Annotated in this window: 49 protein-coding genes (2 of these 49 running past the window's edge); 27 read left to right on the plus strand and 22 right to left on the minus strand. The window is 67.9% G+C overall.

What is annotated here, in order from left to right; genetic code table 11:
• The 3 genes from CAL12_RS15025 to CAL12_RS15035 all read right to left on the minus strand — a co-directional run.
• A protein-coding gene (locus tag CAL12_RS15025; RefSeq protein WP_086065259.1) for an autotransporter domain-containing protein crosses the window boundary here: on the minus strand, positions 1 to 2225 show its 5' portion. It extends 3535 nt beyond the left edge of the window; the window shows 2225 of its 5760 coding nt (coding positions 1-2225); its start codon is at positions 2223 to 2225; the stop codon falls past the left edge of the window.
• 206 nt (positions 2226 to 2431) lie between these two features.
• Complete coding sequence (locus CAL12_RS15030) at positions 2432 to 3055, minus strand: cysteine dioxygenase (protein WP_086065262.1); 624 nt, start codon at positions 3053 to 3055, stop codon at positions 2432 to 2434.
• A gap of 19 nt (positions 3056 to 3074) precedes the next feature.
• Positions 3075 to 4037, minus strand: coding sequence for a LysR family transcriptional regulator (locus CAL12_RS15035; protein WP_086065264.1), 963 nt, complete (start codon positions 4035 to 4037; stop codon positions 3075 to 3077).
• A 177-nt stretch (positions 4038 to 4214) separates the two neighbouring features.
• Here CAL12_RS15035 and CAL12_RS15040 point away from each other — a divergent pair, with 177 nt between their 5' ends.
• The 3 genes from CAL12_RS15040 (at position 4215) to CAL12_RS15050 (ending at position 8080) form a co-directional block, all read left to right on the plus strand.
• Positions 4215 to 5207, plus strand: coding sequence for a Bug family tripartite tricarboxylate transporter substrate binding protein (locus CAL12_RS15040; protein ID WP_086065266.1), 993 nt, complete (start codon positions 4215 to 4217; stop codon positions 5205 to 5207).
• Positions 5208 to 5225: 18 nt separating this feature from the next.
• Positions 5226 to 6311, plus strand: a complete 1086-nt coding sequence (locus CAL12_RS15045; protein WP_086065268.1) for a mandelate racemase/muconate lactonizing enzyme family protein — start codon at positions 5226 to 5228, stop codon at positions 6309 to 6311.
• Between the two features lie 209 nt (positions 6312 to 6520).
• Positions 6521 to 8080, plus strand: a complete 1560-nt coding sequence (locus tag CAL12_RS15050) for an ABC transporter substrate-binding protein (RefSeq protein ID WP_086065270.1) — start codon at positions 6521 to 6523, stop codon at positions 8078 to 8080.
• Here CAL12_RS15050 and CAL12_RS15055 read toward each other — a convergent pair.
• Positions 8070 to 8990, minus strand: coding sequence for a LysR substrate-binding domain-containing protein (locus CAL12_RS15055; RefSeq protein ID WP_086065272.1), 921 nt, complete (start codon positions 8988 to 8990; stop codon positions 8070 to 8072). The genes CAL12_RS15050 and CAL12_RS15055 overlap by 11 nt on opposite strands.
• Positions 8991 to 9088: 98 nt before the next feature.
• Between CAL12_RS15055 and CAL12_RS15060 the strand changes: the two genes are divergently transcribed.
• From CAL12_RS15060 to CAL12_RS15095, 8 genes are read left to right on the plus strand one after another with little or no spacing between them, the layout of a single operon-like run.
• Entirely contained in the window at positions 9089 to 10237 is a 1149-nt protein-coding gene (locus CAL12_RS15060) for an NAD(P)/FAD-dependent oxidoreductase (RefSeq protein ID WP_086065274.1), read from the plus strand.
• Positions 10218 to 10514, plus strand: a complete 297-nt coding sequence (locus CAL12_RS15065; RefSeq protein ID WP_086065276.1) for a (2Fe-2S)-binding protein — start codon at positions 10218 to 10220, stop codon at positions 10512 to 10514. The genes CAL12_RS15060 and CAL12_RS15065 overlap by 20 nt, the downstream gene beginning before the upstream one ends.
• The gene (locus CAL12_RS15070; protein ID WP_086065278.1) at positions 10511 to 11911 is read left to right on the plus strand and encodes an FAD/NAD(P)-dependent oxidoreductase; all 1401 of its coding nucleotides are present in this window, start codon (positions 10511 to 10513) and stop codon (positions 11909 to 11911) included. Before CAL12_RS15065 ends, CAL12_RS15070 begins: the two co-directional genes overlap by 4 nt.
• Entirely contained in the window at positions 11908 to 13158 is a 1251-nt protein-coding gene (locus CAL12_RS15075; protein ID WP_086065280.1) for an NAD(P)/FAD-dependent oxidoreductase, read from the plus strand. Before CAL12_RS15070 ends, CAL12_RS15075 begins: the two co-directional genes overlap by 4 nt.
• Entirely contained in the window at positions 13155 to 14096 is a 942-nt protein-coding gene (locus CAL12_RS15080; protein WP_086065282.1) for an ABC transporter permease, read from the plus strand. Before CAL12_RS15075 ends, CAL12_RS15080 begins: the two co-directional genes overlap by 4 nt.
• The gene (locus tag CAL12_RS15085; protein ID WP_086065284.1) at positions 14093 to 14971 is read left to right on the plus strand and encodes an ABC transporter permease; all 879 of its coding nucleotides are present in this window, start codon (positions 14093 to 14095) and stop codon (positions 14969 to 14971) included. Before CAL12_RS15080 ends, CAL12_RS15085 begins: the two co-directional genes overlap by 4 nt.
• Positions 14968 to 15960, plus strand: a complete 993-nt coding sequence (locus CAL12_RS15090) for an ABC transporter ATP-binding protein (RefSeq protein WP_086065286.1) — start codon at positions 14968 to 14970, stop codon at positions 15958 to 15960. Before CAL12_RS15085 ends, CAL12_RS15090 begins: the two co-directional genes overlap by 4 nt.
• Positions 15957 to 16994 carry an ABC transporter ATP-binding protein gene (locus tag CAL12_RS15095; RefSeq protein WP_086065288.1) on the plus strand — a complete coding sequence of 346 codons (1038 nt, stop codon included), beginning with the start codon at positions 15957 to 15959 and terminating at the stop codon, positions 16992 to 16994. The genes CAL12_RS15090 and CAL12_RS15095 overlap by 4 nt, the downstream gene beginning before the upstream one ends.
• Positions 16995 to 17047: 53 nt before the next feature.
• On the opposite strand, the gene CAL12_RS15100 is transcribed toward CAL12_RS15095, so the two are convergent.
• Positions 17048 to 17695: an IclR family transcriptional regulator gene (locus CAL12_RS15100; RefSeq protein ID WP_086065290.1), complete on the minus strand. Its 648-nt coding sequence runs from the start codon at positions 17693 to 17695 to the stop codon at positions 17048 to 17050.
• Between the two features lie 102 nt (positions 17696 to 17797).
• Here CAL12_RS15100 and CAL12_RS15105 point away from each other — a divergent pair, with 102 nt between their 5' ends.
• The 4 genes from CAL12_RS15105 (at position 17798) to CAL12_RS15120 (ending at position 24310) form a co-directional block, all read left to right on the plus strand.
• A complete protein-coding gene (locus CAL12_RS15105) occupies positions 17798 to 19849 on the plus strand; it encodes a hydantoinase/oxoprolinase family protein (protein WP_086065292.1) in 2052 nt (683 codons plus the stop codon).
• A complete protein-coding gene (locus CAL12_RS15110) occupies positions 19846 to 21867 on the plus strand; it encodes a hydantoinase B/oxoprolinase family protein (RefSeq protein WP_086065294.1) in 2022 nt (673 codons plus the stop codon). The genes CAL12_RS15105 and CAL12_RS15110 overlap by 4 nt, the downstream gene beginning before the upstream one ends.
• A gap of 21 nt (positions 21868 to 21888) precedes the next feature.
• Entirely contained in the window at positions 21889 to 23223 is a 1335-nt protein-coding gene (locus CAL12_RS15115; RefSeq protein WP_086065296.1) for an NAD(P)/FAD-dependent oxidoreductase, read from the plus strand.
• Between the two features lie 94 nt (positions 23224 to 23317).
• Positions 23318 to 24310, plus strand: a complete 993-nt coding sequence (locus CAL12_RS15120; RefSeq protein WP_086065298.1) for a Bug family tripartite tricarboxylate transporter substrate binding protein — start codon at positions 23318 to 23320, stop codon at positions 24308 to 24310.
• A gap of 33 nt (positions 24311 to 24343) precedes the next feature.
• Here CAL12_RS15120 and CAL12_RS15125 read toward each other — a convergent pair whose 3' ends face one another.
• Positions 24344 to 25366, minus strand: a complete 1023-nt coding sequence (locus CAL12_RS15125) for a GlxA family transcriptional regulator (RefSeq protein WP_086065300.1) — start codon at positions 25364 to 25366, stop codon at positions 24344 to 24346.
• Positions 25367 to 25493: 127 nt separating this feature from the next.
• On the opposite strand from CAL12_RS15125, the gene CAL12_RS15130 reads away from it, so the two are divergent.
• The 5 genes from CAL12_RS15130 to CAL12_RS15150 all read left to right on the plus strand — a co-directional run bounded on the left by CAL12_RS15130 (position 25494) and on the right by CAL12_RS15150 (position 30354).
• The gene (locus CAL12_RS15130; RefSeq protein WP_086065301.1) at positions 25494 to 26540 is read left to right on the plus strand and encodes an ABC transporter substrate-binding protein; all 1047 of its coding nucleotides are present in this window, start codon (positions 25494 to 25496) and stop codon (positions 26538 to 26540) included.
• Between the two features lie 39 nt (positions 26541 to 26579).
• Entirely contained in the window at positions 26580 to 27638 is a 1059-nt protein-coding gene (locus CAL12_RS15135; protein ID WP_086067903.1) for an ABC transporter ATP-binding protein, read from the plus strand.
• Complete coding sequence (locus CAL12_RS15140; RefSeq protein WP_086065302.1) at positions 27635 to 28477, plus strand: ABC transporter permease; 843 nt, start codon at positions 27635 to 27637, stop codon at positions 28475 to 28477. The genes CAL12_RS15135 and CAL12_RS15140 overlap by 4 nt, the downstream gene beginning before the upstream one ends.
• Entirely contained in the window at positions 28474 to 29262 is a 789-nt protein-coding gene (locus tag CAL12_RS15145; protein WP_086065303.1) for an ABC transporter permease, read from the plus strand. Before CAL12_RS15140 ends, CAL12_RS15145 begins: the two co-directional genes overlap by 4 nt.
• 78 nt (positions 29263 to 29340) lie before the next feature.
• Entirely contained in the window at positions 29341 to 30354 is a 1014-nt protein-coding gene (locus CAL12_RS15150) for a proline racemase family protein (RefSeq protein ID WP_086065305.1), read from the plus strand.
• Between the two features lie 37 nt (positions 30355 to 30391).
• Here CAL12_RS15150 and CAL12_RS15155 read toward each other — a convergent pair whose 3' ends face one another.
• From CAL12_RS15155 to araD, 3 genes are read right to left on the minus strand one after another with little or no spacing between them, the layout of a single operon-like run.
• Positions 30392 to 31381, minus strand: coding sequence for a Bug family tripartite tricarboxylate transporter substrate binding protein (locus tag CAL12_RS15155; RefSeq protein ID WP_086065307.1), 990 nt, complete (start codon positions 31379 to 31381; stop codon positions 30392 to 30394).
• A gap of 49 nt (positions 31382 to 31430) precedes the next feature.
• Positions 31431 to 32150 (minus strand): ribonuclease activity regulator RraA, encoded by a 720-nt coding sequence (locus CAL12_RS15160; RefSeq protein ID WP_086065309.1) that lies wholly within the window; start codon positions 32148 to 32150, stop codon positions 31431 to 31433.
• A gap of 10 nt (positions 32151 to 32160) precedes the next feature.
• A complete protein-coding gene (gene araD, locus CAL12_RS15165) occupies positions 32161 to 33891 on the minus strand; it encodes an L-arabinonate dehydratase (RefSeq protein ID WP_086065311.1) in 1731 nt (576 codons plus the stop codon).
• Positions 33892 to 34138: 247 nt separating this feature from the next.
• On the opposite strand from araD, the gene CAL12_RS15170 reads away from it, so the two are divergent.
• Entirely contained in the window at positions 34139 to 34840 is a 702-nt protein-coding gene (locus CAL12_RS15170; protein ID WP_086065313.1) for a GntR family transcriptional regulator, read from the plus strand.
• Here the strand turns inward: CAL12_RS15170 and CAL12_RS15175 are convergent.
• Both CAL12_RS15175 and CAL12_RS15180 read right to left on the minus strand, forming a co-directional pair.
• The gene (locus CAL12_RS15175; protein WP_086065315.1) at positions 34822 to 36291 is read right to left on the minus strand and encodes a tetratricopeptide repeat protein; all 1470 of its coding nucleotides are present in this window, start codon (positions 36289 to 36291) and stop codon (positions 34822 to 34824) included. The genes CAL12_RS15170 and CAL12_RS15175 overlap by 19 nt on opposite strands.
• Before the next feature lie 166 nt (positions 36292 to 36457).
• Positions 36458 to 37234, minus strand: a complete 777-nt coding sequence (locus CAL12_RS15180) for a helix-turn-helix domain-containing protein (RefSeq protein WP_232464532.1) — start codon at positions 37232 to 37234, stop codon at positions 36458 to 36460.
• A gap of 192 nt (positions 37235 to 37426) precedes the next feature.
• Between CAL12_RS15180 and CAL12_RS15185 the strand changes: the two genes are divergently transcribed.
• On the plus strand, positions 37427 to 37906 hold the full coding sequence (locus CAL12_RS15185; protein WP_086065317.1) for a MarR family winged helix-turn-helix transcriptional regulator: 480 nt from the start codon (positions 37427 to 37429) through the stop codon (positions 37904 to 37906).
• A 31-nt stretch (positions 37907 to 37937) separates the two neighbouring features.
• Here the strand turns inward: CAL12_RS15185 and CAL12_RS15190 are convergent, their stop codons facing one another.
• Entirely contained in the window at positions 37938 to 39038 is a 1101-nt protein-coding gene (locus CAL12_RS15190; protein ID WP_086065320.1) for an NAD(P)H-dependent flavin oxidoreductase, read from the minus strand.
• Between the two features lie 75 nt (positions 39039 to 39113).
• A complete protein-coding gene (locus CAL12_RS15195; protein WP_086065322.1) occupies positions 39114 to 40004 on the minus strand; it encodes a LysR family transcriptional regulator in 891 nt (296 codons plus the stop codon).
• A gap of 190 nt (positions 40005 to 40194) precedes the next feature.
• Here CAL12_RS15195 and CAL12_RS15200 point away from each other — a divergent pair, with 190 nt between their 5' ends.
• On the plus strand, positions 40195 to 41553 hold the full coding sequence (locus CAL12_RS15200; protein ID WP_086065324.1) for an aconitase X: 1359 nt from the start codon (positions 40195 to 40197) through the stop codon (positions 41551 to 41553).
• On the plus strand, positions 41543 to 42076 hold the full coding sequence (locus CAL12_RS15205) for an aconitase X swivel domain-containing protein (protein ID WP_086065326.1): 534 nt from the start codon (positions 41543 to 41545) through the stop codon (positions 42074 to 42076). Before CAL12_RS15200 ends, CAL12_RS15205 begins: the two co-directional genes overlap by 11 nt.
• Here CAL12_RS15205 and CAL12_RS15210 read toward each other — a convergent pair.
• Positions 42054 to 43502, minus strand: a complete 1449-nt coding sequence (locus CAL12_RS15210) for an AMP nucleosidase (protein ID WP_420042792.1) — start codon at positions 43500 to 43502, stop codon at positions 42054 to 42056. The two genes, CAL12_RS15205 and CAL12_RS15210, sit on opposite strands and share 23 nt — an antisense overlap.
• 108 nt (positions 43503 to 43610) lie before the next feature.
• Positions 43611 to 44747 carry a branched-chain amino acid ABC transporter substrate-binding protein gene (locus CAL12_RS15215; RefSeq protein WP_086067905.1) on the minus strand — a complete coding sequence of 379 codons (1137 nt, stop codon included), beginning with the start codon at positions 44745 to 44747 and terminating at the stop codon, positions 43611 to 43613.
• Positions 44748 to 45015: 268 nt separating this feature from the next.
• Between CAL12_RS15215 and CAL12_RS15220 the strand changes: the two genes are divergently transcribed.
• Positions 45016 to 45609: an RBBP9/YdeN family alpha/beta hydrolase gene (locus tag CAL12_RS15220; protein WP_086067906.1), complete on the plus strand. Its 594-nt coding sequence runs from the start codon at positions 45016 to 45018 to the stop codon at positions 45607 to 45609.
• Positions 45610 to 45846: 237 nt separating this feature from the next.
• Here CAL12_RS15220 and CAL12_RS15225 read toward each other — a convergent pair whose 3' ends face one another.
• The gene (locus CAL12_RS15225; RefSeq protein WP_086065330.1) at positions 45847 to 47160 is read right to left on the minus strand and encodes a hypothetical protein; all 1314 of its coding nucleotides are present in this window, start codon (positions 47158 to 47160) and stop codon (positions 45847 to 45849) included.
• A 298-nt stretch (positions 47161 to 47458) separates the two neighbouring features.
• Between CAL12_RS15225 and CAL12_RS15230 the strand changes: the two genes are divergently transcribed.
• The gene (locus tag CAL12_RS15230; protein WP_086065332.1) at positions 47459 to 48901 is read left to right on the plus strand and encodes a hypothetical protein; all 1443 of its coding nucleotides are present in this window, start codon (positions 47459 to 47461) and stop codon (positions 48899 to 48901) included.
• Here the strand turns inward: CAL12_RS15230 and CAL12_RS15235 are convergent.
• Genes CAL12_RS15235 through CAL12_RS15245 form a run of 3 tightly spaced genes read right to left on the minus strand, consistent with a single transcriptional unit; the run spans position 48898 to position 52420 of the window.
• Positions 48898 to 49848: a LysR substrate-binding domain-containing protein gene (locus CAL12_RS15235; protein ID WP_086065334.1), complete on the minus strand. Its 951-nt coding sequence runs from the start codon at positions 49846 to 49848 to the stop codon at positions 48898 to 48900. The two genes, CAL12_RS15230 and CAL12_RS15235, sit on opposite strands and share 4 nt — an antisense overlap.
• A gap of 49 nt (positions 49849 to 49897) precedes the next feature.
• The gene (recG, locus tag CAL12_RS15240; RefSeq protein ID WP_086065336.1) at positions 49898 to 51988 is read right to left on the minus strand and encodes an ATP-dependent DNA helicase RecG; all 2091 of its coding nucleotides are present in this window, start codon (positions 51986 to 51988) and stop codon (positions 49898 to 49900) included.
• Between the two features lie 45 nt (positions 51989 to 52033).
• Positions 52034 to 52420, minus strand: a complete 387-nt coding sequence (locus tag CAL12_RS15245) for a Rid family detoxifying hydrolase (RefSeq protein WP_086065338.1) — start codon at positions 52418 to 52420, stop codon at positions 52034 to 52036.
• Positions 52421 to 52707: 287 nt separating this feature from the next.
• Here CAL12_RS15245 and CAL12_RS15250 point away from each other — a divergent pair, with 287 nt between their 5' ends.
• Positions 52708 to 53676, plus strand: a complete 969-nt coding sequence (locus tag CAL12_RS15250) for a Bug family tripartite tricarboxylate transporter substrate binding protein (RefSeq protein WP_086065340.1) — start codon at positions 52708 to 52710, stop codon at positions 53674 to 53676.
• Positions 53677 to 53683: 7 nt separating this feature from the next.
• Here CAL12_RS15250 and CAL12_RS15255 read toward each other — a convergent pair whose 3' ends face one another.
• The 3 genes from CAL12_RS15255 to CAL12_RS15265 all read right to left on the minus strand — a co-directional run.
• Entirely contained in the window at positions 53684 to 54460 is a 777-nt protein-coding gene (locus CAL12_RS15255; protein WP_086065342.1) for a ferredoxin--NADP reductase, read from the minus strand.
• A gap of 229 nt (positions 54461 to 54689) precedes the next feature.
• The gene (locus tag CAL12_RS15260; protein WP_086065345.1) at positions 54690 to 55679 is read right to left on the minus strand and encodes a Bug family tripartite tricarboxylate transporter substrate binding protein; all 990 of its coding nucleotides are present in this window, start codon (positions 55677 to 55679) and stop codon (positions 54690 to 54692) included.
• 112 nt (positions 55680 to 55791) lie between these two features.
• Positions 55792 to 56185: the end of a mandelate racemase/muconate lactonizing enzyme family protein gene (locus CAL12_RS15265; RefSeq protein ID WP_086067907.1), read on the minus strand. The gene runs 701 nt beyond the window's last position; only the last 394 of its 1095 coding nucleotides appear in the window; its start codon lies beyond the right edge, outside the window — the gene reads right to left on this strand; the stop codon is at positions 55792 to 55794.

The raw sequence follows: 56185 nt of genomic DNA on the forward strand, positions 1-56185 counted from the left end.
GAAATGATGTTGCCCGCCGAGGTCAGGGTCAATCCACCTCCCAGGTCGGCCTGCAGCGTGCTCGCGAAGATCCTGCCGGCGGTCTGCGTAATCGCGCCGGCGCCGGGCGACTGCAGCACCAGCGCCGTCGACGACGTCACGTCGCCGCTCAGCGACATGCCGGACGACGGCGACAATTCGACCTCGTTGGCCGTCAGCGGGCCGGTCTGGATCTGGTCGCCGCTCAGGTGGATGAAACCCGCTCCTGTGGTAGCGCCGGCGGGCAGGGTGAGCGTGCCGCCCGTGGTCGACACGGACAGGTTCTGCCCGACACTCGCCAGGGAAATGGTAAGCGGGCCCGAGGCGACGAGCGTGGCGTCGCCGGCGGCAATCAGCGAGGCGCTGCCGAAGTGGTTGCCGGCATTCGTCAACGTGATATCGCCACCGGTGGCACTGAAACTGGCATTGCCGGTAACGGTATATGCGCCTTGCTGCGTCAGGTCATCCGAAGTGGTGATCGACAGCGCACCGGCGTCGATGCTGCCGCTTGCCGCGAGCGCCTGCGCATTGACCGTCAGCGCGGTCAAGGGCACTGTGCCGCCTATCGCGCCCCCCACGGTCACAGTGCCGGATGCAAACAGGTTCAAGGACCTGGCGCCATCGATCCCGCCGTCCAGCGTCAGGGAGCCGGCCGTACTGAAGAGCGTGGTCGCGGCGTCCAGTGCGACCGCGCTCGCGTAGTGCTGGCTGCCTGTCGTCTGTATGTTGCCCGCCAGGCCTACGCCTCCGGAATTGGCGAAATCGATCGTGCCGCTGATGTTGGCGCCCTTCAACGCCACCGTGCCCGCGCCAGACGCGTTGACCGTGCCTGCTCCGAGGATGGTATTGCCCAGGTCCAGCGTATTTCCTGTCGGCAGCAGTAAGGTCAGCGACCCACCATTCAACAGGGCGCCGTCCAGCGCGACGTTGGTTTCGGCGGTCACCTGCGCGACTGCCCCGCTATTGACCTGCAGGGCACCCCGCACCAGGGAGCCGACCTCCAGGAAAAGCTGGTTGTTGGTGCCATTGAAGATCACCGCGGGCGCTCGCCCGCCGCCGGTCGTGACGCCGCCGGACAGCTCTCCCGCATTGTCGATCCCGGACGTCCCTTGCACGACGATGGCGGCGCCCGCGGCGCCGTTGCCGGTGCCGTCGCCGCCGCGTATCGCGCCTGAGTTGGTGACCAACAAGCGAGGCGCAATCGCGCGCACGCCCGCGCCCCCCACACCGTCGTCGCCGTTGCCTCCAGCCGCGGTGCCGCCCGCGCCGCCCCTGCCGCCCGTGATCACGCCATCGTTCTGCACCGAGCTGTCGGTACCCAGGATACGTATGCCATCGCCGCCCTCGCCCCCGCCGCCCCCGGTGCTGAACGCGCTGCCGCCGGCGCCACCGGCGCCGCCCGTGATTACCCCATGGTTGATTGTGCGGGATGCTATGTTGGTCAGCACCAGGCCGTCGCCGCCGCCGCCGCCGCCACCACCGAACGATTGGAATGCCGGTTCGCCCGACCCGCCGGCGCCGCCGGCGCCGCCCGTCACGCTACCGCCTGACAGGACCTGGACCGTCACGTTGGGATCACCGGCGATGACGCCCGCGCCGCCGCCGCCTCCGCCAGCCCCTCCCGCGCCGCTGCCGACCGTGGGAGGGCCGCCGGCGCCGCCGGCGCCACCCACGAGCTGGAAACCCGCCGGCACGTCGATGCTAATTGCTGAATTGTCGAAAACGGCGGCGCCACCGCCCCCGCCGCCTCCCGGCAATCTCGAGTCGGAGGCGCCATCCGTCCCCTGGCCACCGACCAACAGCGGGCTTGGCCCGGTTGCCAGGCCGCCGCCGCCGCCGCCCGCGCCGGCCACACCCGAACCGGTGTCCGTACCGCTCGCGCCGGCGCCGCCGACTCCGTTCGAGGCGGGCGTGCCGGCTATCGGGGTCGGGGACGAACTTCCCGACAGCAGCCGCGCGCCGCCGCCCTCGCCATTGCCCGCGCCCCCCATGCCGCTACGATCGCTGCCGACCGAGCCCCCCTGCGCGGCGCTTTGCGCGACGCAGGGTGCGGCAATGGCCGTCATGCCCAGTGCCATCAAGACCGCCGCCATGGGCTTGAGCGCACGCCCCCCGCCAGTGAAGGTCGATACCGAACGAGCGCCTTCCGACGCCACCTGCACAGCACCTGACTTCGCGTTCCGTACCCGGCGATAGACGCGGTTCATGCTCGCTCCCCTCCGGCTTTCCAGCCTTGTTCGATCGCCGGGGATGCTAGCACCTGCCTCGAGCGCCTGGATGACGGCCAGCTGTCAGCCCGCCAGCCGCGACAAGAAAACAACAGCGCCAGCGGCAATGATGCCGCCGCGACGATGCCGCCTGCCGGGCCGCGACGCCACGACGCCACGGCGCTCCGGACGCGCCGGGAAGCGCGCTATCCGACCATGCCGATACCTGCCCTGACCTGCGCGGACCTGTCCCAGATGTTCGGTACCTGCGCAGCCGAATACCCCGACACGAAGGGCTTGGCCACCCCGGACGCCGGATCGAACACGCTGCGGCGCACCGCGCCGATGTTGGCGCCGTACATGTGTACGCTGATCGATACGCGATCGGCATGCGCATTGCGCACCTGATGGATATCGCCTTCGGCGGGCGACAAGGCTTCGACTGTGCCCGGGGTCAGGCGCACGGCATCTCCGGCTGCCACGTACGCCCTGCCGTCTGCCGTCCGCTCGAACCGCTGGCTGATCTCTTCGCCGCGCAGCATGCCGACGTAGCCCCAGACCGTATGGTCGTGGACCGGCGTCTTCTGGCCCGGTCCCCACACGAAGCTGACGATACAGAAACGCTCGAGCGGATCGCAGTGCAGCAGGTACTGCTGGTAGTGTTCGGCATGTGGCACCGCGCAATCGGCGGGTAGCCAGTCGTCATGGCTGACCAGATCGCGAAAGCCCGCCAGCAGCTCGGGCCCGGGCATCCCGCCGGCGCCATGCGCGTCCGCGCGCCGCGTCGCGGCCGCGATGAAACCACGCAATCTGTCGATGCCCATGTCCATGCCCGTCTCCTTATCGTGATTATCCGCGCGACCGCTGCTGGCTGCGTGCGGCGAGCCTGCGCATCGTAGCAGCTGTGGCCCCGCCTTCGCGCCCGCTTTCAGCCGGATACAGCTCCTGCACGATCGCCAGGAATTCGCGCACGAGACGCGTTTCCGCGCGTGCCTTGGGTGTCGCAAGCACCAGGCGATTGCGGATGGCGGGCGGGCCGATCTGCGCGGTCTGCAGCCGCAGGCGCTTGCCCCCGTGCAGCAGCATGCTGGCGGGCGCGGCGGTGTAGCCCAGGCCGTCGCTGACGAGTTCGAGCAGCGTCAGGACGACCCCGGCTTCGGCGACGATGTTCAGTTCGATGCCGCGCCGCGCCAAGGCCGCGTCGACCTGCGACCGCATGGCATTGGAACGGCCCGGCAGCACCATGGGGTAACCCGCCAACGCGGCCAGCGAAACGCGCTTGGGCAAGGCCGGCGCGCTGGCGGGTCCGACCAGCAGGAAACTTTCGCGCGTCAGGGTGCGGTAGGCCAGTTGCGGCGACGGTGGCGGGTCGTACAGCAGCGCGACGTCCAGTCGCCCTTCGATCAGCAGCTCCCGCAGATGCAGGCTCAGCCCCTCCGAGATCGCGACCAGGGCGCGCGGCAGGCGCTGCCGCATCCTGGCCACCATGGGCGAGGCCATCGACAGCGCCACCTGCGAAGGCAGCCCCACCGCGAGCCGTCCGGACGGATTGCCGTGCAGGTCGCGCAATTCATCTCGCGCCTTGCGGGCGGATGCCAGCATGGCCCGTGCGTGCGACAGCAACGCCGCGCCGGCTTCGGTCGGGGTGACGCCCCTGCCGTTGCGGACCAGCAGCCGCTGGCCCAGGTCGGCTTCCAGCATGGCGATCTGGTGGCTCAGCGTGGACTGGACCAGATTGAGCGCGATGGCGGCGCGGGTGAAGCTGCCGGCGTCGGCCACGGCAACGAAATAGTTCAACTGCCGAAGATCCATGGCGTCATCCTGTCCTGTCCCGCACACCTGCCGCGGCGTGATTGACCGCTTGCCTGATATCGGGATCAAGCATAACTGATATCGATCAGATGCCCATCCGACGGCGCCGCGCCGGCGACATAATCCCTGGCGACAAGAGCCCGGCCACAGTCCGGGCAACACGAGAGGAGTCAACCCATGCGCATACCCACGCGCCGAATACTCGCCGCGCTGACGGCCCTGTGCGCGGCGTCCGCTGCCAGTACGGCCAACGCCGCCGACGCCGACAACTATCCGAACAAACCCATCACCATCGTCGTGCCCTACACGGCCGGCGGCGGCGTGGACACCGTGACGCGCATCCTCGCGCCCCTGCTGTCCCAACGGCTGGGCCAACCGGTGCTGATCGAAAACCGCGCCGGCGTATCCGGCATGGTCGGCTCGCAGATGGTGGCCCGCGCCAAACCCGACGGCTATACGCTGCTGGCGGGCAACACCACCACCAACGTCTCCAACCTGTTCGTCTACAAGCAGCTGCCCTACGACCCGCGCAAGGATTTCACGCCCATCGTCATGGTCGATCGCGGCCCTTGCGTGCTGGTGGTGCCGCCCGACAGCAAGTTCAACTCGGTGCAGGACATCATCAACGAGGCGAAGTCGCAGCCGCCCGATACGCTGAATTACGGCACCAGCGGCAATGGCAGCTTCCACCACATGTCGGCCGCCCTGTTCATGAGCATGACGCATACGCAGATGCGGCAGATCGCCTACAAAGGCAGCCCCAACGTCATGACGGACCTCATGGGCAAGCGCCTGGACATGGCCTTCGAAGTCATCCCGGTGGCGGAACCGCTGATCAAGGCGGGACGGCTGAAGGCGCTGGCCGTGACCAGCAAGACCGAGATGGCCGCCCTGCCCGGCGTCCGTCCGGTCGCCGACCTCGGCCTGCCCGGTTTCGAGATGGTGGCCTGGAAAGGCATCTTCGCGCCCGCCGGCACGCCGCCAGCCATCGCGGACCGCCTGGGACGCGAGCTGTCCGCGATCGTCCGCATGCCCGAGGTGGGCAAGCGGCTGGAAGCGCTGGGCGTAATCGCCGACGGCCGCCGCAACGAAGAATTCGGCAAGGTCGTGCAGGCCGATATCGCCTACTGGGGGCCGATATTGCACGACGCCGGGGTGGTACCCGAATAACGCTCACCGCATCCTCATATGAAAATCACCCACCTGGACCTGAAGGTGGTCAGCATTCCGCTGCCCACGCCCATCCCCAGCGCCCGCATCGTCATCAAGACGGCGGACTGCGTGCTGGTCACCCTGCATACCGATGAAGGCGCCACGGGCGAAGGCATGGTCTTCACGCTCAACGGGCACCGGTTGTCCGTGCTGCATGAAACCCTGCGCAGCCTGGAACCCCTGGTGCTCGGCCTGGATCCTGCGATGAGCGCCGCCTTCTGGCAACGCGCCTGGGCGGACATCGCCTTCCTGGGCCATCGCGGCGCCACCGTGGTCGGCATGTCGGGCATCGACATGGCGCTGTGGGACCTGCGCGGCAAGCAGGCCGGCCTGAACGTCAGCCGGCTGATCGGCGCCTGCCGCGACACGCTGCCCATCTATCGCAGCGGCAGCCTGCGGCTGTCATCGACTATCGACCAGTTGCAAGCCGAAGCCGCCGGCTTCGTCAAGGACGGCTACCGCGCCATGAAGATGTCGCTGGGCAAGCCCGCCATGCAGGAAGACGTCGATCGCGTGCGCGCCGTCCGCCAGGCCATCGGCCCCGGCGTGCGCCTGATGGCCGACTGCAACCAGCAGTTCACCGCCGACCGCGCGATCCGCCTGGGCCGGCGGCTGGAGGAATTCGAATTGGGCTGGATAGAAGAGCCCGTGCCCTACCACGACCACGCCGGCGAAGCCGCCGTCGCCGCCGCGCTGGACACCCCCATCGCCAGCGGCGAGAGCGAATACGCGCGCTTCGGCATGCTGGACATGCTGCAACGCAAGTCCGCCGACATCCTGATGCCCGACCTGCAGCGCATGGGCGGCCCCACGGAATTCCTCAAGGTGGCGCATGTGGCGGAAGTCTTCAACACGCCGATTTCCCCGCACCTGTTCACCGAAATGAGCCTGTCGCTGGCCGCGACCCTGCCCAACGCACTGATAGTCGAGCACATGCCCTGGTTCGCGCCCCTGTATGGCCAGGCCATCCAGCTGGACGCGGACGGCAACGTCGCGGTACCCACCGGTCCCGGTTGGGGATACGCCTTCGACCCGCAAGCGGTGGCACGCTATGCGGTGTGAGACCCATTAATTTGTAACCGCGGCCCGTCGGTATTAACCATTACATCGAGATGAACACGGTCCCGCACTCCCAGGAGCGGCCTCGCACCGGCATGCCGCCCTATAACCCACAGGAATAGCTTCAGTCCCTGAAGGACTTTGACGCTATGGGTGGGCCCGGACTACCTTGCGTACCGTCTAGTGACCGCTAGCCGCTTCCAAGGGGAATCATGAAACGTCCTGCACTGTCCGTCCTGGCCATCGCCCTGCTGGCGCTGGGTGCCACCGCGAACACGCCGGCACGCGCCGACGACAGGCCCGAGCTGCGCATCAGCTCTGGCGCCGCCGATAACGCCACCCTGGATCCCCACCGCGCGACGTCCACGGTGGACAAGGGCGTGGCGTCCGAAATGTTCGACGCGCTGGTGCAGTTCCCGCCGGGCAGCGCCGATCCCAAGGCGCTGGAGCCTGACCTGGCCACCAGTTGGGAGGCATCGCCCGACAGCAAGACCTGGACGTTCCACCTGCGCAAGGGCGTGCAGTTCCACGGCGGCTACGGCGAATTGAAGGCCGAGGACGTGGTGTACTCGCTGCAACGCGCGGCCGATCCCAAGCGTTCCAGCTTCGCGTCCACCTTCGACCTGCTGGACAAGGTGGAAGCCGTCGACGACTACACCGTGCGCGTCACGCTCAAGTATCCGGACGCGGCCTTCCTGGGGCGCGTGTCCAACTATCACGGCGGCAATATCGTCAGCAAGAAGGCCGCTGAAAAGCTGGGCGACAAATTCGGCGCCGGCCCGATCGGAACCGGTCCCTATGCCTTCGCCGAACACGTCACGCAGCAATACGTGAAGCTGGTGGCCAACGACGCCTACTTCCGCGGCAAGCCCAAGGTCGGCGCCATCGTCTACCGCATGATTCCGTCGGACAGCGCGCGCGAACTCGCCTTCACGTCCGGCGAGATCGACATCATGCAAGGCAAGCGCGAGCAGCGCTGGGTGGAACGTTCGCAGAAGCGCGGCATGAAGGTCGATATCTTCGATCCCGCCGAATTCCGGACCCTGCACATCAATCGCACCATCAAGCCGCTGGACAACCTGAAGGTGCGCCAGGCCATCGCGGCGGCCGTCAACGTCGACGAGATCGTGCGCTACGCCGGCAAGGACGTCGCGGACAAGGGCTGTTCGGTGGTTCCGAACGGCTATCTGGGCGAGGATTGCAGCGCCGGCGCCTACACCTACGACGTCACCAAGGCCAAGCAGCTGTTGGCCGAGGCCGGGTTCCCCAACGGCATCCAGATCAAATCCGTGGTGTCGAACATTTCGGCGCAACAGCCGATCATGGAAATCGTCCAGGCGCAGCTGGCCAAGGCCGGCATCAAGCTGGACATGGAAGTGGTGGACCATGCCACCTACCAGGCCAAGAGCCGCCAGGACCAGAGCGCCCTGGTGTTCTACGGCGCGGCGCGCTTCCCCAATGCGGATGCCTACCTGAGCGAGTTCTACGATTCGTCGGCCGCCATCGGGGCGCCGGCCGCGCAGTCGAACTTCTCGCACTGCTCCGTGGCCGATGCCGACATCCGCGCGGCGCGCCAGGAGCCGGACGCCAAGAAGCAGCTGGCCCTGTGGAAAGACGCGCAGGTCAAGATCCACAATGACGTCTGCGCGATCCCCCTGTTCGGGTTGAAGCAGGTCTGGGCCCACGGCAATGGGGTGGACTACGGCTACACCCTGAAGGGCGCGCTGAATCTCCAGCCGCCGGTCACCGAGGCCACCACGGTCAAGCGATAGCCCGGCGCAGGTCGCGCGGCACCTGCGCGGCGACCTCGCGCGCGGCTTCGACGAAACCTTCGACCAGGCCGGCGTTGCGCGACGCATGCATCGTGCAGAGCTGGAAGTGGAACATCACTTCCGGCTCGAACCGCCGCAATACCAGGCGATTTTGAAACCCATCGGCAAACAGCGGATGAAACAAGGACACGCCCAGGCCCGCCGCCACGAACTCGCACGCGGTCGGCGCCGTATTGGTATCCAGCACGACGTTCAGCGGCACGTCCACCTGCTCGAAGGCGGATCGCACCAGCTGGTGGGTCTGGCTGTCGCTGCCGAACGCGATGAACGGCAGGCCAGCCATGTCGCGCGGCCGGATCACGCGCTTGCGCGTCAATTCGTGGTTCACCGGCAAGGCGCACATCAGCGGCTGCTGGAACATGGGCTCGCGGTCGATGTAGGGATTGTCCACGCGGCTGCCCACCAGCGCCACGTCGATCTGCCGGGTCGCCAGCCAGTCGGCCAGGAACTGCGAGCCGCGCGTCTGGATGTTGACGCGGACGTCGGGATGATGCCGCAGGAAGGTCATGGTCACGCGCCGGATGAACGACCCCGACAGCGCGGGCAACACGCCGACGAACAGCGTGCGCTGCTCGTCGCGGCGTATGGAGTCCACCGCCTGTTCGACCTGGCGCAAGCCGGTGAAGATGCGATCGATCTCCTCGTACAGCCGCATGCCGTGCGGCGTCGCGGCCAGCTTGCCGCGCACGCGGTCGAACAGATGCAGCGCGGTCTCCGCTTCCAGGTGCGCCAGCAGCTTGCTGACCGCGGGCTGCGACACGCCCAGCACCGTCGCGGCCTGGCTGACCGTGCCATGTTCGATGACCGCCTTGAACGCTTCGATTTGCCGCAGATTCAGCCGCTGGCTCATTCCCCTGCCCCCATAACCTGTAAGAAATCCATGCAGCCGATTCCAGTCGAAGGTTATAGCTTAACCGCACCACCGCCGCATGATTCCGGAGACCGGGCATGAATCGCAGCTACGACTTCATCGTTGCCGGCGCCGGCATGGTCGGCTCGGCCATCGCCATGGGCCTGGCCGGTTTGGGCCGCCGCGTACTGATGCTCGACGGCGCGGATACCGACTACCGCGCGGCCAAGGCCAACTTCGGCCTGGTGTGGGTACAGGGCAAGGGCTACGGCAACGTTCCCTACCAGCGCCTGTCGCATGAGGCCGGCCGGCTGTGGCCGGAATTCGCGCGCGACCTGGAGCGCGAAACCGGCATGACGCTGCAGTACGAGAATCGCGGCGGCCTGCATTTCTGCCTGGGCCAGCACGAATTCGAGGATCGCGCCGCGCGCATGCGGCTCTGGGACGCCAATACCCCTGAACTGCCCGCCTCCATCGAAATGCTGGACGCCGGCGAACTCACGCGCCGCTTTCCCACCTTGCGGCTGGGCCGCGAGGTGTCCGGCGCCAGCTTCTGCGACCGCGATGCGCACGTCAATCCGCTGCGTCTGCTGGCCGCGCTGCAGGCGGCGTATCTGCGCCGGGGCGGCCTGCTGTACAGCCGGCGGCCGGTGACGGCCATCGAACCGCTGGCCGGCGGCGGTTTCGCCGTGATTGCCGCCGCTGGACGCGAAGGCGCCGCCCCCGAGCGCTACGAGGCCGCCAACGTCGTCATCGCCGCCGGCCTCGGCTCCGCCGCGCTGGGCGGCATGGTCGGCCTGGACGTCCCCTTGCGGCCGCAGCGCGGGCAGCTCCTGGTCACCGAACGCCTGGCGCCCATGCTGCCGCTGCCGGCCAGCGGCGTGCGCCAGACCGGCGAAGGCACGGTGATGATAGGCGTCACCCAGGAAGAAGTGGGCTACGACCTCAACACCACCGCCGACGCCGCCGCGCGCATGAGCCGCAAGGCCCTGCGCGTGCTGCCCGACCTGGCCGGCGCGCGCCTGGTGCGGCAGTGGTCCTGCCTGCGCGTCATGACTCCCGACGGCCGCCCGGTATATGCCGGGTCGGCCCAGTATTCCGGCGCGTGGACCGCGCTTTGTCATTCCGGCGTCACGCTGGCGTCTTTCCATGCCGGGCCCCTGGCCCGTGCCCTGGATCACGGCGCGCTGCCGGCCACTCTGGATGCTTTTCACCATGAGCGCTTCGATGTTTCGCAAGCTGCATGAACCCGGCGCGCAGGCGCTGACAGTCTACATAGACGGCGCGGCCGTGTCCGCCGAGCCCGGCGAATCCGTTGCCGCGGTGCTGCTGCGGCAGGATACCGCCGCCACGCGCACCACGCCCGTCAAGGAAAGCCCGCGCGCGCCCTACTGCATGATGGGCGTGTGCTTCGACTGCCTGGCCATCGTCGACGGCGTGGCCTCCACCCAGACCTGTCTGGTCACGGTCCAGGAAGGCATGCGGATAGAACGCCAGTTCGGCAAGCGGAGCGTGCTGCCATGATCCGTGAATTCGATGCAGTGATCGTCGGCGCCGGCCCTGCCGGCATGAGCGCCGCCATCCGCCTGCGCGCGCATGGCATGAACGTGCTGGTGGTGGACGAACAACCCGCCCCCGGCGGCCAGATCTGGCGCGCCGTCGAAACCGTGGCCGCCACGCCCATGGGCGAATTGCTGGGCGACGAATACCGCGCCGGCGCGCCGCTGGCGGAGTCCTTCCGCCGTTGCGGCGCGGTCTACGAACCCGGCACCCAGGTCTGGCAGATCGAGCCCGACTGGCATGTCTACATGACGCGCGCGGGCCAGGCCGAAGTGGTGCGCGCCCGGCAGATATTGCTGGCGACCGGCGCGCAGGAGCGTCCCAATCCCTTTCCCGGCTGGACGTTGCCCGGCGTGCTGACCGTGGGCGCCGCGCAGATCCTGCTGAAGACCGCGCGCCAGGTGCCCGCGCAGCCGGTCTGGGTGGTGGGCAGCGGCCCCTTGGTGCTGTTGTACATGGCGCAGCTGCTGCGTGCCGGCGGCCGCATCGCCGGCTGGCTGGATACGTCGCCGCCGGATGGCTTTCGCCGCGCCCTGCCTTACCTTGCCGACGCGCTGCGCCGCGCGGGCGAGATCGGCAAGGGCCTGCGCTGGCTGCGCGAACTGCGGCAGGCCGGCGTGCGCCGCCTGCGCGGCGTGCGCGGCTTCCGCGCGCTGGGCGACGGCCGGCTGCAGCAGATCGAATACGTCACCAGGCATGGCCGCACCGTGCGCGAGGATGCCCAGGTGCTGCTGGCGCATGAAGGCGTCGTGCCGTCCATCCACATGGCCCGCGCGCTTGAATGCAAGCTTGCCTGGAACGAGCAGCAGGCCTGCCTGACGCCGGTCCTCGATGCCTGGGGGCAGACCAGCCGCCAGGGTGTCTACGTGGCCGGCGACGGGGCCGGCATCGGCGGCGCCACCGCGGCCACCGCGCGCGGCCAGCTGAGCGCGGTGGGCATGCTGCTGGGCGCCGGCCGGCTGAGCCAGCCGGAAGCCGAACTGGCGGCCGCGCCCTTGCGCGGCGCGCTGGCGGAAATGCTGCGCCTGCGCCCCATGCTCGACGCCATGTATCCGCCCCGGCCCGGCGTCTTCTCGCCGTCGGACGACACCATCGTCTGCCGCTGCGAGGAGCTGACGGCGGGCGATATCCGCAAGGCCGCCGAACTGGGCCAACCCGGTCCCAACCAGATCAAATCGTTCACCCGCGCCGGCATGGGCCCCTGCCAGGGCCGCCAATGCGGCTACACCATTGCGCACATCCTGGCCGAGCAGCAACAGCGTCCCGTGGCGGAAGTCGGTTTCTACCGCATCCGCCCGCCGCTCAAGCCGCTGACGCTGGGCGAACTCGCCAGCCTGGACACCGGGGACGCCGCCAAATGAGCAATCGAGTCTACGACGCGATCGTCATCGGCGGCGGCCTGCACGGCCTGTCGGCCGCCATGCACCTGGCGCGCCGGGGCGCGCGCGTGGTGGTGGTGGAAAAGCACTGGGTCGGCCGGCATGCCTCCGGCGCCACCGCGGCCGGCGTGCGCACCTTGAACCGTGACCTGGGCGAGCTGGACCTGTCGCTGGAGGCCATGGACATGTGGCACGACATGGCAGGGCTGGTCGGCGACGACTGCGGCTTCCACCCGAACGGCCAGGTCTGCGTGGCCGAACATCCGGACGCGCTGGCCAAGCTGCAGACCCGCGTGGACGGCCTGCGCGCGGCCGGTTACACGCATGAGGAAATCGTCGGCCCGGACGAACTGCGGCGCATCCTGCCGGAGCTCAGCACCCACTGCGTCGGTGCTTCCATCGCCCGGCGCGACGGCGCCGCCGATCCGCATCGCGCGCTGCGCGCGTTTCGTCGCAGCGCCATGCAGGCGGGCGTCGAACTGGTCGAGCACTGCGGCGTCGTCGCCATCGAGCGGCAAGGCGCGGACTGGCGCGTGGTGGGCGACAGTGGTCCGGACGGCGCGGCGCGGACATGGACGGCGCCGGCGATCGTCAACGCGGCCGGCGCCTGGGGCGCGCGCATGGCGGCACTGGTCGGCGACGACATCCCGCTGGCGACCAAGTCTTCGATGATGATGGTCAGCGAACGCCTGCGGCCCTTCATCAAGCCGGTCGTCTCCATCATGGGCCGCTCGCTGTCCTTCAAGCAGTCCGACCAGGGCACGCTGGTGATCGGCGGCGGGCTGCAGGGCATACCGGACCTGGACAAGGAAACCTCCACCGCGCGCATGGGCGTGCTGGCCAAGGGCGCGAAAGCGTCCACCGACCTGTTCCCCGCGGTGCGTGACATACGCATCGTGCGGGTCTGGGCCGGCCTGGAGGCCAAGACGGAAGACCTGCTGCCGGTGGTCTGTCCATCGCCCGGGGCGCCGGGCGTATTCCATGCCTTCGGCTATTCCGGCCACGGCTTCGAGCTGGTGCCCGTGGTGGGCGCGGCGCTGGCCGACCTGGTGCTGACCGGCAAGACGGCCCGCGCGATCCAGAACCTGGACGCGCGGCGCCTGATGCCCGGCGCGCCCAAGGACGCCGGCACGCCCTGGGTCACCGGCGCGCCGAAACCCGCGCCGGAAAAGGTGCCGGCATCCACGCAAGGCGCGGCGCAAAGCACCGTACAGGGAGCCCCATCATGATGCGCTATGCCGTCAAACGCCTGTTGCTGGCGATCCCCACCCTGCTGGCCATGCTGACGGCGGTGTTCGTCCTGGTGCGGCTGGTGCCCGGCGATCCCGCGGCGGTCATGCTGGGCGACCAGGCCAGCGCCGCGGCGCTGGCCGCGCTGCGCGAGCGGCTGGGCCTGAACCTGCCCGTGCAGACGCAATACCTGCATTTCCTGCGCGACATGCTGTCGGGCAATTTCGGCGTCTCCATGGCCAGCGGCCGCACCGTGCTGCAGGAAGTCGCGCTGGTGCTGCCGTGGACGCTGCAACTGACGGCGGCGTCCATCCTGATCGGCGTGGTCTTCGGCCTGCCGCTGGGCATCTGGGCGGCGCTGCGGCGCAATGCCTGGCCCGATTACCTGGGCCGGGTACTCTCGCTGACGGGCCTGTCCTTTCCCGCCTTCGTCTCGGCCATCCTGATGCTGCTGGCCTTCGCCATCCAGCTGCAATGGTTTCCCGTGATCGGCAGCACGGTCGCCGGCGACTGGACCGCGCAGTTGCGCGGGCTGGTGCTGCCGGCCTTCAACCTGGGGCTGATCATGACCGCCTACGTCATGCGCGTCACGCGGTCGTCCATGCTGGGCGTGATGGGCGAGGACTACGTGCGCACCGCTCGCGCCAAGGGCGTGCGGCCGCTGCGCCTGGTGCTGCGCCACGGCCTGCGCAACGCGCTGATTCCCATCGTCACCGTCGTCGGCCTTTATTTCGGCACGCTGATCGGCAACTCGGTGCTGACCGAAATCGTCTTCAACCGGCCGGGCCTGGGCAAGCTGATCCTGGGCGCGCTGAACACGCGCGACTACACGCTGCTGCAAGGCCTGATGGTGGTGTTCGCGGCCTGCGTCATTTTCGTCAATCTGCTGACCGACCTGGTGTACGGGATGGTCGACCCCCGGGTGAAATACAAATGAGCGCCGTCACCGCCCCTGCTCCGACCGCCGCGCGCCCCAACGCGCTTTGGCTGGCCCTGCGCCGCAACCGCCTGTCGTGGGTGGGCATCGGCCTGCTCGTGCTGATCGCGCTGGTGGCGATACTGGCACCATGGCTGGCGCCGCACGACCCACTGCAGCAGAACATCGCCTACCGCCTGGAACCGCCGTCGGCGGAGTTCTGGCTGGGCACCGACAGCTATGGCCGCGACGTCCTGTCGCGACTGATCTACGGCGCCCGCGTGTCCCTGCTGGTGGGCTTCGTCGCCATCCTGATCGCCATGAGCATCGGCGCGTCGCTGGGCATCCTGGCGGGTTATGTCGGCGGGCTGGTCGACCAGTTCATCATGGGCCTGGTCGACGTGCTGCTGTCCTTCCCGACGCTGCTGCTGGGCCTGATGGTGGCGGCGATGCTGGGCGCCAGCCTGGAAAACCTGATCATCGCCATCGCCATCACGGAAATCGCCCCCTTCGTGCGCGTCGCACGCGCGCCAACCATCGCCTTGAAACAGCGCGATTTCGTCGAGGCGGGACGCGCGCTGGGCTATGGCCCGCTGCGCCTGATGGGCGTGCACATCCTGCCGAACATGATTTCCGACGTCGTGGTGCTGGGCTCCCTGTGGATGGCGTCCGCCATCCGCACCGAGGCCTCGCTGAGCTTCATCGGCCTGGGCGTGCCGCCTCCCGCCGCCACCTGGGGCGGCATGATCCGCGAAGGCTTCGAGAACATCCTGGATGCCTGGTGGCTGACCGTATTCCCCAGCGTCGCGATCCTGCTCACGGTGCTGGCCCTGAATCTGCTGGGCGACGCGCTGCGCGACGCCATCGATCCCAAGCTGCGCTCGGAGCACTCATGACCACCACGAACGCCGTATTGGAGCTGCGCGGCCTGCGCACGGAATTCCGCATAGGCGGCACCTGGCATGCCGCCGTGCGCGACGTTTCCCTGTCGGTAACCAGGAACGAAACGCTGGCGGTGGTGGGCGAATCGGGCAGCGGCAAGAGCGTGACCGCGCTGTCCATCCTGCGGCTGCTGCCGTCCACCGGCGCGCGCCACGGCGGCGGACAGGTGCTGCTGGAAGGCAAGGACCTGTCGGCCCTGCCGGAAAAGGAAATGGCGCGCCTGCGTGGCGACGCCATCGCCATGATCTTCCAGGAACCGATGACGTCGCTGAATCCGACGATGACGGTGGGCGACCAGATTGCGGAAGCCGTCCGCCAGCATCGCCGCATTTCCTGGCGCGAGGCGCGCGACGTTGCCCTGCAGGCGCTGGAGGAAGTCAAGATCCCCGCGGCGGCCAGCCGCTACGACGACTACCCGCACCAGTTCTCCGGCGGCATGCGCCAGCGCGTGATGATCGCCATGGCGTTGGCCTGCAAGCCCAAGGTGCTGCTGGCCGACGAACCCACCACGGCGCTGGACGTCACCATCCAGGCGCAGATCCTTAGCCTGCTGGCCGACCTGAAGACGGCGCGCGGCATGGCGGTGGTCTTCATCACCCACAACCTGGGCGTCGTGGCGCAGATCGCCGACCGCGTGGCCGTCATGTACGCCGGCGAGGTCGTCGAGACCGCCGACGTCGACACCCTGTTCGCCCGTCCCACCCATCCCTATACCGAAGCCCTGCTGCGCGCCATGCCGCGCGTCGATGCCGACGCCGACGCGCTCGACCCCATCCCGGGCAGCGTGCCGCCCATCACCGGCATTCCGGCGGGTTGCGCCTACGCGCCGCGCTGCCCGCTGAAACAGGCGCGCTGCGAGACCACGCGCCCGACATTGGCAACGGTAGAGGGCTCGCATCAGGTGCGTTGCCTGGTGCGCGCGCCATCGGAAGGACAATCATGAACGACATCGATCTCCCCGTGCGGGACGGCCGGGACGCCGTCGCGAACGACGACGCCCCATTGCTACGCGTGCGCGGCCTCGTCAAGCATTTCCACAGTGGCGGCGGCCTGCTGGGCGGTCGCAAGCAGACGGTCCACGCGGTCAACGGCGTGTCCTTCGACGTGGGCCGCGGCCAGTCGTTGGGCCTGGTCGGCGAATCGGGCTGCGGCAAGTCGACGGTGGCGCGCCTGCTGCTGCGCCTGATCGAACGCGATTCGGGCGAAGTCCACTTCGATGGCCAGGACGTGGGCGCGGCCGGCGCCGCGCGGATGCGGGCCCTGCGCCAACGCATGCAGATCGTGTTCCAGGATCCCTACGCGTCCCTGAACCCGCGCCGCACCGTGCGCCAGGCCTTGTCCGAACCGCTGCATGTGCACGGCATGGGCGACGCCGCCCGGATAGAAGCCAAGATCTCGCAGACCATCCAGGAAGTCGGCCTGCCGCTGTCCGCGCTGGACCGCTATCCCCATGAATTCTCCGGCGGCCAGCGCCAGCGCATCGGCATCGCGCGCGCGCTGGTGCTGGACCCGCAGCTCATCGTCGCCGACGAACCGGTATCGGCGCTGGATGTGTCGGTGCAGGCGCAGATCCTGCAACTGCTGGAACGCCTGAAGCGCGAGCGCGGCCTGTCATTCGTCTTCGTGTCGCATGACCTGGGCGTGGTGCGCCACTTCTGCGACACCGTCTGCGTCATGTACCTGGGCCGCATCATCGAGCAGGGACCCACGCGGCAGGTGCTGGATGCCCCCCGGCATCCCTACAGCCGCGTGCTGCGCGACTCGTCGCCGGTGCCCGATCCGCGCGCGCGCATCGCGCTGGCGAAGATCACCGGCGAAATCCCCGCCCCGACCCGGTTGCCGTCCGGGTGTACTTTCCACCCGCGCTGCGGCCGGGCGCGGCCGGACTGCGCCACCCGCATCCCCGAACTGGCAGGGCACGCCGCCGGCGACGACCGCCGCGTCGCGTGTTTCTATCCGCTGGACGCCGCGGAATAGCGCGAAACGGCCAAGGCAAGCGAGGCAACCGAGGCGACCGGGGCGGCTGGCCTCTACACCTCGCCCAGCCGCATCAGGCGCCGGATCTGGTCGCGTTCGGCGCGCAGGATGGCGAGCAATTCGCCTTCTATCTTTTCGAGCGGGTATTCATCGTCGTTCACGGACAATCCCAGCGACAGGCTGCGTGACTGCCCGGAAAACAGCGGGATGCCCAGCGTCGTGACCTTGCGATCCGTGTAGCGTGCGATGGCCCAGGAATCCTCGGCCATGTCCAGCGCCCGATAGAGGGCGCTGGTATCCGGCATGGAGCTGCCCACGCGCAGGTTCACCACGACGATCTTGCGGCGCTCCGAATCCGAACTGGCGCGCGCGATGATGATGACTTCGTCGCGCCCCTTCTCGCCGATGTTCACCGTTCCATTGCAGCGGTTGGCCAGCGCCTGCAGCGACGACTGGATGAACTCGTTCACGCCAGTATTGGCCAGCGCGGCGAAGCCGATCTCCAGCAGCTGCGGGGTCAGCGACCACAGCGTGCCTTCCTTGCGCACATAGCCCTCCCCTTGCAGCGTGTTCAACAGGCGCAGGACGGTGGAGTGCGGCAGATCGACCGCCTTGGACAGCGCGGTTAGGGATTGCCCGGGTCCCCCGCGAAAACCGCGCAGGATGGCTAGACACCTCTGGACCGACCTATTATCATTCATTTGACCACTGCATGAAATGGTTGTTCATCTAGTGAACATTGTAGCCCTGCTTGCACCTCTCCGCAAGCAGGCAACGGTGTTCCGCAACAGATCGGGGGCAGCATGGGCTACAGAGTAGGCGTCGACATCGGCGGCTCTTTCACCGATTTCGCCGTATTCGACGAAGACACCGGCGATATCAAAAGTCTCAAGGTCTTCTCCCGCCCGGACCAGCCGGGCGAGGAAGTCATCGCCGGGGTGCGCATGCTGGGCGAGCGCTACGGCATCCAGCCGGCGCAGATCAGCTACTTCACCCACGGGACCACGGTCGGCATCAACACCGTCATCCAGCGCAAGGGACTGAAACTGGCGCTGTTCGCCACCGAGAACTTCTGCGACGTGCTGGAACTGGCTCGGCTGAAGACGCCGGACATGTACCACCTGCTGTCGCGGCGGCCGGAACCCCTGGTCAAGCGCAGCATGGTGTTCGGCATTGCCGAGCGCATGGCGCCGGACGGCTCCGTGCGCAAGCCGCTGGACGAAGCCAGCGTCGAGCGCGCGGTGCAGGCGGCGCGGGACGCCGGTGCCGAAGGCATCGTCATATCGCTCCTGCACGCCTACCGCAACCCCGCGCACGAACAGCGCGTGCGGGACATCGTCGCGGCCATCGCGCCGGAGCTGCCGGTATCCTGCTCCAGCGAAACCTGGCCCATCATCCGCGAATACGAACGCACCATCACGGCGGTCATCGGCGGCTACGTCCAGCCGCGCGTCGCGCACTACCTGGGCTCGCTGCAAGCCGCGCTGAAGAACGCCGGGGTGCAGCCGGAACCGCGCCTGACCAAGTCCAACGGCGGCGTGATGACCGCCGAACAGGGCAAGCGCGACTGCGTGCAGATGATCCTGTCCGGCACCGCCGCTGGCGTCATCGGCGCCAGCCATGTCGCCGCCACCGCCGGCATCCCGCGCTGCCTGAGCCTGGACATCGGCGGCACCAGCGCGGACATCGCCGTCATCATCGACGGCAAGCCGCAGTACGGCGTCGGCGAGCTGATCGGCGACTTCCAGATCTATATCCCTTCGGTTTCCGTGTCCTCCGTCGGCGAAGGCGGCGGCTCCATCGCCTGGGTCGATCCGCTGGGCGTGTTGAAGGTGGGTCCGGAAAGCGCCGGATCGCGGCCTGGCCCCGCCTGCTATCGCCGCGGCGGCACGCGCGCCACGATCACGGACGCCTTCGTCTGCTGCGGCTTCGTCGGCCATTCCGACCTGGGCTACAAGGCCGTCGAAGTCGACGTCGAAGCCGCGCGCAAGGCCGTCGGCGAACTGGCCGGCCAACTGGGCCGCGGCATCGAGGAAACCGCCGAGGCCATCATCCAGATCGCCGTGTCGGGCATGTATACGGAGGTCAGCGGCCTGGTGTCGCGCTATGGCATAGACCCGCGCGAATATGCCGTGCTGGCCTTCGGCGGCGCCGGCCCCATGCTGGGATGCTTCCTGGCGCGGGAAATCAAGGTCAAGGAAATCGTCGTCCCGCCCTCGCCCGGCACGCTCAGCGCGCTGGGCGGCCTGATCGCCGACTTGAAGAGCGACTTCCTGAAAACCGTCTACGCCGACCTGACGCCGGACAACCTGCAAAGCGTGCGGCAGGAATTCGCCACGCTGCGCGAGCGCGCCCAGCAATGGCTGCGTCACGAGCAAGGCCACGTCGACGGCGCGGAATACGTGTACTCCGCCGAAATGCGCTATCGCGGGCAATCCTACGAAATCGATACCGTCCTGGATCCCGCGCACATCGAAAGCGCCGACATCCAGGCGGTCGCGCGGGCCTTCCACGACGCGCACCGGCAGTTGTACGGCCACGCCGACGAACAGGCCCCGGTGCAGGTCGTCAGCCTGCGCGTGGTGATCTCGGGCAACAGCGACAAGCCGCGCTTCCCCCGCCACGAGCTGCGGCCCGGCACGCCCAAGGCCGAACGCAAAGTGCGCGTCTGGCTGGACGGCGGTTTCCAGGACGTGGACCTGTACAGCCGCGGCGCGCTCGCCGCCGGGCACCGGTTCGACGGACCTGCCATCGTCACGCAGGACGATTGCACCACCGTCATCCCCGCCGGCCACGTATGCCATGTCGATGAATATGCCAATCTGCGCATCGCTTTCGAAGGAGACGCATCATGACCGTGGATAACTTCCGCCTGCAGGTCCTGGCCAACCACTGCACCGCCGCCGCCGAGGCCATGGGCTATACCCTGATGCGCACGGCGTACTCCACCTTCGTCAAGGAAACCGAGGATTTCTCGGCGCAGTTGATGACGCCGGCCGGCAAGACCTTCGCCTCGCCCAAGACCTTCGGCGCCACCTGGTACACCGGCCTGGACTACGGCCGCGTGATCCAGATGTTCGACGATTACCGCGAAGGCGACATCTACCTGACCAACGACCCCTACAGCGGCTACGTCGCCACCCATACGCCCGACATGCACGTATGGAAGCCGGTGTTCCGCGATGGCCGGCTGGTGTGCTTCGTCGGCAGCCACATCCACAATACCGACATGGGCGGCGCGGTGCCCGCGTCCCTGTCCCGCACGCTGACCGAAGTGCACCAGGAAGGCCTGCGCATTCCGCCCATGCTGCTGATGCGCGACGGCGTCCTCGACGAAAAACTGCTGCGCATCATGCAGGTCAACGTGCGCATGCCGGACCAGAACCACGGCGACCTGAACGCGCAGATCGCCGCGCTGACCGTGGGCGAACGCAAGGTGCACGAAATCATCGACCGCTTCGGCGTCGAGGAATTCATGCAGGGCGCCGAAGCCATCCTGGACTACGCCGAGCAGCAGACGCGCGCGCTGATCCGCGACATCCCTGACGGCGACTACGAGTTTTCCGAGTTCGCCGACGAGGACTCGGTGAACGGCTATCCCTGCCGCATCCACATCACGCTGCGCGTGCGCGGCGACGAACTGGAACTGGACTTCACGGGCAGCGATCCGCAGGTGGCGTCGTCGCTGAACGTGCCGACCGGCGGCGACGGCCATCATTCCGTCATCACCGTCGGGCTGATCTATGTGATGCACACCCTGGCGCCGCGCAATGTGCTGAACGCCGGCTCGGTGCGGCCCATGCGCGCCGTGCTGCCGGAAGGCTCCATCGTCAATCCGGTGGCCCCCGCGGCCGTCGGCATGCGCAGCCTGACGGCGGCGGTGATCCAGGCCTGCACCTTCGGCGTCTTCAACCGCGCGTTGCCGGAACGTCTGCCCGCCTGCCCCGCCGGCGGCTCCACGCTGCTGAACGTGAAGACCACCACGCGTGGCGGCCGTCAGGTGCTGTCCTCCATCGGCCCCTGCGGTGGCGGCGCCGGCGGCGGCCCGGAATACGATGGCGTCGAAGGCTGCGGCGCCAACAACGCCTTCCTGAAAAACACGCCGGTGGAAATCAACGAAGCCGAAGTCCCCATCGAGATCATCCGCTACGGCCTGGTACCGGACACGGGCGGCGCCGGCCGGCTGCGCGGCGGCAACGCCGCGACCATGGAATTCAAGGTGCTGGCACCCAACGGCGTGGTCACGGCGCGCAACCGCAACCGTTCCGAGCTTGCCGCCTGGGGCGTGGTCGGCGGCAAGGCCGGCGCCAATTCGCGCTTCATCAAGAATCCCGATACGCCGGCGGCCGAGGAGCTGCGCAACAGCGACCTCGTCAACTGCGCCCCGGGCGACGTCATCCGCCTGGAAGGCCCGGCCGGCGGCGGCTACGGCGATCCTCTCGAGCGTCCCGTCGAAAAGGTGCTGGAAGACGTGCGTTCCGGCTTCGTGTCGCCGCGGCGCGCCCGCGAGGCCTATGGCGTCGCGATCCGCGACGACCTGACCGTCGACGAAGCCGCCACGCGCGAACTGCGCGCGGCCGCGCGCGGCGGGGACAGCACCGCGACGGCCGATCATTTCAACTATGGTCCGGGCCGTTTCCGCTTCGAAAGCATCTGGACCGGCGCCCGCTACGACGCCATGACGCGCATCATGGCCGCGCTGCCGATCAGCTGGCGGCATTTCGTCAAGCACCAGATGTTCGCCGCGCTGGCCGGTACCGAGCCGCCCAGGGACGGCGGGGCCGCTGATATCGAACGGATATATCGGCAACTCAGCGAACGTTACGCCGAGCTGCCCGCGCTGGAAACCATCCCCGCCAAGGCGGCGGCCTGACGACGGGATACGCGGACCGCCATGCCCAGCTCCACGGATATTTTCGCGCCCGATTTCCAACGCCGCCCTTACTGGTGGGAAGCCTATGAACCGCCGGATCCCGGCGACGACGCCCTGCCCGCGCGCGCCGACGTCGTCATCGTCGGCGGCGGCTATACCGGCATCTGCTGCGCGCTGACCTTGCGCGAGGCGGGTATCGACGCCGTCGTGCTGGAAGCCGGCCGGCCGGGCCAGGGCGCCAGCACACGCTCCGGCGGGCAGATGTCGGGGGGCGTCAATGTACAGAAGAAGGCACTCGCCGCCGTCGGCGAAAGCCCGGAACAGCGCGAAGCGCGGCTGGCGACCCGCCTGCGCGACGCCGCCGCGTCGATGCGCTATGTCGAATCGCTGATCGAACGGCATGGCATCCAATGCGGGTGGCAGAAGACCGGCCGGCTGACCACGATGTGGCTGCCGCAGCACTACGAGGCCTGGCAGGCGCGCATCGACCAGCTCAATGCCTGCACCGACTCGCATGCCCGCATGATCCCGCGCGAACAGCTGCACGCCGAGATCGGCTCCAACGTCTACCATGGCGCGGCGCTGATCGAACATGCCGGCCATCTGCATCCCGCGCAGCTTTATGGCGGCATGCTGGCGGCGGCGCGGCAGGCGGGCGCGCGCATCCATGGCAATACGCCGGTAACGGCCATTGCCCGTACCGGCGACGGCTACGACGCGCGCACGGCGCGCGGCACCGTGCGCGCGCAACAGGTGGTGATCGCGACCAACGGCTACACCGGTCAGGAAGTGGGCGACCTGCGCCGCAAGGTCGTGCCCATAGCCACCTACATGATCGCCACCGAGGAGCTGCCGCCCGATCTGGCGGCCGATATCCTGCCCACCAACCGCGCCGTTTCCGAATCTCGCCGGGTGGTCAACCACTATCGCCTGTCGCCGGACGGCCGGCGCCTGCTGTTCGGCGGCCGTGCCCGCTTCACCCCGACCGGCGAGGAAACGACCGCGCGCCTGCTTCACCGCGCGATGCTGAAACGGTTTCCGCAACTGGCGGGCACGCGCATCACCCACAGCTGGGGCGGCAACGTGGCCATGACGCTGGATTCGATGCCGCATATCGGCGGCGCGGACGGTCTGCACTATGCGCTGGGCTGCAACGGCAGCGGTGTCGCTATGATGAGCTACCTGGGCCACAGTGTGGGCCGCAAGATCGCCGAAGCATCCGGCGAACCGATCAATGCTTTCGATATGGGGGAAATTCCCGGGCACCCGTTCTATTTCGGCAATACCTGGTTCCTGTTCGCCATCGGCAGCTGGTACCAGGCACGCGACGCCTACGAACACTGGAAGGCGCGCTGACACTTGCCTTGCACCGTCCGATGCGGAAACCCGGCTGCCCGCCGGGAACCGTGAATAAGGGATCGGACGCGACCACAACTATTGGAGTAAATCCATGAATATGCAGCGTCGCAATGCCTTGAAAGTCCTGACCGGCCTGTGCGGGGCAGCTGCCCTGCCCCGCTACGCCCTGGCGCAGCCCGGCGGCTATCCCGGCGGCCCGGTCACCGTCATCGTGCCCTACGGGGCCGGCGGCAGCACGGACGTGATCGCCCGGCTGCTGGTGAATGACGTGAGCGAGCGCCTGGGCGGCAAGTTCATCGTCGAGGACAAGCCCGGCGCCGCCGGCAATATCGGCACCCGGCAGGTCGCGGTCTCCCGGCCCGACGGCGCGACGCTGCTGTATTCAACGGCAACGCCTTTCTGCATCAACCCCTACGTCTACAAGACACTGCCCTTCGACCCGGACAACGATTTCGCCGCGGTCTCGCGTACGGCCAAGCTGCCGCTGGTGCTGGTGGCCAATGCGGGCCTGGGCATCAAGGACGCCCACGAGTTCGTCGACTACCTGCGCAAGCACCAGAAGGACTGCAGCTTCAGCTCCTACGGTATCGGCACGTCCAGCCATATCGCGGGCACCATCTTCACGCGGAAGATAGGCGCCACCGGCGTCCTGCACGTGCCCTACAAGGACATGACGGCCATGTCGGACCTGGCGGCGGGTCGGAACACGTTCCACATCGACGCCTGGTCCGTGGTGGATCCGCTGGTCAAGTCCGGCAAGCTGGTGGCGCTGGCCGTGTCCAGCAACGAACCGCTGCCCTGGGCCCCCAACCTGCCCACCATCGCCAGCGTGGTCAAGAGCGACTACGAAATCGTCACCTGGCACGCCGTATTCGCGCCGCGCAAGACGCCGACGGACGTCGTCGACTTCCTGAACCAGGAATTCCAGAAGACCATAGACAAGCCCATCGTCCAGAAGACCTATCGGGAACAGGGCTTCCTGACCTACCCACCCGCAACGCCCAAGGAAATAGACGCCTTCGTCAAGGCGGACAAGGCGCGCTGGAAAGGTTACGTGGAGGCCGCGGGCATCGTGCCGTCCTGAGGCCGAACGGTGGCGCGCCAGGCGGCTCGCCGCTCACGCGCGCGATGCCTGCTGCTTATACTCGCGCGGCGTCATGCCGAAGCGCCCGCGGAACTCGCGCGAGAAGTGCGCGCCGTCGGCGAAGCCGCAATCCAGCGCCACCTGCGTGACTGGCAGCCGGCTGTTTTCCAGTAGCCAACGGCTGTACTGCAGCCGCAGGTTGCGCTGGAACACCATGGGGCTGAGGCCCAGCGCCTGCTGGAAGGCCCGTTCGAGCTGTCGCCGCCCGACGCCCACATAACGCGCGATCGCATCCAGCGATGGCGGGTCGTCGATGCGCTGCTCGATGAAATGCGCCGCCTGCCGCACCCGCAGGTCGCCGATGTCCGATACGTCGGAATAGAAATGCGCCTGCGGCACGCGTGACGGCCGCATGCCTTGCAGCATCATGTGCCGCACGGCCTGCTGCGCCTTGTCGCGTCCGCAGTGGCGCTCCACCAGGTAAAGCGCCAGGTCGATGGCGGCCGTCGAGCCGGCGCAGGTGATCAGGTCGCCTTCGTCGATGAACAACCGGTCCACCGCGGCGCGCACGCCGGGAAAGCGCGCACGGAAGGCGTCCAGCACGTTCCAGTGCACGCACACGCTGCGCGCGCCCAGCACCCCGGCCTGCGCCAGCGCGAACGTACCCGTGCAGATCCCCAGCATGCGCACCGGGCTGTCCGCCACGCGGCGGATCCACTGCTGCAGCACCGGCGGCAGGTTCACGTTCGGATAATCGTTGCCGCCGCAGATCGCCACGTAGTCCAGGCCCGACAGGTCGTCGACCAGGCCGCCGTCCACCGCCAGCGACAAGCCGGCGCTGGCCGAGCGCGGCAGGCCGTCCCAGCTCATCACGCGCCAGGTGGTGTGGATGCGCCGGCTCTTGCCGCCGTGGTCGCCCGCCAGCCTCAATGCGTCGACGAAGCCGGAAAACGCCGCCAGCGTGAACTGGTCGAGCAGGACCAGGCCCACGGAGAGTTCTGGTTTACCCGCAGGCGGCACGGCGTCCACGGAGGAATCGCAGGTTGGAGCTGGCATGATGACGCAATTATTCAAGTTTCTGACCAGACATTTCAATCCCGGTTTGCCCCTAGGGGCGCACTATTCCGGACACCGACACACAAAAGCTCCGGCCCGCCCGGGCACCACTCCAAGGGAAATCGCCATGGCACGACAGATCCGCAACGCCCTGCTCGCCGGCGCCATCGCCGCCGCCTTCATGACGCAGCCCGCCGCGGCCGCCGAACGCATCACCGTGGCCTGGTACGGCGGCAACTGGGGCGACGCCTTCAAGGCCTGCGTCGCCGATCCGTACACCAAGGCGACCGGCGTCGCGGTCACGCCCGAGATCGGCACCTCCACCACGACGCTGTCCAAGCTGCAGCAGCAGAAGAACGCGCCCACCATCGACGTGGCCTGGATGGACGGCGGCATCAGCGAACTGGCGCAGGCCGCCGGCGTGCTGGACACGCTGGACCCGGCCGCCATTCCCAACATGAAACACCTGCTGCCACAGGCCATCTACGGCGGCCAGGGCGCCACCTATGCGGTGGGCACGGGCTACTACTCGCTGGGCCTGACCTACAACACCAAGGAAATCGGCACGCCGCCCAAGACCTGGAAGGACCTGTGGAAGCCGGAATATGCCGGCGCCATCGCGATCCCGTCGCCGTCCAACTCGTCCGGCGTGCCCTTCATCCTGTTCATGGCCAAGGTGTGGGGCGTCGATCCGTCCAACCTGGAGCCGGTCTACAAGCGCCTGGCGGCGCTGGATACCGCCCTGCTGTTCGACAGCTCGGGCGCGGCCACCAACGCCTTCCAGTCGGGCGAAGCCGTCATCGGCGCGCACTTCAACGTCGGCGCCTGGGACCTGATCGACAAGAAACTGCCGATCGGCTTCGCCGTGCCGCAGGAAGGCGTATGGGCCACCGACGCGCGGCTGCATCTGGTCAAGGGCACGCCCCACAAGGCCGCGGCGCAGAAATTCATCGATACGGCCCTGACCGCCGAGGCATCGCAATGCCTGGCGACGCGTCTCTACCTGGGCCCGTCGGTGCAGGGCGTGCAGTTGCCGCCCGACGCCGCGCGCAAGCTGCCCTGGGGCGAAAAAGGATCGGTGAAGGACCTGCAGCTGCTGGACTGGAACGAGGTCAACGCGCGCCGCGCCGAAATCACCGACGCCTGGAACCGCCAGGTCGCCCGCAAGCGCTGATCCGGAGCAGATGTTTTGCAAAAGAACGGGGAAACCAAGATGCCGGTCCTGCTGGACATCCGTGGCGTACGCAAGCGTTTCGGCGGCCATGCCGCCCTGGACGATATCGATCTCCAGGTGCGGCAGGGCGAGTTCATCGCCCTGCTCGGTCCCAGCGGCTGCGGCAAGACGACGCTGCTGCGTACGATCGCGGGATTCCTGGCACCGGACGCGGGCAGCATCCTGATCGAAGGCCAGGACGTCAGCCGCCTTCCCGCGCATCGGCGGCCTCTGAATACCGTGTTCCAGAACTACGCGCTGTTCCCGCACATGACCGTGCTGGACAACGTGTCGTACGGCCCGCGGCGGCGCGGCACGAGCCGGGCCGAAGCCGCGCAGCGCGCGCGCCAGGCCCTGGAGATGGTCGGCCTGGCGGGCATGGACGCCCGCTATCCCCGCGAAATGTCCGGCGGACAGCAGCAGCGCGTGGCGCTGGCGCGCGCCATCGTCAACGCGCCCAGGCTGCTGTTGCTGGACGAGCCGCTGTCGGCGCTGGACCTGAAGCTGCGGCGGCGCATGCAGCTGGAATTGAAGCATTTGCAGGAGCAGTTGGGGATTTCCTTCGTGTTCGTGACGCACGACCAGGAAGAGGCCATGACCATGGCCGACCGTATCGTCGTCATGAATGCCGGCCGCATCGAACAGGTCGGCACCGGACCGGAGATCTATCGGGCGCCGGCGACCCGCTTCGTCGCGGAATTCATCGGCGACGCCAATCTGTTGCCCTGCACCCGCGTCGCCGACGGCATTGCGCTGGAATCGTTGGCTGGCCTGCTGGCGCCCGTCGCGCCCGGCGCGCCGGCGCGCGGCACCGCCGTCCTGCGGCCGGAGGACCTGCACGTCGCCGACGGCGTCGACGCGCCCGCCGGCCACGTACGGTTCAAGGCCGCCGTCACCGACGTCATCCGCGTGGGCAGCCACACCTCCGTCCTGGGTGACGCCGGCGGCCAGATGCTGCAGGCCCGCCTGCCGGGCGACTGCCCGGGCCTGACGGCTGGCGGCGTCCGCACGTGGAGCTTCGATCCCGCGCGCGTCCACCTGATCGCGGAGCAGCCATGACCGGCTCGCTGCGCACGCCCGCCGCCCTGCTCTGCGTCCCGCTGGCGCTGTTCGCGGCCTTCTTCGTCGCGCCGCTGTGCGTCGTCGCGCTGGCCAGCGTCTTCGATCCCGCGCGCGGCGGCTTCACGCTGGCCTATTACGTCAACGTGCTGGCCGATGCGTACCACTGGGACGTCATCGCCACCACGTTCCGCATCGGCGTGGGCAGCACGCTGGTGTGCCTGCTGCTGGGCTATCCGCTGGCGTGGTACCTGGTGCGGCTGGTGCGCTGGCGCCACTGGCGTCGCATCTGCGTGATCATACTCGTGGTGCCGCTGTTCACCAGCAACATCGTGCGTTCCTTCGGCTGGATGGTCATGCTGGGCCGCAACGGTATCGTCAACGATACCCTGCAAGGGCTGGGGCTGATCGAACGGCCCATGCGCTTCCTGGGCACCGAACTGGGCATCCTGATCGGCATGGTCTACATCCTGCTGCCCTTCGTCGTGCTGGCCGTGGGCAATACGCTGGCACGCGTCGATCCGGGCCTGGAGCAGGCTTCTTCCGACCTGGGCGCCACACCCTGGCAGACCTTCCTGCACGTGACGCTGCCGCTCACCCTGCCCGGCGTGGCCGCCGGCGCGATCATGGCCTTCACCCTGGCGGTCAGCGCCTACGTGACGCCGGCGCTGTTGTCGGGCGGACGCGTCACCGTGCTGTCGGTACTGATATTCCAGCAGTACAGCAGCGTCTTCAACGTCCACCAGGGCGGCGCCCTGAGCGTGGTGCTGCTGGTGCTTTCGCTGGCGCTGGTGGCCCTGGCCGGCCGCGTCGGCCAGCCCGCAAGGAGTACGCGATGATCGCGCGGATCGGAATACGCCTGTTGTCCTGGATCCTGCTGGCCTACATGGTGCTGCCGCTGGCGGTGATCCTGGGCGCTTCCTTCACGGCCACGTCGTACCTGGCCTTTCCGCCGCAAGGCTGGACATTGCAGTGGTACCGCCAGTTCCTGGGCGACCCCAGCTATCTGTCGGCGTTCTTCACCAGCGCGATGCTGGCCTGCGCCGCCACCGCCGTGGCGATCGCGCTGGCGATACCGTCGGCCCTGGCCGTCGCGCGCTACGATTTTCCCGGCAAGGGCGCGATATCCGCGCTGCTGATGTCCCCGCTGGTGCTGCCGCACGTGGTGCTGGGCGCGGCGCTGCTGCAGTTCGGCTCGTCCATCGGCCTGACGCGCAGCTTCACCGCCCTGCTGGTCGGCCATACCGTCATCGTGCTGCCTTTCGTGATGCGCAGCGTGCTGGCGATGCTGACGCCCGAACAGCGCGCGCTCGAGGAAGCCTCGGCGGACCTGGGCGCCGGCCCGCTGCAGACCTTCTTCCTGGTGCTGCTCCCGCAGATACGGCCCGGACTGGTGACGGGCGCGATCTTCGCCTTCATTTCGTCGTTCATCAACGTGGAGCTGTCGATCTTCAATACGACGGCGGACCTGAACACGATACCCGTCAAGCTGTTCAATTACGTGCAATACACCATCGATCCGACCATCGCCGCCGTATCCGGCGCGACCATCGTCGCGGCCTTCCTGGCCATCGTGATCCTGGACCTGACCGTGGGGCTGGACATGCTGTCCGAACCCCGCTGATACCCGCGGGCCGCCGGGCCCGCGACGCTACGCCTTTTCACTTACCCATCCCTTTCCTTGAAGCCGGGAGTATCAGTCATGCGCAAGCAAGACGTGTTCGATGTCATCTATACCCATACCGAAGGTGAACCGCTTTGCATTATCCATAGCGGCATTCCCTATCCCGCCGGATCCAGCATCCTGGAAAAGCGCGCCTTCCTGGAAGCCAACTACGACTGGCTGCGCAAGGCCCTGATGCGCGAGCCGCGCGGCCATCGCGATATGTTCGGCGTGTTCCTGACGCCGCCGTCGTCGCCCGATTTCGATGCCGGCCTGATCTATATCGACGGCACCGAGTACTCGCACATGTGCGGCCACGGCACGATCGCCGTCGCCATGGCGATGGTGGCCCTGGGCCTGGTCAAGCGCGGCGACGATGGCATGACGCGCATCCGCTTCGAGACCACGGCCGGCCTGGTGGTGGCGGAAGTGAAGTCCGAAGGCGACGAAGTGCTGTGGACGCGCTTCGAGAACGTGCCCGCCTATGTCGCCGCGCAGGACCTGCCCGTGACGGTGCCGGGATATGGCGAGTTGAAGGCCGACATCGTGTGGGGCGGCAATTACTTCGGGATCGTCGACCTGACCGAAAGCAAGCTGCGGATCTCGCCGGAAAACGGCAGCGAACTGTCGCGCCTGGGACTCGCGGTGCGCGACCAGCTGAATGCGAAGCATCGCATCCAGCATCCGACGCAGCCTCACATCAACAACCTGAACTACATCACGTTCTGGCATCCGGCCACCATACCGGGGGCCTTCTACAAGAACGTGCACGTGTTCAGCCAGGGACAGCTGGACCGCTCCCCCGGCGGCACTGGCACCAGCGCCATGATGGCGATGTTCGAAGCGCGCGGAAAGATGGGCCTGAACCAGCCCATCCTGTCCGAAGGCCTGCTGGGTAGCGGCACCTTCGAAGGCTGCCTGCTCGGCACGGTGGACCTGAACGGCACCCGCGCCGTGCGTCCCACCGTCAAGGGCACGGCCAGCATCCTGGGCACGGCCCGCTGGACGGTGGACCGCGACGATCCTGTCGGCGCGGGCTTTCTCGTCAAGTAGGGATCAGGGGTGTGGGCAGGCGGGAAATCCGGCCCGCCTACTCCACCTTCGCGCCCGACTTCTTCACGACCTCGGCCCAGCGCGGGATTTCGGTGGCCATCAGGTCGCGCAGTTGCTCGGGCGAGCCGCCGACCAGATCCATCCCCATGGTCTTGCCGAGCTTTTCCTGCACGTCCGGTTCCTTCAGGATGGCGGCGATCTCCTTGGACAGGCGGTCGACGATGGCCTTGGGCGTGCCCTTGGGCGCGTAGACCGCCTGCCAGGACGACACGTCGAACCCCGGTACGCCGGCCTCCTGCAGCGTGGGCACGTCCGGCGCCAGCGCGATGCGCTTGGCGGTGGTGACCGCCAGCAGTTGCAGCTTGCCCTGCTGCAGCAGCGGCAAGGCGGCCGTCATCTGGTCGAACATGAAGGTGACGTTGCCAGACGACACGTCCACCATCGCGGGCGGCGTGCCCTTGTAGGGGATGTGCGTCAGCGGCACGCCTATCGTCTGCGCGAACAGCTCGCCCGTCAGGTGCGTGGACGTGCCGGCGCCGGACGAGGCGAACGTGCGTTTGGTCGGATCCTTCTTCAACAAGGCGATCAGGTCGGCCACCGACTTCAGCTTCAGGTGCGGATCGACCAGCAGCACATTGGGCAGCGTCGCCACCAGCGACACCGGTTCGAAGTCCTTCACCGGGTCGTAGCTCAGGTTCTTGTACAGGCTGGGATTGATGGCATGCGTGCTGATCGTGCCGCCAAACAGCGTATAGCCATCCGGCGGCGCTTTCGCCACGTAGGCCGCGCCGATGGCCCCGGCGGCGCCCGGCTTGTTCTCCACCACCACCGACTGATGCAGCCGTTCAGACAGCTTCTGCGCGATCACGCGTCCGACCACATCCGTCGAACCGCCCGGCGTGAACGGCACCACGTAAGAAATCGGCTTCTGCTGCGGCCAGTCAGCCGCCTGCGCGGTCACGTTCAAGGTTGCCAGCAAGCCGGCGCCCAACAAGGCGGCCAGCGCCTTGCGTCCTTGCGAAATCATGGTTGTCTCCTGTGTATCGTTTTCTGTTGTTGTTACGCGGACGGGCCCGTCAGCGGCCCCGCGCCTTGCGCCATTCGGCGAAGGCCTCGCGGGAAGCGGGATCGGTCGGCGGATACAGCCCCAGCGTAGAGGCGCCTTCGCGAACGCGCTCGGTGACGAAGTCCTCGAACGCGGTCATTTCCGTCGCTTCCGCGGCGATTTCATCGGCGATGTCGGCGGGGATGATCACCACGCCCTCGCCGTCGCCAACCACCACGTCGCCAGGAAACACCGCCACATCGCCACAGCCGATCGGCACGTCGATATCCAGTGCCTGGTGCAGCGTCAGGTTGGTCGGCGCCGAAGGCCGCTGGTGATAGGCCGGAAAGCCCATCTTGGCGATCTCGGGCGAATCGCGGAAGCCGCCATCGGTCACGACCCCGGCCGCGCCGCGCTTCATCAGGCGCGTCACCAGGATGGACCCGGCGGAGGCGGCGCGCGCATCGCCGCGGCTGTCGATGACCATCACCGCGCCTTCCGGGCAGGTCTCGACGGCGACACGCTGCGGATGGGTACGATCCTCGAACACCTTGATGTGGTTCAGGTCTTCGCGCGCCGGGATATAGCGCAGCGTGAAGGCGAAGCCCACCATGTTCGGCAGGTCGCCGTTCAAGGGGTGCACGTTCTGGATGAACTGGTTGCGCAGGCCGCGCTTGAACAGCGCCGTGCACAGCGTGGCCGTGCTGACCTGCTCCAGCCTGGCCTTGGTATCGGGGTTGAGTTGCGGCACGAGGTACTCCTCAGTAGATATCGGGCTCGGAGACCGGCGCGCCGAACTCCGTTTCCAGGAAATCGAAATCGCAGCCGTCGTTGGCCTGCAGGATGTGCTTGGAATACATCCAGCCGTAGCCGCGTTCGTAGCGGCGCGGCGGCTGCTTCCAGGCCGCGCGGCGCGCGGCCATTTCCTCGTCGCTGATGTTCAGGTGGATGCTGCGCGCCGGCACGTCGACGGTGATCATGTCGCCGGTGCGCACCAGTGCCAGCGGGCCGCCGATATAGGCCTCGGGCGCGGCGTGCAGGATGCAGGCGCCGTAGCTGGTGCCGCTCATGCGGGCGTCCGACAGGCGCAGCATGTCGCGCACGCCCTGCTTGACCAGCTTGGTGGGGATGGGCAGCATGCCCCACTCCGGCATGCCGGGGCCGCCTTGCGGCCCGGCGTTGCGCAGGATCAGGATATGGTCGGCCGTGACGTCCAGGTTTTCGTCTTCCACCGCGGCTTTCATGCTGGGGTAATCGTCGAAGACCAGCGCCGGCCCGGTGTGTTGCAGGTAGCGCGGCGCGCAGGCGCTGGGCTTGATGACGCAGCCGTCCGGCGCGATGTTCCCGCGCAGCACCGCCAACGCGCCTTCGTCGTAGATGGCATTGTCCAGCGGCCGGATCACGTCGTCGTTGTAGACTTCGGCGCCTTCGATGTTGGCGCCCAGCGTCTTGCCGTTGACCGTCATGGCCGACAGGTCCAGATGCTGTTTCATCCGGTTCATCAACGCCGGCAGGCCGCCGGCGTAGTAGAAATCTTCCATCAGATAGGTGTCGCCGCTGGGCCGGATATTGGCGATGACCGGCACCTTGCGGCTGGCCGCGTCGAAATCGTCCAGTCCCACCGCACAGCCGGCGCGTCGCGACATTCCGACCAGGTGGATGATGGCGTTGGTCGAGCATCCCATGGCCATCGCGACGTTGATGGCGTTCTTGAAGGACGCCACCGACAGGACTTTTTGCGGCGTCAGGTCCTCCCACACCATTTCCACCGCGCGGCGCCCGCACTCGGCCGCCATGCGCATGTGGCTGACGTCGGCGGCCGGTATCGACGAAGCACCGGGCAGCGTCATGCCTATGGCTTCGGCGATGGCGGTCATCGTGCTGGCAGTGCCCATGGTCATGCAGGTGCCGTAGCTGCGGGCGATGCCGCCTTCCACCTCGGTCCATTCGACCTTGCTGATGTTGCCGGCACGGCGTTCGTCCCACAGCTTCCAGGCATCCGAACCGGAACCCAGCACCTTGCCCTTCCAGTTGCCGCGCAGCATGGGGCCGGCCGGAAGGTACACACAGGGCAGGCCCGCGCTGATCGCGCCCATGACCAGGCCCGGCGTGGTCTTGTCGCAACCGCCCATCAGCACCGCCCCGTCGACCGGGTGGCTGCGCAGCAGCTCTTCCGCCTCCATGGCCAGCATGTTGCGGTAAAGCATGGTGGTCGGCTTGACGAAGGACTCCGACACGGACAGCGCCGGCAGCTCGACCGGGAAGCCGCCGGCCTGCAGCACGCCGCGCTTGACGTCGGCCACGCGCTCGCGGAAATGCATGTGGCAGGGCTGCAGGTCGGACCACGTGTTGATGATGGCGATGATGGGCCGGCCTTCCCAATCCTGCGGCCCGTAGCCCATCTGCATCATGCGGGAACGGTGGCCGAAGGAGCGCAGGTCGTCCTTGGCCATCCAGCGCGCGCTGCGCAGGCTCTCGTAAGTACGTGTCATGGATTCCACTCGTATTTAAGGGTTATCGGGCCGAGTGTGGCGTCTGATGCCCACCGCGGAAATCCAGTGTGTGCTGCCCTGTCGGGTCGCGCAACACGGATAGGACGGTGCAAGCTTATGTCTCGGCCGCATTGAAACACTAATGTATTAGTATGTCAACGCAGCCCTGCCGCTACAATTCCGCTCCGGTTTGTATCCTGATGCCGGCCGGCGCGGCAACGCGTCCGTACTCACCGGTGTAACGCTTATGTCCCTGACGGAAACCCTATCGACGCTGCGCCTGGACCGCTCCCGCCATGCGGCGCCCCAGGTGTTCGAGAAACTGCGCGAACTGATCGTGTCGCTGGAGCTGGCGCCCGGCACGGTCCTGCCCCGCCCCGAGCTGGCCGAAGCCTTCGGACTCAGCCAGACGCCCATCCGCGACGCGCTGTTGAGGCTGAGCGAAGAAGGCCTGGTCGACATCTTTCCGCAGCACACGACGGAAGTCAGCCGCATCGATATCGCCGCGGCCCGCCAGGCGCACTTCCTGCGCCGTTCGCTGGAACTGGAAATCGTCCATGTGCTGGCGCAGCGCGACGACCCGTTGCTGGCGGCCCGCCTGCAAGGCCACATCGACATGCAGCGCGCCAGCCTGAAGGCCAACGAGTACGCGCAATTCATCGCCGCCGACCAGGCTTTCCACCGCGAAATGCACGAGGCCGCCGGCATGATGCAGCTGTGGGAACTGGAACAACGCTACAGCGGCCACGTGGACCGGCTGCGCCGCCTGCACCTGCCCGAAACCGGCAAGGCGCAGCGCATCCTGCAGGACCATCAGCGCGTGCTGGACGCCATCGTCGCGCGCGACGCCCCGCGCGCCCAGCAGGCGCTGCGCGAACACCTCTCCGGCACGCTGAACCAGGTCGAGGATATCTGCCGGCGCTATCCCGACTACGTGCGGGCGGCTTGAGCCGAGGCGCCGATGCGACGCCGCATCAGGTCGTCCAGGGCATCGAAAATCTTCTGTATGTAGGCGTTCTTGAAACGCAGGCCGTCGTCTTCGACTTCGGGATGCACGAGCATGGTGGCGTTGGCTTCGAAGACCAGCACACGGCCGTCCGGCAGCAGCGAGAAATCGATGCCGCAGTAATCCAGATCCATGCGTACGCCGATGGCGCGCAGCGCGTCCCAGGCCGGCCCGCCCAGCGCCGCGCGCGGATCCTCCAGGAAGCGGCGTTCTTCTTCCAGCTTCCAGGACTCGGACAGCATGTCGGCCGAGAAATAATGCAGCAGCCACTGCCGGCCTATCGCCAGATGGTAGGGATAGGGCTCGCGGTCGATGAAGATGACGCGGTACTTGCGGTAGTAGCCGTCGGCGGAACGGTACTCGTGGTACGCCGTCAGGTACATGTCGCCCGTCGGGGGCTCCGCCAGGGTATCGGCCGGCGACGTCATCAGGACGACGCCCTTGCCGCCATGCTCGCCCGCCGGCCGCGTGATGACCGGATAGTCCATCCCCGCCGAGGCGATCGCGGCGTGCAAGCCTTCGGCCGCACCGCCCGCGCCAGGCCAGCGGCAGGTCTTCGGCGCGTATATCCCGGCTATGCCATCGAGCAGCACCTGGATACGTTCGCGCGTGGTGCGTTCGATGCGCGCCGGCTGGTTCAGGACGGGCGCCGTCGACGACTCGGCGAACTGCGCCAGCTCGGCGCGGCAGAACGCGCCCAGGTCGGCGTCGCCCACGACATTGAAGGCAATGTCGTACGGCGGCAGCGCGCGGGCGCGTCCCCAGCCTATGCCGACGACGCCCAGGTCGATCACCCAGCGTACGACGCGATTCAAGGCCGGCGGAACCAGGTGCCGGAAAGGCACGTTGGCGAAGCCGCTCGAACACACGATGAGCACCGTGCGCCGCCTGGTGCGCCTGGCCGAGGCGAACGCAGCCTGTCCGCGGTACGCGCGGCAGGCCTGCCGGCCGCTGCCATGGCGCATGCCCAGCTGCCGCAGCACCCAGGCCATGCAAATATGCGCCGCGTGCAGCGCGGGATCGATCATCAACGCCCGTTCCAGCCAATGGCCGGCGGCGTCCCATTGCTTGTGGCGGGCGTAGACGCGGCCGATCTCGAACAGGTCCACCGCGCGGCGCCGCTCGATGGCGTCGATGCCGATGCGCGCGGACGCGGCGTCCGCGACCTGCCCGCTTGCGTCCAGGGACGCGACCAGCGCGCGATACACCTCCAGGTCCAGGGGCAACTGCGCGGCGGCGCGCTGCAAGGCATTGACGGCTTCGCCATAACGGCCCGCGCCGTGCAGCGCGCGCCCGAGCGCCAGCCATTGTTCGCCGGCGAGCGGCGATGCGGACGTTGAGCTTGCGAGGGTCGAGGGGGCGGCTGGGGCCGCGGCGTTCGCTGGGGTCGACATGCCGGAAGAGAGACGGGACGGTTGCTGCAAGCCCCGATGACGGCGAGCACCCCGATTTCGCACGCCGGCAGGCGTCGAGTCGACTGGAACGATGCGGCCCTCAGCGGATTCCGGCGCGGACTTTACCGGGCCGGCGCTGAAAACCGCCTGTATGCGGACGCAGCGCCTACACCAACCGCAGCGCGTCCATATCCTGTATCCGGACTTCCTTGCCATGCAGCGCGATCAGGCCGCGCTGCTGCAGGCGGGAAAACATGCGGCTGACCGTTTCCAGCTTCATGCCCAGGTGGGATCCTATTTCTTCACGGCTCATGCGCAATGTGAAGGCGACCGGCGAATAGCCGCGCTCGGCATAGCGGTCGGCAAGATCCACCAGGAACGCGGCCACGCGTTCTTCCGCGCTGAGATTGCCCATCAGCATCAATAGCCGCGATTCGCGCACGATCTCGCGACTGAGCATGCGTTCGATATTGCGGCGCACGTCGCTGAACTCGTCGGCCAGGGCATCGATTTCGTTGTAGGGCAACACGCAGACCACCATGTCTTCCAAGGCGATGGCCTCGGTCTCGTGGCGGCCGGTGGCGATCGCGTCCATGCCCAGGAAATCGCCGCCCAGCGGGAAGCCGGTGATCTGCTGGCGGCCGTCGCGATACAGCCGGGTGGTCTTGCAGGTACCGGCGCGGGACACGTACAGGTTGCGCAGCGCGTCGCCGGCGCGGAACACCGCCTCGCCCGCGCTGACCTTGCGGGAGCAGACCGGCAGCGCGACCGGACGTTCGGCGCCTCCACGGCAAAGCTGGGCAGCCTGGCACAGGCGCCGCGCACCGCAGCCGTCGCATGCCGGCCGCGCCGCCGGCGCGGCGCGCGACGTGGTGTCGCGCCAGGCCGCATGGCCGGTGGCGTATTCTGAGTGAGCAAGCATTTCGGTCTGTAGGCTGTCCATGGCGGTCCCGTGGGGTGGATGTCATTGGCCTGGCGGCGCGCACCGCGTCTCGCGCACACATCGCGCGGCCAGATCCGCGCAATGCATACCGCAGGCATACGCATTGTGCGCATTTGGGGGCGCACCCTCTATCGGCATTTCCGGGACAGTTCGTGTAGGGGTTCCCCTACGGCCACGCGGTACCATAGCGGGATGTCGCGCCCTCCCCACCCCAGTCCGGCGCTTTCCTCGCGCCGCGGTGCCGATGGAAAGGACCATACGCTGCAGCCAGCGGACTTCGTCGCCCTGGCGCAATTGCGTTTCACCTTGCGCCAGTTCCTGGCCTTCAGCGAAACGGCGGCCGCCGGCTGTGGCCTGACGCCGCAGCAGCATCAGGCCCTGCTGGCCATCAAGGCGGCCTCCGGCGAAACCATGACCGTGGGCGAAGTCGCCGATTGGCTGTTGCTGCGGCCGCATAGCGCCGGCGAACTGATCAACCGCCTGGAACGCATGGGTCTCGTCGAGCGCCGGCCCGACGAGACGGACAGGCGCAAGGTCCATATCGGCCTGACGCAAGGGGCGCAGGACAAGCTGGACGCCCTGTCGTCCGCGCACTACGACGAACTGCGCGCCATCGGACCGCTGCTGCGCAACCTGCTTGGGCACTTCGACGCCGAAGACGGCGGCGCCTAGCGCACGACTTTCGATACGTAGGGCAGCGCGCCTAGCGGCGCGACGCATGCCCGGCCGTGCCCGGCGTGGATGCTTCCAGCTCCGTGGCCAGGGTCCGCACCAGCTCGGCAGCCGGCATGGCGCGTGACAGGCGCGCCCCCTGCCCCGCCCACTGGGCGGCGAACTCGCTGTTGCCGCGCGCCTTGGCGGCGGCATGCAGCGCCTTGCCGGCGTCGTAGGCGATCGGATAATCCGGGACCGGAGGGCTGTCCGGCGCTTCCCCCAGGCGCATCAGCCGGTTGTGGAGTCCGCGTGCGAGACGGCCGGATATGGCGGTGGTCATGGCCGTCATGGCCCGCGGATCGGCCAACGCGGCGCGGAAAGCCGCGTCGGCGGACGACTCGGGACAAGACACGAAGGCCGTGCCCAACTGCGCGGCCTGCGCGCCCAGCGCGAGTACCGCGGCGATGCCGGCGCCATCCATGATGCCGCCGGCCGCCACCACGGGCACGTCCAGGTGACGCACGAGCAGGCGCGTCAGGGCCAGGGTGCCCAGCCGTTCGTCGGGTGCGCCCGGATCGAATGCGCCGCGGTGGCCGCCCGCTTCATAGCCCTGGGCGACCACGGCATCGATACCGGCCTCCTGCACGCGCCGCCCTTCTTCCACGCTGGTGGCCGTGGCCATCAGGTAGATGCCGGCATCGTGCAGCGCGCGGATACGCGCGGCATCCGGCAGGCCGAAATGGAAGCTGACCACGGCCGGCCGCTCGTCCAGGAAGGCCTCCAGCATGGCGTCATCCTCCACGAAGCTCTTGTAGATCTCGCTCAAGGCCGCGGGAGGCTCGGCGCCGAATTCACGGAAGACCGGCGCCAGATAGGATAGCCAGGCGGACTCCACGGCGGCGTCGGCGACCGCGGGCGCGTGGCAGAAGACGTTGACGCCGAAGGGCCGCTGCGTCAGCGCGCGGATCTCGCCGATCGTCGTGCGCGCGGCCTGCGCCGTCATGGCGCCCACGCCGAGAAACCCCAGGGCGCCGGCATTGCTGGCCGCGGCCGCGAGCGCCGGCGTCGCCACGGCAGCCATGGGCGCCTGGATGATGGGATGGGAGATGCCCAGCCGTTCGGCCAGCGGGGTGGTGATACGGGCAGCCATGGATATGCTCCTTCAAGGGTGTGGCAGGATGCCGGCGGCCCGCCGGCACGATCGCAACGGAAGCCGCGCCCAGCCTCAATCGGCGGCGCGGCGCATCTCGTCATACAAGGCCTTGTAGGCCGATGTCCCGAATCCGGCGCGCCGGATCAGGAAGCTGTTGACCGAACGCAGATAGGTCGTCGACGCGCTGGCCGCGGCGGGATGCATGTCCAGCACCGACTGCGGCACCGCCGCCACCGCCGTACCGGCCATCACGCAAGCCAAGATGGACGCATACGAGCCCTGCTCCAGGACGCCCCAGCCGTCCAGGCTGTCGCCGTCTCGCGCCAGCCAGTCATCCACGCAATTGCGATAGGTGCATCCCTGCGCGAAAGCCGCGATGGTGCGCACGCGGATATCGCGCGCGCGCCGGATGCGCGGGTGCGACGGCGGCGCGACCAGCAGCAAGCGTTCGGAAAAAAGGTAATGGCCCTCCAGGCCGGGGCCGAGCCGCTCCATATCCGCCTGTTGCGGCCGTCCGCCCGCCGGATGCGCGACGATGGCGCAGTCCAGCCGGTGCGCGCCGACCGCGTCCGCCAAAGCCTGCGTGGTGCCGGTCTTTATGTCGATGCGCACCGCTGGCCACTTGCGGTTGAAGCTGGCCAGCACGCCGGGCAGGCGGCTGGCGGCGGCGGCCTCCATCGAGCCCAGCCGCAAGGGCCCGCGCGGCGCCTCGTCGCGCACGGCCTGCCGGGCCTCCGCCGCCAGCGCCAGGATGCGATCGGCGTACTCCAGCAGCCGCTGCCCTTCCGGGGTCAGGAGCATGCGCCTGCCTCCACGCTGGAACAGCGTCGTGCTCAGGTCTTCCTCCAGGTTCTTGACCCGCGTGGTCACGTTCGACTGCACGCGGCGCAGGCGCCTGGCCGCGCGCGTCACGCTCTGTTCCTGAGCCACCGCGCGGAAAATTTCCAGTTCGGCGATTTCCATCCGATGTTCCTGATTCTTCAGATGTGATGCTACTGCGATCCACGTTCTTTTTTTAAGATAATTCGGCGCACGGCTCGCAGCGCGGCGGCGATCCCGGCACGGACGGATTGCACCGGCCAGGACACCCCCGCCCGCGTGGGCTCGCCTACAATCCCCCCTTATCCCCATGCCGCCCGCCCAAGGAAGACCCGTGATCGCGCTTTCCGACTACGACCAGGCCCTGCTCCAGGGCGAACGCGGGCCCGCCGCCGCACTGGCCATGCGGATACTGGTGCGCTCGGCGGCAGTCATGGGTGCGGACAGCCTGATCGACATCGACAGCGCGCACATCGACGGCTGCCTGTACCACGGCCAGGCCAGCCTGGACTTCGTCGAAAAGCTGGTGGAAGGCGGCGGCAAGGTGGTGGTGCCCACCACCTTGAACGTCGGCTCCATGGACCTTATCCATCCCGAACTTTTCCGTGGCGACGACGCGCTGCGCAGCGCGGGCACGCGTCTGATGCAGGCCCATATCGAGCTGGGCTGCGAATCCAGCTTTACCTGCGCGCCCTACCAGTTGAAAAACCGGCCGCGCCTGGGACAGCAGATCGCCTGGGCCGAGTCCAATGCCATCGTCTTCGCCAATTCCGTGCTGGGTGCGCGCACCAATCGCTATGGCGACTTCATGGACCTGTGCGCCGCGCTGACCGGACGGGCGCCACGCTGCGGCCTGCACCTGGCGGAAAACCGCCATGCCGGCATCGTCTTCGCGGTGGACGAGGACTTTCCGCGCGATCCGGCCAGCCGCGATATCTGGTACGCGGCGCTGGGCCTGCTGGTGGGCAAGCGCGCGGGCGGCGCCATTCCCGCCATCACGGGCCTGCCGCCCGACACCACGGAAGACGAGCTCAAGGCCTTGGGCGCGGCCGCGGCCTCCAGCGGCGCCATCGCGCTGTTCCATGCGGTGGGGATCACGCCCGAAGCGCCCACGTTGGAAGCGGCCCTGGGCGGACGTGCGGCTGGTGCGACCATCGGCGTCACGCGCGCCGATCTGCGGGCCGTGCGCCAAACGCTGAACCAGGCAGCCCCCGGCGCCCCGCTGGCGGCGGTCAGCGTCGGCACGCCGCATTTTTCCCTGGCCGAGTGCGCGGCGCTGGAACGGCTGCTTTGCCAGCCGGCGCCAGGACCTGGACCGACCGGCGTGGAACACGCAGGAAACGGACCGACTGGGATGGAACACGCAGGGCACGGACCGACCGCCAGCAAACAGACTGGCGACGGCCCGCGTTGCGCCATCGACTTCTACGTGAATACCAGCCGCTATATCCTGTGGGAACTGGAAACCTCCGGCCAGGCTGAGCGGCTGCGCGCCGCGGGCGTGCAGTTCGTCACGGACACCTGTACCTACATCACACCCGTCATGCGCCAGACCACCGGCCTGGTCATGACCAACTCCGGCAAATGGGCGCACTATGCGCCCGCCAATATCGGTGTGCAGGTGGCCTACGGCAGCCTGCGCGAATGCGTGCGTTCGGCGCTGGCCGGCAAGGTGTGTTTCGATGAAGCCTGATTCCGCCACATCATCCGCCGCGTCATCGGCCACATCGTCCGCCGCGTCATCCGCCGCATCCACGGCGCCGGACTATTCCGCCGTGACGGTCGTGCCCGGCGATGGCCATGGCGGCGTACTGGCGCTGCAGGAGCCGCTCAGCTTCTGGGGCGGCTACGACGCCCAGGCTGGCACGATCATCGAAGCCCGGCATCCGCAGTTCGGCGCGTCACTGCAAGGGACCTGCCTGCTGATGGCCCGCGCCAAGGGATCCAGTTCCAGCAGCAGCGTACTGGCGGAAGCCATCCGCAACGGCACCGGCCCCGCCGCGATCATCATGCGCGAACGCGACCTGATCGTCGCGCTGGGATGCATCGTGGCGTCCGAGCTGTATGGCATCGAGGTGCCGATCGCCGTGGTGGACGACGCCAGCTGGCAAGCCTTGACGGCGCTGCCCGCCGGCACGCCGGTGCGGGTACAGGCCGACGCCGAACGGTGCCGGATAGACGCCGGGCCCGCCCTTATTGGAACGCCGTCTCCATGAAGCTGCGCAGCTTGCGCGAATGCAGGCGTTCCGGCGGCATCTCGCGCAACTTCTCCAGCGCGCGTATGCCGATTTCCAGATGCTGGCCCACTTGCCGTCGATAGAAAGCCGTGGCCATGCCCGGCAGCTTCAACTCGCCATGCAACGGCTTGTCCGACACGCATAGCAAGGTGCCGTAGGGCACCCGGAAGCGGAAGCCGTTGGCCGCGATGGTGGCGGATTCCATGTCCAGGGCGATCGCGCGCGACTGGGCGAAACGCTGGACCGGCTCGGTGTGGTCGCGCAATTCCCAGTTGCGATTGTCGATGGTCGCCACCGTGCCGGTGCGCATGATGCGCTTGAGCTCCCAACCCGACAGGCCGGCGACTTCCTCCACCGCCTGTTCCAGCGCGACCTGCACTTCGGCCAGCGGCGGGACCGGCACCCAGGTGGGCAGGTCGGCGTCCAGCACGTGGTCGTCGCGCACATAGCCATGCGCCAGCACGTAATCGCCCAGCCGCTGCGACGTGCGCAAGCCGGCGCAATGTCCCAGCATCAGCCAGGCATGTGGCCGCAGCACGGCGATGTGGTCGGTAATCGTCTTGGCGTTGGACGGCCCGACGCCGATATTCACGAGCGTGATGCCGGAATGATCGGCGCGCGTCAGGTGGTAAGCCGGCATCTGCGGCAGGCGGCCGACGGCGGCATCCGTGGCGATGGGTTCGCCGCGGCGCATGACGCGGTTGCCGGGCTCGATCAGCGCCTCGTAGTCGCCTTCGCCGGCGGCCAGCATGGCGCGGGCGCGTGCGCAGAATTCATCGACGTAGAACTGGTAGTTGGTGAACAGGACGTAGTTCTGGAAATGCCCGGGCGCCGTCGCCGTGTAGTGCTGCAGCCTGTGCAGCGAGTAGTCCACGCGCGGCGCGGTGAAGGGCCCCAGCGGACGCGGTTCGTGTTCGCGGCCGTACCAGGTGCCGTTGACGATGGCGTCATCGGTGATGGCCAGGTCGGGCACGTCGAAGATGTCGCGCAGCGGGCGCTTCAGGGCTTCCAGGTGTTCGCCTTCGACATACGCGCCTTCGGCGAAGGCGAAATGCAGCGGGATGGGCACGTTGGATTCGCCCACTTCCACCGGCACCTTGTGATTCTGCAACAGGTGGCCGATCTGTTCCGTCAGGTAGTCCTTGAACAGCCGCGGCTGCGTGATCGTGGTCTGGTACACGCCGGGCTCGGCGACATGGCCGTACGACAGCCGGGTATCCACCTGATCGTAGGTATGGACGGCGATGCGCACGCTGGGATAGCAGGCGCGCACTCGCACGCCATGCAGGTCATCGCCCTGGGTCACGCGCTGCAATCCGGCGCGCAGGAAGGCGGTATTGCGCTCGTAGATTTCGATCAGGCGTTCGACAGCCGACGACGCGCTGTCGAACGCTTCGTACGGCATGAAGTCGGGCCGGACGATGGGGGATACTGCATCACCGCTACTCATGTGAAAACCTCCTGTACGCGGCACGGCGAGCACGCCCACCCGCCGAAGCCGCGCGGCGCGGCGTCACTTCGCCAGCGTGTGCGTGCCGTCCTTATGCCATTCGTAGACCTGGAAGGCGAAGCTGTTCAGGTCGCCTTGCGCGTTCCACGATACCTTGCCGATGGGCGTATCGATACTGTTCTTGTGCAGCCACGCCGCGACCTTGGTGGGATCGGTGGAGCCCGAGCCCTTGATGCCGTCGACGATGGCCATGGTGGCCGTATAGGCCGTCAGCTGGAAGGCGCCGCCCGCGTTGCGCTGCTTGTCCTTGAACGCCTTGACCAGGTCGGCATTTTTGGGATCCTGCGAGAAGTCGGCCGGCAGCGTCAGCAGCATGCCTTCCACCGCCGGACCGGCGATCGCGTTGATGTCCGGATTGCCGGCGCCTTCCGGTCCCATGAAGCGCGCCTTCAGGCCCTGTTCCGCGGCCTGGCGCATCAACAGGCCCATTTCGGGGTGGTAGCCGCCGTAGTAGACGAAGTCGACATTCTCGCTTTTCAGCTTGGTGATGACCGCCGAATAGTCGCTGTCGCCGGCGTTGATGCCTTCGAACACGGCGACGGGAATGCCGGCCTTTTCGAGCTGGCTCTTGACCGAGGTGGCGATGCCCTGGCCATACGACTGCTTGTCGTGCAGGACGGCGACCTTCTTGGGCTTGAACTTGTCCACGATATAGGCGGCCGCCGCCGGGCCTTGCTGATCGTCGCGGCCGATGGTGCGGAAGATGAAGTTGTACTTCTTGCCGTCCGTGAGCGCCGGCGCCGTGGCGGACGGCGTGATCATGACCACGCCTTCCTGCTCGTAGATCGGCGCGGCGGCGATGCTGGCGCCGGAGCAGACCGGGCCCACCACGAATCCGATGCGTTCGTTCACCACCCGGTTGGCCGCCGTCGGACCCTGCTTGGGCTCGCAGCCATCGTCGACCACGACGACTTCCAGCTTCTTGCCATTGACGCCGCCCGCCGCATTGACCTGCTCGACGGCGGTATAGATGCCTTCGCGGACCATGTCGCCGTATTGCGTGACAGGCCCGGTGGTCGGGCCCACGGCGGCGATCTTCAGCGTCTGCGCGTGTGCGGGCATGGCCATCCCGGCCGCCAATGCGAGTGCGAGCGCGGCCGCGGACGCCAAATGATGGGGTGTTTGATGGTGTTTTTTCATCTTCATCTCCTGTTGCTCTCCATGCCAAATGGCGGACTTGTGGTCCTCCAGGGCGATTCCGCCGGCCATCGGCCGCCGGAAGGGTCCAAAGGATACCGTAAAGCAAGACCGGATCCGGGCCATCCAGGGACGTGCCGCAAATATCGGTCGGCTCCCGTTAAACGAAGTAATGCACGATTTCACCGACTCCGTTTATATAACGGAAGCCATATAACCAAACAGAAATTAAGTTGTTTGCGCAATGAAGGCGGCCCGGCATGATCGGCGCATGCGATTTCAACCGATCATCGTCCCGGGCTGGAAGAATTCCGGCACCGATCACTGGCAGACGCTGTGGCAGGGCAGCCTGGCGCACGCCCAGCGCGTGGTCCAGCGCGATTGGGAAAACCCGGATCCGCGGGACTGGAACGCCGCGCTGGCGGCCTGCGTGGAAGCCGCGCCGTGGCCGGCCCTGCTGATCGCGCACAGCCTGGGCTGCGTCGCCACCGCCGCCCTGCCGCCCGCCTTGCATGGCCGTGTGGCCGGCGCGCTGCTGGTCGCCCCCGCCGACATCGAACGGGAAGGCGCCGCGCCCGTCCTGGCCGCCTTCGCGCCCATCACGCTGCGGCCGCTGGGCTTCCAGAGCGTCGTGGTGGCCAGCGATAACGACCCCTATTGCTCCCTGCCCCGCGCCCGCGAGTTCGCCCGGCACTGGGGCAGCCGGCTGGTGGTGCTGCCCGGCGCGGGCCACATCAACGCGGAGGCCGGCTACGGCCCCTGGCCTGAAGGCCTGAAGATACTGCACGCCCTGCGCCGCCGCTCGGCCTGGCGTATACCCGCGCCCTCCCGCCGCATACCGCCCATGGCCCAGCCGCGGCCCTGAGGATGGTCGAGGCCTGCGGCGCCTGGAGCGCCGGGGGTGTGATTCCCGCCGCGTGGCGGTCCACGTCCGCGAGTCCGGTCGGGCTCGCCCTACAGGGCCAGTCGGCGAATCACCGGCGTGCATGCGCCGCCGCTTATGGTCAGGCGGCGACGACGTGCCTAGACTTGCTGCGCGATTTGCAAGCATCAACGTCACATCATGCCCCCCATCACCGGAGCCGGCCCGGCTCCCCTCTCGCTAGTCACCTCCTCCCTTTCCATCCAGCCCGTCGGCCGTCCGCACGGACGGGCATTCACGGCGGTCCAGGGTCTGTCCAGGCGTATACGGGCATGGACAGCGGGCGCGCCCGCCCATGCGCGCTACACCCCTGCGCCCTACACATTGGTGCGCGGCGAGCACGAGGCGCGCGCGGACAAGGCGGCGCGGTGCCGCCAGCGCCTGGCCGCCACCGCCAGGCAATTGTGCGCGGACGCGCGGCATCCGCCAGGCGCCGACGAACTGGCCCGGCTGCACCGCGACCAAATACGCCTGCGCGCCCAGACGCGGATCCATGATTCGCTGCGCGGCGTACTGCTCGACCGCACCGTGCGCGCATACCTGCCGGACCCCAGCCCGGGACAGGCCAGGCGCCGCTTCAAGAGCCTGATCAGGCTGCGGCAGGGACCATTGGGTCAGGAACCATCGTGCCAGGATGCATCGGGTCGCCCGCGCCAGGCGGGCGCCGCGTCGGCGGCCATACGCGGCGCGATGGAAACGGCCACCGCCCTCGAAGCGACCGCCACCCCGGTCCGGCGCATCTGCGCCCCATACCTGGCAGCCAATGGCCGCGTGTCGCCGTCCGCGCCCATGGTCCAGGACCTGATGGGCCTGCTGGCCCGCATGAATATGCTGCGCCCGCAGGACCAGGACCCGGCAGATTTTCTCTATCCAGCCATTAAGCTCATGTACGAGGCGAACCGCACGACGGCGGCGGGCGACGCGATGCTGCGCGGGCTGCTGCGCGACCTTAAAGCGGAGCGCGACAGCCCGCTCGGCTTGCGCGCCGCACTGCATGCGGACAAGCGCTGGCTCGATTTCTGGCTGGCCGCGAACAGCCCCGAGGCCTACGACCGCGATCCCGCCGCCGCGCGGCGCGGATTGGCAGCCGATATCGATAAGCTGCTCGACGGAATGGCCGGGGCCGCCACCAAGCTGTTGCGCGAGCAATTGCGTTCGCGGGTACCGGCATGGGCGGGCGAGGCGCAGGCGCCCCTGTTCAAGGAAGCCGCGCTGCTGCATGCCAGCATCCAGCGCTGGCATGACCGCGGTATGGCGCAGGGCAGCCCGGAACCCCTGCTCCAGGCGACGCCGGCCGAAACGGTGCGCATGCTGCTCGAGCACGCGGCCAATGATGTCCTGGGCACCACGGCCGAGCCGCCGCCTCATGTCATTCCCTTGCTGCGCAACCTGCGGGTGCCGCTGCGCCAGATCGCGGGGCACATCCAGCGGGCGCTGGACCAGCACCGCGTGGCCGAGCACGCATCCGCGGCGGAGGTCGACGAACTGCGGCAATCGCTGATGATCGATGCACTGGAAGAAACCGGCATCCTGGGTGAAACCTATCGCTTGCGCGGAGAAAGGCGAGCACGGAACGACAAGAACAACCGTGCGGGCAGCGGCGACGATGCGTCCGCAAGCCAGCCGCTGGCCACCGCGGCGGCCCGGGGCGCGCGCCTGTCATCCAGGACCTACCAGGCCCGTGCGGCGCGGCGCGCCGATGCCTACGCGAAGCACGTGCGTAAACCGCAAAAGCAGGCGCAACGCGCGATCGCGAAGCTGCTGGACGCCGGGGCGCGCGAACGGCAAGCCCTTGTCGCCACACAAGCTGGAAGCGCTCCGGGAAGCCCGCGCCGCGCTGGGCAACTTGTATGGGGATGCCGCGCCGGCGGCATGGCGCCGCCTGGTCGACCGCGAGACCCTGCGCCTGAAGGACCGCCAACTCCGCGCGTTGAACATGGGCGCCCTGCACGCCCGCGTCCGCGGGACCGGGAGACTGACCGCCGGGGTCGCGGATGGCGCCGCGCCCGCCAAAAGCGACCCGTTGCTGGCCGGCGTCTGGTCGTCGATACGCGCGGCATCGGCCAGGCGCGATGCCGGTCCCTACCTGAAGACATGGTGTGCATCGCTGCGGGCGACCGGTGGTGCGGTCGCCGGCGCCGCGCTGGCTCTGCAGCTAAACGGGCTGCGCGAGCGTATCGGCATGCTGGTCGACAAGGTGGAAACGCCGATGCTCCTGGACGCCGCGCTGCGGGAGATCGGCGACGCCGAGCTGGGCGACTTGATCCAAGCGCTGGGCACGGGGCTGCCCGCAAGCGCGGACCGCAGCATGCATGCGTTCCTGGAAGATCTGGTTCGCGCGGCGCGGTCGCAGGCGACGCAGCGCATGGACGCGTTGTGCGATACGCTGATGGCGGACTTCGGCCCCAGGCTGTTCGAACGCACGGGCGCCCTGGAAACGCTGCTGGACAAGCCGGACATGCTCCCCGCGAACGGCTCCCTGCCCGACACGCTGCAGCAACTGGTCAGGGATGCGGCGATATTCGGGCGCCTTGCGCACGAGCATGGCGCGCGGGCTGCGAGCATACGGATGGGTGCGCGGTTCCTGCGCACACCCAATGGCTATGACCTGGCGCAGGACCTGGCGCGCGGGTTGTGCCATGAGATTTCGGGACTGCATGCCCGGCTGGATGATGGCATGAAGGTATTGGGCGTCGCGCGATTCCTGCCCGGCGCGATCACGGCCGCATGGCGCGAGCGCGCGGTGGACCATATCCTGGAGGAAACGGGTATATGGGATGAACTGAACGCCCTCGCGCGCCGCCTGCCGCGCGAGTCGTCCCGGCGCCTGGCGATGCCGCGCCTGTGGGCGGCGGTCCCGGCGACCGCCTCGCTGGAGCGGGGTGGCGTGCGCGCGAGCGCCTGGTCGACGCAGTCGGTGGGGGCCGACGGCTATGCCAAGACCCGCGGGTTACTCGGCCAGCGCCGCGCCGCGGCGGCTCCGGCCGTCGACGCCAGCGCCTACCGGTATCCGCCGGAAGGGATCTACGCCACCATCAGCGATGTCAGCGATGTCAGCGATATCAACGACGTCGGCGATGTTCACGCTGTCGGCGATATTGCCGACGGCAGCGGTCAGGACAGCGACCGCGCGTCCACCGTCGCACCCAGCGAAGACAGCGGCTACGACACGATGGAACGCAAGACCGGCTGGCCTACCCGGGCCGCGCGCCGTGCGCATCCCGCCGCGCTTTAGTCCTGGTGCGCGGCGGCCTCGCCTTCCAGCATGCGCACGCCCGGCATGGGCGTCGCATACACCGCCTGGGCCAGCGCTTCGATGGCCGCCAGGCGGGGAAAGCTGCGGCGCCACGCCAGCACGACACGGCGGTCCGGCACCGGCGCTTCCAGCGGCACGTAGCGCAGCAGGCTATCGGCCGGCGGATTCTCCGGCACCGCCGTCACCGGCAGCACCGTGATCCCGATGCCGGCCGCGACCATATGACGGATGGTCTCCAGCGAGGACCCTTCGAAGGTGCGCTGGATCCCGTCACTGGCCGCGGAAAAACGCGACAGCTCGGGACAGACCTCCAGCACCTGGTCGCGGAAGCAATGGCCGCTGCCCAGCAGCAGCATGGTCTGCTGCTTCAGGTCCTGCGCGGGTATGGCCTTGCGATCCGCCCAGGGGTGTTCCTTGGGCACGGCGACCAGGAAAGGTTCGTCGTACAGCGGCTGGATGACCAGCCCGGCCTCCGGCAACGGCAACGCCATGATGGCGCAGTCGATCTCGCCCTGGCGCAGCAGCTCGACCAGCCGCAACGTGAAGTTCTCCTGCAGCAGCAAGGGCATCTGCGGCGTGCGTTCGATCTGCACCGGCACCAGGCGGGGCAGCAGATAGGGACCGATGGTGTGGATCACGCCCACGCGCAAGGGCCCCGCCAGCGGGTCGTGCCCCTGCCGGGCGATCTCCTTGATGCTGGCGCTTTCTTCCAGGACCTTCTGCGCCTGCGCGACGATGCGCTGACCGATGGGCGTCACGCCCACCTCGGCGCCGCCGCGCTCGAAGATGGTGACCCCCAGTTCGTCCTCAAGCTTGCGTATCGCCACCGACAGCGTCGGCTGGCTGACGAAACAGGCTTCCGCCGCGCGGCCGAAATGGCGCTCGCGCGCCACTGCGACGATGTACTTGAGTTCGGTAAGGGTCATGGTGGATCTTCCATATATGGCCGGCTGCGCGGCTCGTTGGTCTCGATCTTCACGTACGCAGGAAATCTTCGCGGCCACGCATCCAGCGCGCCAGGTGCGCCTGTACGGCGTCCGGGTGGTCCTTGCGCAGCCAGGCCGCGGCCTCGCGGGCCTGTTCGGCGATGGCCGCGTCCAGTTCGATATCGGCGAAACGCAGCAGCGCCAGGCCGGATTGGCGCGTCCCCAGGAATTCGCCCGGCCCGCGTTGCAGCAGATCGCGCCGCGCGATCTCGAAACCGTCGGCGGTTTCGAACATGGCGCGCAAGCGTTCGCGCGCGATGCGCGACAGGGGCGCCTGGTACAGCAGCACGCAGACCGATTCGGCGGTGCCGCGCCCTACCCGGCCGCGCAATTGGTGCAACTGGGCCAGGCCGAAGCGTTCGGCATGCTCGATCACCATCAGGGAAGCATTCGGCACGTCCACGCCGACCTCGATCACCGTGGTCGCCACCAGCACGTCGATACGGCCTTCACGGAAGGCCTGCATGACCTCGGCCTTCTCGTTCTGGGCCAGCCGTCCGTGCACCAGGCCTATGCGCAGGTCGGGCAGGTCGACGCGCATGGCCTCGTAGGTATCCACGGCGGTCTGCAACTCCAGCGCTTCGCTTTCCTCGACCAGCGGACAGACCCAATAGGCCTGCCGCCCGCCGCGTGCGGCCTGCGCGATGTGCGCGATGACTTCTTCACGGCGGGCGTCCGCAACCAGCTTGGTGACGACCGGTGTGCGCCCGGGCGGCAGTTCGTCGATCACCGACACGTCCAGGTCGGCGAAGAAGGTCATGGCGAGCGTGCGCGGGATGGGAGTCGCGCTCATGTTCAGCTGATGCGGCACGATGCGTCCGCGCGCGGTCTCGCCCTTGCGGTTCAGCGCCAGCCGCTGCCCCACGCCGAAGCGATGCTGTTCGTCGACGATGGACAGCCCCAGGCGATGGAAAGCGATGTTGTCCTGTATCAGCGCCTGCGTCCCCACCACCAGCTGGACGCTGCCGTCGGCGGCGGCGGCCGAGGCCTCGCGTCTGGCCTTGGCGCCGACGCTGCCGCTCAGCCAGGCGACGCGCACGCCCAACGGTTCCAGCCAATCCACGAGCTTGCGGAAATGCTGTTCGGCCAGGATTTCCGTGGGCGCCATCATGGCGACCTGGAAGCCCGCTTCCATCGCCTGCGCCGCGGCAATGGCCGCGACCACGGTCTTGCCGCTGCCGACGTCGCCCTGCAGCAGGCGGTGCATGGGAAAAGGCCTGCCCAGATCGGCGGCGATTTCGGCGACCACGCGTTGCTGCGCGCCGGTCAGCGCGAACGGAAGCGCCTCGTACAGCCGGGCCGTCAGGCCCTGTCCATCGCCGGATAAGGGCAGCGGCGGCGCCTTGTGCAAGCGCCGCGCCGCCCGCGCCGCGGCCAGCGACAGTTGCTGGGCCAGCAGTTCGTCGAACTTGATGCGGCGCCACGCCGGATGGGCGCGTTCCACCAGTTCGTACTCCGACACCCCGGGCGGCGGCGCATGCAGGATATGGATCGATTCCCCGAACGGCGCCAGGTCGTACCGCTCGCGCACCGCCGCCGGCAGCGTATCGGCCAGGTCGGCCTGCGCCAGGGCTTGCGCGATGGCCTTGCGCAGCACCGGTTGCGGCAGACCTTCCGTGGTGGGATAGACCGGCGTCAGCGCATCGGCCAGCGGTGCGTCGGCGCTAGCCATGCGTGGATGGACCATTTCGCGCCCGAACAGGCCGCCGCGCACTTCGCCGCGCGCCCGCAGCCGGCGGCCCACGGCCAGCTGGCGCTGCTGGCTGGGATAGAAATTGAGCCAGCGCAGCTGCAGCTCGCCGCTGTCGTCCGCGATCTTGGCCGTCAGTTGGCGGCGCGGCCGGTACTGCACTTCGCTACCGGTGATCTCGCCTTCCACCTGCGCCGCGTAGCCAGGACGCAGCGCCGCGATCGGCGTGATGCGGGTCTCGTCCTCGTAGCGCAGCGGCAGGTGCAGGATCAGGTCGGCCGGCTCGACCAGGCCCAGCGCGTGCAGTCGCCGCGTCGTGGCGTCGGCGGGCGCCGCCGGCGTTTTGGCGACGGCGGCGCGTGTCTTGCCCGGGGCCGTGGCGGCAGGCATGGGGACGTGGCTGGCGATCAGCGTGGGAACAGCGGGTGGCCGTGCCTACAGGACGACGATGGCTTCCACTTCGAATTGCGCGCCCTTGGGCAGGCTGGCCACGCCGACGGTCGAGCGCGCCGGGTACGGTTCCGGAAAGACATCGGACATGATGGTGTTGACGGTCGCGAATTTGCCCAGGTCGGTCAGGAACAAGGTCAGCTTGACCACATTTTCCTTGGCGCCGCCGGCGGCTTGCACCACGGCGAGCATATTGGCGAAGGCCTGCTTGACCTGGCCCTCGAAGCTTTCGGACACCAGTTCGCCGCTATGCGGCTCCAGGCCGATCTGCCCGGACAGGTAGATCGTCTTGGAGCCACTGATGGCCACGGCCTGCGAGTAGGGGCCAACGGCCTTGGGGGCGTCCTGGGTGTGGATGATTTGCTTGTTCATGGGGCGGCTCCGAGGCGAAAAGACATAGGAAAACTTCTATCGAAGTTTAATCAGCCATAGGCTACCGTGAAAGTCCCGCTCGATGTGGCAATCGGGAGGATTACTTCACGCCGGGCCATGCCGGACCGACGGCCGGTGGATTGATCCGGTCTATCTATCAATCGATTTGCTATTTCTATTTTACGGATCAACGACCGCTACCTATAGTGGCCGCGAAGAACGGCGGCGCGGTGCGCGTCCACGCCACCCGCCGTATAAACACCGCGAATAATCGAGGAGACGAAAAGATGAAAATCCGCGCCCTGCCCGTTTGGGCGGCCTGGCTCGCCGCCGCATGCGTGCCGCTGGCGGCCACCGCCGACGAATTTCCCAGCCGCCCCATCACCTTCGTGGTGCCCTTCGCCGCCGGCAGCGCCACCGACCAGATCGCCCGCGCCCTGGCGCAAGGGGTCACGGAACAGACGGGCACCGCCGTGGTGATCGAGGACAAGCCGGGCGCCAGCGCGATGATAGGCGCCCAGGACGTGGCGCGGGCCAAGCCCGACGGCTATCGCGTGCTGATCACCACCAACACCACGCACGCCGCCAACGAGCATCTGTACAAGCGGCTGCAATACGACCCGGTCAAGGATTTCGAACCCATCACACTGCTGGGCAAAGGCAGCCAGATCATGGTGGTGAACCCGTCCTTTCCGGCGAAGACCGTGGGCGAATTCCTGGCCATGGCGCGCAAGGAGCCCGGCAAGCTGAGCTTCGGCAGCGGCAGTTCCAGCAGCCGCATCGCGGGAGAACTGCTGCAGCAGATGGCCAACGTGAAGCTGCTGCACGTGCCCTACAAGAGCAATCCGCTGGCCCTGACCGATCTGCTGGGCGGCCAGATCAGCACCATGATCACCGACATGGCCACCGGCTTGCCGCAAGTGCAATCGGGCAAGCTGCGCGCATTGGGCGTGACCACGCTGAAGCGTTCGACGCTGGCGCCGGACGTTCCCACCATCGCGGAATCGGGCGTGCCGGGCTATGAAATGGGTTATTGGTTCGCCGCCTATGCGCCGGCGGGCACGCCGGCCGACGTGGTGAAGCGCCTGCACACGCTCCTGACCAAGGCCACCGAAGGCGCCCCCGCCAAGCAGTTCTACGCCACCACCGGCACCGAAGCGGAGACGTCCACGCCGGCGGAGCTGGCGGCCTTCCAGAAGGCCGAATCGAAGAAGTGGCAGACCATCATCAAGCAGGCCGGCATCGAGCCTGAGTAGACCCGATCTACTTATCGACGAAAGCGCGTTCGACCACGTAGTCGCCCGGCTGGCCCACGCCCGGCGACACGGTGAAGCCGCGCTTGTCCAGCATGGCGCTGATGTCGGCCAGCATATGCGGGCTGCCGCAGATCATGGCGCGGTCGTTGTCGGGATGCAGCGGCGTCAGGCCGATGTCCTCGAACAGCTTGCCGCTTTCCACCAGTTCCGTGATACGGCCCTGGTTGCGGAACGGTTCGCGGGTGACCGTGGGGTAGTAGATCAGCTTGCCGTTGACCATGTCGCCGAAGAACTCGTTGGCCGGCAGTTCATTCTGGATGTAGTCGGCGTAGGCGAGTTCGCTCTTCCAGCGCACGCCGTGCACCAGCACGACTTTTTCGAAGCGCTCGTAGACGTCCGGATCCTTGATGATGCTCATGAACGGCGCCAGGCCGGTTCCCGTACCGAACAGGTACAGGTTCTTGCCCGGCTTCAGGTCGTCGACCACCAGCGTGCCCACCGGCTTGCGGCTGACCAGGATGGTGTCGCCTTCCTTCAGGTGCTGCAGGCGCGAGGTCAAGGGGCCATCGGGCACCTTGATGCTGAGGAATTCCAGGTTTTCCTCGTAGTTCGCGCTGGCGATGCTGTAGGCGCGCAGCAAAGGCTTGCCTTCGACTTCCAGGCCGATCATGACGAAGTGACCGTTATGGAAGCGTAACGCCGCGTCGCGGGTGGTCTTGAAGGAAAACAGGGTGTCGTTCCAGTGGTGCACGCTCAGGACGCGCTCGGTGTTGAAGGCTGCCATAGGTGATCGAAGATGACACGCGGCAGCGTCGAGTATGGGCGCGGCCGCCGGACGGGGAAAAAAGAGCCGTCCAACAAGTGAGGGATTACCCGATTTTACCTGTTTCCGATGATAAAGGTTCTCAACTGAGGCAGTTTTGGCCCCTTTATCGAGACTGATTGGTTGTAAGCAAATAACCGTTCCCATGGTTTCGGCTGATTTCTTATAACCGGAACCCCCAGGCGCTGTCCTACTCCGGCTTGATGTCACCGCGCTGCACCACGTCTTTCCACTTCGCGATGTCGGCGGCGATACGCGTCGCGAACTCGGCCGGCGTGCTGCCCACGGGCACGAAGCCCAGCGACAACAGCTTGTCGCGCAATTCCCCCTGCCTGGCCGACAGCGAGATGGTGCCGCCCAGCTTGTCCACGATCGCGGCGGGCACGCCCGCCGGCGCGACCAATCCGAACAAGGGCTCCGTATCGATGCCGGGATAGCCGGCCTGCGCCATCGTCGGCACATCGGGCAAGGCAGCCACGCGCGCCGGACTGGTGACGGCCAGCGCGCGCAGGCGCCCCGCCTTGATGTGCTCCAGCAGCGTGGGCACCGTGGCAAAGGCAAACTGTATCTGGCCGCCCAGCAGGTCGGTGAACACCGTGCCGCCGCCGCGATATGGCACGTGGATCACCTTGATTCCCGCCTGCTGGCGCAGCTGCTCGCCGGCCAGGTGCGGCGCGCTGCCAACGCCCGCCGAACCGAAGGACAATGCGCCGGGCTCCGCCTTGGCCAGTGCGATGAACGACGCCATGTCCGTCGCCTTGACGGAAGGATGCACGACCAGCACGAAGGGCGCGGTCGCCATCAGCGAGATGGGCGCGAAGTCCTTGGCGGTGTCGTACTGCAGGCGGCTGCCCAGCAGGCCCGGATTGATGACGAAGGCGGTGTCGACCATGCCCAGGGTGTAGCCATCCGCGGGAGCCGTCGCCACCGCCCGCGTACCGATCACCGTGCCGCCGCCGCTGCGGTTCTCCACGATGAACGACTGGCCGTAGGCCTTCGCGTACACCTCCGCCGCGAAACGGCCCAGCGTATCGGTCGCCGCGCCTGGGGGATAAGGGACGACGAGGCGCACCGGCTTGTCCGGATAGGCGCCGCCCTGTGCCCGCGCGGCCCAGGGCAGCGCCATGCCCGCCAGCACCCACGCATTGCCGCGTAGCCATTTCCTGCGCGAAAAATCCATTCCTGTCTCCTGTTCTATGTATGGGACTTCCTGAGGGACTTCCAGGCCCTGGCCCTGCCAAGGCCCTTGGTCGCGGCGGCGCATGCCCCACGCCGCGCACGTGATGCGGCGCTCAGCGATACAGCCCGGCCGCGAGATCGGCTTCCGGTTCGGCGCCCAGGCCGGGAGCGTCGGGCACGTCGACCCACCCCGCATGCACGGGTACCGTCGCGCCGTAAGGGACGTGGGCAAGCTCGACATACAGCCTTTCCAGCGAGGCCTCGGCGCGCTGCGCCGCCAGCAGATGCAGGCTGGCCAGGAAGCCCGGGCCGAAAAAAGCCACTTGAGGCGCGCACACCGTCGCCCGGCCTTCGCAGCGCCGCGACACGGCCCAGGCCTCGCTGAGGCCCAGCTTGATCACGCTGGGCTGCACATACTTGCAAGCCTCCCGGTCGACCAGCCGGGTGAGCTCGAACGCGCTGCTGGCGTTTTCGCCGACAGCCAGCGGCACCGGGCTGTCCACCTGC

It is taken from the genome of Bordetella genomosp. 8 (assembly GCF_002119685.1).
In the GTDB taxonomy this organism is placed as follows: domain Bacteria; phylum Pseudomonadota; class Gammaproteobacteria; order Burkholderiales; family Burkholderiaceae_B; genus Bordetella_C.

Excerpts from the sequence above, each read along its gene's own strand:
- CAL12_RS15030 (WP_086065262.1), bottom strand. The coding sequence starts at position 3,055 with ATGGACATGGGCATCGACAGATTGCGTGGTTTCATCGCGGCCGCGACG.
- CAL12_RS15035 (WP_086065264.1), bottom strand. The coding sequence starts at position 4,037 with ATGGATCTTCGGCAGTTGAACTATTTCGTTGCCGTGGCCGACGCCGGC.
- CAL12_RS15040 (WP_086065266.1), top strand. The coding sequence starts at position 4,215 with ATGCGCATACCCACGCGCCGAATACTCGCCGCGCTGACGGCCCTGTGC.
- CAL12_RS15045 (WP_086065268.1), top strand. The coding sequence starts at position 5,226 with ATGAAAATCACCCACCTGGACCTGAAGGTGGTCAGCATTCCGCTGCCC.
- CAL12_RS15050 (WP_086065270.1), top strand. The coding sequence starts at position 6,521 with ATGAAACGTCCTGCACTGTCCGTCCTGGCCATCGCCCTGCTGGCGCTG.
- CAL12_RS15055 (WP_086065272.1), bottom strand. The coding sequence starts at position 8,990 with ATGAGCCAGCGGCTGAATCTGCGGCAAATCGAAGCGTTCAAGGCGGTC.
- CAL12_RS15060 (WP_086065274.1), top strand. The coding sequence starts at position 9,089 with ATGAATCGCAGCTACGACTTCATCGTTGCCGGCGCCGGCATGGTCGGC.
- CAL12_RS15065 (WP_086065276.1), top strand. The coding sequence starts at position 10,218 with ATGTTTCGCAAGCTGCATGAACCCGGCGCGCAGGCGCTGACAGTCTAC.
- CAL12_RS15070 (WP_086065278.1), top strand. The coding sequence starts at position 10,511 with ATGATCCGTGAATTCGATGCAGTGATCGTCGGCGCCGGCCCTGCCGGC.
- CAL12_RS15075 (WP_086065280.1), top strand. The coding sequence starts at position 11,908 with ATGAGCAATCGAGTCTACGACGCGATCGTCATCGGCGGCGGCCTGCAC.
- CAL12_RS15080 (WP_086065282.1), top strand. The coding sequence starts at position 13,155 with ATGATGCGCTATGCCGTCAAACGCCTGTTGCTGGCGATCCCCACCCTG.
- CAL12_RS15085 (WP_086065284.1), top strand. The coding sequence starts at position 14,093 with ATGAGCGCCGTCACCGCCCCTGCTCCGACCGCCGCGCGCCCCAACGCG.
- CAL12_RS15090 (WP_086065286.1), top strand. The coding sequence starts at position 14,968 with ATGACCACCACGAACGCCGTATTGGAGCTGCGCGGCCTGCGCACGGAA.
- CAL12_RS15095 (WP_086065288.1), top strand. The coding sequence starts at position 15,957 with ATGAACGACATCGATCTCCCCGTGCGGGACGGCCGGGACGCCGTCGCG.
- CAL12_RS15100 (WP_086065290.1), bottom strand. The coding sequence starts at position 17,695 with ATGAATGATAATAGGTCGGTCCAGAGGTGTCTAGCCATCCTGCGCGGT.
- CAL12_RS15105 (WP_086065292.1), top strand. The coding sequence starts at position 17,798 with ATGGGCTACAGAGTAGGCGTCGACATCGGCGGCTCTTTCACCGATTTC.
- CAL12_RS15110 (WP_086065294.1), top strand. The coding sequence starts at position 19,846 with ATGACCGTGGATAACTTCCGCCTGCAGGTCCTGGCCAACCACTGCACC.
- CAL12_RS15115 (WP_086065296.1), top strand. The coding sequence starts at position 21,889 with ATGCCCAGCTCCACGGATATTTTCGCGCCCGATTTCCAACGCCGCCCT.
- CAL12_RS15120 (WP_086065298.1), top strand. The coding sequence starts at position 23,318 with ATGAATATGCAGCGTCGCAATGCCTTGAAAGTCCTGACCGGCCTGTGC.
- CAL12_RS15125 (WP_086065300.1), bottom strand. The coding sequence starts at position 25,366 with ATGCCAGCTCCAACCTGCGATTCCTCCGTGGACGCCGTGCCGCCTGCG.
- CAL12_RS15130 (WP_086065301.1), top strand. The coding sequence starts at position 25,494 with ATGGCACGACAGATCCGCAACGCCCTGCTCGCCGGCGCCATCGCCGCC.
- CAL12_RS15135 (WP_086067903.1), top strand. The coding sequence starts at position 26,580 with ATGCCGGTCCTGCTGGACATCCGTGGCGTACGCAAGCGTTTCGGCGGC.
- CAL12_RS15140 (WP_086065302.1), top strand. The coding sequence starts at position 27,635 with ATGACCGGCTCGCTGCGCACGCCCGCCGCCCTGCTCTGCGTCCCGCTG.
- CAL12_RS15145 (WP_086065303.1), top strand. The coding sequence starts at position 28,474 with ATGATCGCGCGGATCGGAATACGCCTGTTGTCCTGGATCCTGCTGGCC.
- CAL12_RS15150 (WP_086065305.1), top strand. The coding sequence starts at position 29,341 with ATGCGCAAGCAAGACGTGTTCGATGTCATCTATACCCATACCGAAGGT.
- CAL12_RS15155 (WP_086065307.1), bottom strand. The coding sequence starts at position 31,381 with ATGATTTCGCAAGGACGCAAGGCGCTGGCCGCCTTGTTGGGCGCCGGC.
- araD (WP_086065311.1), bottom strand. The coding sequence starts at position 33,891 with ATGACACGTACTTACGAGAGCCTGCGCAGCGCGCGCTGGATGGCCAAG.
- CAL12_RS15170 (WP_086065313.1), top strand. The coding sequence starts at position 34,139 with ATGTCCCTGACGGAAACCCTATCGACGCTGCGCCTGGACCGCTCCCGC.
- CAL12_RS15175 (WP_086065315.1), bottom strand. The coding sequence starts at position 36,291 with ATGTCGACCCCAGCGAACGCCGCGGCCCCAGCCGCCCCCTCGACCCTC.
- CAL12_RS15180 (WP_232464532.1), bottom strand. The coding sequence starts at position 37,234 with ATGGACAGCCTACAGACCGAAATGCTTGCTCACTCAGAATACGCCACC.
- CAL12_RS15185 (WP_086065317.1), top strand. The coding sequence starts at position 37,427 with ATGTCGCGCCCTCCCCACCCCAGTCCGGCGCTTTCCTCGCGCCGCGGT.
- CAL12_RS15190 (WP_086065320.1), bottom strand. The coding sequence starts at position 39,038 with ATGGCTGCCCGTATCACCACCCCGCTGGCCGAACGGCTGGGCATCTCC.
- CAL12_RS15195 (WP_086065322.1), bottom strand. The coding sequence starts at position 40,004 with ATGGAAATCGCCGAACTGGAAATTTTCCGCGCGGTGGCTCAGGAACAG.
- CAL12_RS15205 (WP_086065326.1), top strand. The coding sequence starts at position 41,543 with ATGAAGCCTGATTCCGCCACATCATCCGCCGCGTCATCGGCCACATCG.
- CAL12_RS15210 (WP_420042792.1), bottom strand. The coding sequence starts at position 43,502 with ATGCCGTACGAAGCGTTCGACAGCGCGTCGTCGGCTGTCGAACGCCTG.
- CAL12_RS15215 (WP_086067905.1), bottom strand. The coding sequence starts at position 44,747 with ATGAAAAAACACCATCAAACACCCCATCATTTGGCGTCCGCGGCCGCG.
- CAL12_RS15220 (WP_086067906.1), top strand. The coding sequence starts at position 45,016 with ATGCGATTTCAACCGATCATCGTCCCGGGCTGGAAGAATTCCGGCACC.
- CAL12_RS15235 (WP_086065334.1), bottom strand. The coding sequence starts at position 49,848 with ATGACCCTTACCGAACTCAAGTACATCGTCGCAGTGGCGCGCGAGCGC.
- recG (WP_086065336.1), bottom strand. The coding sequence starts at position 51,988 with ATGCCTGCCGCCACGGCCCCGGGCAAGACACGCGCCGCCGTCGCCAAA.
- CAL12_RS15245 (WP_086065338.1), bottom strand. The coding sequence starts at position 52,420 with ATGAACAAGCAAATCATCCACACCCAGGACGCCCCCAAGGCCGTTGGC.
- CAL12_RS15250 (WP_086065340.1), top strand. The coding sequence starts at position 52,708 with ATGAAAATCCGCGCCCTGCCCGTTTGGGCGGCCTGGCTCGCCGCCGCA.
- CAL12_RS15255 (WP_086065342.1), bottom strand. The coding sequence starts at position 54,460 with ATGGCAGCCTTCAACACCGAGCGCGTCCTGAGCGTGCACCACTGGAAC.
- CAL12_RS15260 (WP_086065345.1), bottom strand. The coding sequence starts at position 55,679 with ATGGATTTTTCGCGCAGGAAATGGCTACGCGGCAATGCGTGGGTGCTG.